This is a genomic window from Paenibacillus oralis (genome assembly GCF_003863965.1).
Classification (GTDB): Bacteria; Bacillota; Bacilli; order Paenibacillales; family Paenibacillaceae; genus Fontibacillus; species Fontibacillus oralis.
This window is the reverse complement of record NZ_RRCN01000001.1, coordinates 7323946-7381616: the sequence shown is the minus strand read 5'-3', so window position 1 is coordinate 7381616 and position 57671 is coordinate 7323946. Positions and strand designations below refer to the sequence as shown.

Below are 57671 nucleotides of genomic sequence, written 5' to 3'. Positions count from 1 at the left end.
GAAAAGCAACGTGCCGGGCCAGGAACGGGACCTTCGTATGCCGCTGGGTCAAATGCTCAAGCATGCGTTTCTCGCCGGCACGACCGGTTCCGGGAAAACGTCTACGCTGCTCTCGATCATGACCCGTATGGTTGAAGATCTGGAGCGGAAGCCGGACCAAGCGCCCGGTATTACGTTTCTCGACCCGCACGGCGGGGCAATTGAAACGTTGCTGAGTTATATCCCGAAAAAGTTGTATCCGAAGTTGCACCTGATTCCGCTCGGGGCTACCGAACGGCCGCGCGGCTTCAACTTGTTTCAAGACGCGCATGCGGATGTACGGGAGTCGTTGACCGGGGAGTTTGTGACCACCTTGCAGTAATTGTTCCCGGGTTCGCGCCCGCGGGCGGAACATCCCAAAGGGACGAGAGTTGTGCTCACGTGGTACCACCCAATTTCATCAAATGCCTCACGGCATTCACCTCTTCAGGTACGACGTCTTTAGTTCATTGTCTAAAGCATGAATCGGTTTCCTTCCCCGGTTCTTATGAACCAACCCTTGCGCTCCTCCCTCAGCAATATACTTCTTCTTTAATCTAATCATCTGCCGTTCAGTCAGCCCTAGGGCTGCTGCTCTTTCCTTGTTCGTCATATGTCCCCCAAGGACTTTTTCCACCACAACTACCTTCTTTAATTCTGCTCTTGTCAATGTTAATGTCTCCTGTCCCATAGTGATATTATCTCAGAACAGTTATAGGGTGACATTATAAACAGAAGAACAACATGCGGTAGATATTTCTATTGAAATACATTAAATTGTTTGTTATTATCGGAGTGTATGAAGAAGATTGTTACTGGTAAAGCAGGCTATACCGATCATGCGACGTGGTTATTTCGTGCGCGCAGAGGTATAGCCTTTTTTTGCGTACCTAAAGAAGGGAGGATTCGTCATGATAATTGAAAAAATCATTAATAATAATATTGTTCGTTCAAAAAATGAAAATCAACAAGAGGTTTTATTAGTCGGTTGTGGATTAGGATTTAAAAAGCAAATAGGGGATGATGTTGAGAACGAAAAAATCGAGAAAATTTATGTAAATTTGCCGGAACGCCCACTTAACCAGATTGAACAAGCATTAGCTAATATATCCTTTGAATGTATTCAGGTTGCAAATAAAATTGTTGAGCAAGCTAAGGATGTTCTTAACAGAGAATTCCCAGATAATACTTATTTGGGTTTGATCGACCATATTAATTTTGCAATTGAACGACAAAATAAAGGATTAATCATTCGCAATGCATTAATGTGGGAAATTAAGCGATTTTATAGTGCGGAATATGCAATTGGTGTTGAGGCTTTACAAATAATTAAAGAAGTAACAGGGGTTACTTTACCAGAAGATGAAGGTGCATTTATTGCTGTACACCTTGTAAGCGCTTCGTTAGATTCTGTTGAAACAGGAAAAATTAAGGAAAGCTTAGAGATTATAAGAAACATATTAAATCTAATAACTTATCATTTTTCAATTGATTTAGATGAAAATTCATTACATTATGAACGATTTATTACCCATCTTAAATTTTTTGTTCAACGTGTCTTTTCAGGCATTGAACTAAATGATGGGGACGAAGACTTCCTGCTTATTCTAAAAGATAAGTATAAAGAAGAATACCTCTGCGCATTAAAAGTATTTGAATATTTCCTAAAGAAATATCAAATTCGATTAACGAATGACGAAATGGCATATTTAACCATCCATATTCGTCGAATCACGCTAAAAAGATGAGAGGTGACGAAAAGTGAATTATGAAAGTATAGCAAGTGAAATTTTGAAAAATATTGGTGGCGAAAAAAATATTGAACATGTCACTCATTGTGCTACACGATTAAGGTTTAATCTTGCAGACGATTCAAAAGTTAATAAGCAATCCCTGGAACAAATTAAAGGTGTTATGGGAATAACGAATCAAGGAGGACAATTTCAGGTTATTATCGGAAATGACGTTAATAGAGTATATGAAAAGATTGTTGCTCTCGGAAGCTTTAATGACGGAAAACCTTCTGAAAATAACGCAAAACGCAATGTGTTTGTGAAAATCATGGATATATTGGCGGGTATCTTTACCCCTATTCTTCCTGCTATTACTGGTGCAGGTTTAATTAAGGCTTTTCTTGTGCTTTTTGTGAATTTGGGGTGGTTATCTGTCGAGGGACAAAACTATTACATTTTAAATCTGATTTCAGATGCGGCGTTCTATTTTTTACCTATCTTTTTAGCCTATACTTCTGCTATTAAATTTAACAGCAATCCATTTTTAGCAGTGACTATCGGAGCAGTATTATTACATCCTAAGCTAGCTGAGTTAGTTACTGCCGGATCACCTGTTCATTTTATGGGCTTACCAGTTACTTTGGTGTCATATTCATCTTCAGTTGTCCCTATCATACTTACCGTGTGGTTAATGTCTTATATTGAGAAATTAGCAGATAAATTTATACCCAACTTAATTAAATTCTTCTTAAAACCCGTGATTGTGCTTTTAATTGCAGCACCAATTGCTTTAATTATTATTGGTCCTATTGGAACATTTTTAGGTGATTATCTAGTTACAATGGTGAATTTTTTAGAAGGAAAAGCACCTTGGTTGACAATGGGGATTCTGGGAGCAATTTCTCCATTAATAATCATGACGGGAATGCATTATGGATTTTTCCCACTCATGATAACTTCTCTTTCCACTAAGGGATATGAAACATTAATCATGCCAGCAGGTCTTGCCGCAAATGTTGCCCAAGGTGGTGCTACATTAGCAGTTGCTCTAAAATCAAAAAATAAAGAGTTGAAACAACTTTCATTTTCAGCAGGAATTACAGCAGTGCTAGGAATAACAGAACCTGCAATGTATGGAGTAACGATTAGATTGAAAAAACCAATGATTGCAGCCATGATAGGTGGTGGAGCGGCCGGAGTATTTGCAGGTCTAGTAGGTCTTAAAGCTTATGCAATAGCTTCTGCAGGGGTTGCTTCATTAGCGATTTTTGCTGGATCAGGAAATAATTTTATCTATGCTCTCATTACAGCAGCGATTGCGTTTGTCGTAGCTTTTGTTATGGTTTGGATTATTGGGTTTGATGATATCCCTAATGAAGAAAAGAATTCTTCTAAAAAAAATGAGAAAGTTATTCCTTCAAAATCTTCTAAAACTACGGTTTCTAGTCCTTTAGATGGAGAAATTGTTCCTTTATCTGAAGTTCCTGATGAAGCATTCTCTAAAGAACTAATGGGCAAAGGAGTGGCCATTATTCCTGAAAGCGGAAATTTGGTTTCACCTATTGATGGGAAGATCCAAACTATTTACAAGACGAAACATGCCATAGGCTTGGTCTCAAATGATGGTGTTGAAGTGATGATTCATATTGGAATAAATACAGTCAAATTAAAGGGAGAACACTTTTTGGTTCATGTTAAAGCTGGAGATGTAGTTAAGAAAGGTGATTTGTTACTACAATTTGATATAGAGGCTATAAAATCGGCAGGATTCGATGTTATTACTCCAATTATTATTACAAATACGGATAATTATTTGGAAATATTAGCCTCGGAAAGAAAAAAGGTAACTACCGGAGAAACAATCCTAAACTTATTTTAAAGGAGAGTAGCTGAATATGAATAACAATTTTCCGAAAGATTTTTTGTGGGGCGGTGCAATAGCAGCCAACCAAGCAGAAGGGGCAGCATTTGAGGATGGAAAAGGCTTGTCGATCTCAGATATGATGACAGCCGGCAGCATCAATAAACCTCGGATGTTTACGTTATCCCTGAAAGAGGATACCTACTACCCTGCTCATACAGCCATTGATTTTTATCATCGATATAAAGAAGATATAGCGATGTTTGCAGAAATGGGTTTTAAAATTTTCCGTTTATCCATCGCGTGGAGTCGCATTTTTCCTAACGGAGATGACACCGAGCCTAATGAGGCTGGACTGAAATTTTATGAGAATGTATTTAAAGAGCTGCGTAAATATGACATTGAACCCCTGGTTACTTTAAGTCATTTTGATATACCTATGGCTATTATGAATAAATATAACGGATTTCATAATCGTAAGACGATTGATTTATTTGTCCGTTATGCTGAAACTGTAATGAATCGTTATAAGGATTTAGTGAAGTATTGGCTAACTTTTAATGAAATTAACGTTGGTGTGCTTCCAACAGGGAACCTTGTTTTAGGTATTAAACCTGAACAAGATGGTGAAGTTTTTGATAGTCCAAATAATCCGGATAATCCACAAGTACGTTTTCAGGCGCTACACAATATGTTTGTTGCAAGTGCTAAAACAGTTGTCCTTGGACATTCCATTAATCCTAATTTTTTAATCGGGAATATGATTGCTCATTTTACTATGTATCCATTAACATGTAAGCCAGAAGATATTTTGTTAACAAAAGAAAAAGATCTGATGTTTAATAAATTCTGCGGAGACGTACAAGCTAAAGGCTTTTATCCATTTTATGCTTTGGATTATTTCGATAAGAATGGAATTCAAATCGAGTTTGGACCAGAAGATGAGGAAATCTTAAAAGCAGGAACCGTTGATATGTATACATTTAGTTACTATATGTCATTTTGCGTTAGTGGCGATAGTGGCGTTGAAATGACTTTGGGGAATCTTTTGGGAGGCGCCAAAAATCCTTATCTTAAAGCAAGCGAATGGGGTTGGCAAGTTGATCCTGAAGGATTAGCCTATACCCTCTATGATTTATATGATCGCTATCAATTACCACTAATGATCGTTGAAAATGGCCTGGGAGCAGTGGATAATTTCAATGAGGATGGTGAAATTGTTGACGATTATCGAATAGAATATCTGATAGACCATATTCAATCTATGAATAGAGCTTTAAACCAAGGAGTTAATTTAATTGGTTACACGATGTGGGGACCTATCGATATTATTTCTGGTGGGACGGGTGAAATGAAAAAACGCTATGGTTTCATCTACGTTGATCGTGACAATGAAGGCAATGGTACTTTAAATAGGATTAAGAAGAAATCATTTGAATGGTATAAAAAGGTCATTAAATCAAATGGTGAGAATTTGTCAAATAACTAGGGCGTGTATGCAAACTATAAATCCATAAAATGGGTAAGTAGTAGGTATGAAGAGACGATACGAAATACGCGATGACCAATGGGAACAAATCAAAGACCTGCTGCCGCCAGAACGAAAACCCCAAGGAGGGAGACCCCCGAAAGACCATCGAAAGATGCTAAACGCGATGCTTTGGATCGCACGAACAGGGGCGCCGTGGCGGGATCTACCGGAATACTATGGTTCCTGGTCTACTGTTTATAGCTGGTTTCGACGCTGGCAGATCGCTGGCCTTTGGGATCAAATACTTGAGCATGTCTCCATTGAACCCGACTTTGAAAGTATCATGATTGATGCAACGATTGTCCGTGTCCATCAGCATGGAGCGGGAGCAAAAGGGGGGCCTTCAGCAAGCAATTGGGCGATCCCGTGGCGGATTGACGACCAAAATTCATGCGCTTGTGGATGCTTTGGGCAATCCCCTGCGCTTTGAGCTGACTGGTGGCCAATGCCACGACTCGGTAACCGGATACGAGATGCTGAGCCAGATGGAGCTAACGAAAAGACAAGTCTTGGCCGATCGCGCATATGATACGGATCGAATTCATCAGCTCTTGGAGGAACATGCTGCCGTATCGGTGATTCCCAGTAAGAAAAACCGTCGAAAGTAACGCAAATGGGACAAAGAAAACTACAAGGAACGCCATCTCATCGAATGTTTTTTCAATAAAGTGAAGCATTACCGCCGATTGGCGACCCGCTATGATAAACTAGCCTGCTCGTATAAGGCTTTTTTGACACTGGCTTCGATTATGGTGTGGCTCGCCTAGGTTTGCATACACGCCCTAATATGTATTAACAATAAACTAAAGTTAAACAATGTTTTCGAAATGAAAGACCCATTATATTTTTTATGGGTCTTTTTCGGCACGTCCTGTTACTGCTAGCCCATAATGTCCAGAGGTTGACGGCATGAGTTGTCCTGCTATTGACGGTCAATCTGTCCGCAGCAAGGGAGTAAAACAGGGAGAATCATGACAATTCTCCCTGAATCACACGCTTGACCATATGTCCACAATCCGGTGCTTGTTCTGTGCGCCGTAGATTAAGGCGTGCGTGCATAGCTTGTTCACCAGCCGGGCGGCTCCGCTGGAATAACGGTAGATTTCATCTATCGCCGCCTCCGTAAACAACTCGTGCGCGGCACCCGCAGCGCTCAGATGCCTTTTCATATAGGCTCCCATTTCTGCGCGGTCCAGATGGGGAAGATAACACTGCATGTCGATTCGCTGGCGAATCGCCGCGTACGCTTGCAGCCCCAGTCGGTCCCACAGCTCACTTTGTCCAACCAGAATCAAGGCCATGGGGCTCTGGGAATCCATTTTCATGTTCAGCAGAAAGCGCAGCTCCTCCAGCATCTTCCGGTCCAATAAATGGGCTTCATCTACCACCACCACGGGCTGCAGCCGGTGAATCCCCCGCATGAGCTCAATCTCCCGGTGCAGTTGCCGTTTGGCATCCCCATGGTAAAATTTCGACTCACATCCAAGCTGTTCGAGCAGCCCTTTGTAAAAGTGGCGCGGCGTCAGTTTGGAATCCGACAGGTATAAAAGCTTAAACTTTGTCTCGTCTAGCTCTTCGCCAAGCCGCCGGATCGTCGTTGTCTTTCCCGTTCCTTCCGGCGCTGGTGCCGGGTTTCTGCGGCCTCCAGCAGTCTCGAGGGGTCTGTCAAAGAGGCGCCCAAGTGTTCCGGCAACGCTGGCCGGGTTCCCGCACGTTCCCCCACGACCATTTCGCGCACCCGCCATGGGGCTCGACCTTCGTATTCAATCGTCAGCTCGGTGGTGTCCGCCGGGTCATAAATGACTTCGACCGTACAGCCCATCACGCCGAGGCCGACTTCGTATTTCCGGTTCATAAAGCTAATGCAGCCGGACTTGTCGACTTTACGTTTTTCGCTATGCAGGAAGGCGTCGGTCAAGGTGTCTGGGTCCATGAACCGCAGCGCTTTCGAGTCACTGCGAAAGGCAGTTTCCGGACTTCGTTTGTCCGCTAGCGCCGAATGAGGCTTGTGCTGGTAGCACTCCGAGAGCCACACCTCAAATCGCTCATTGAGCCGCTGAAGTGTCTTGGGCTTCTCTAGGGCGACTTCGCTCAAGAACGAATCGACAACTTGGTTAAATCGCTCCACTTTCCCCTTCGCTTCGGGTGAATACGGTTTGGTGTAGAGCAGCCGGGTCCCCAGCTTGGAGCAGGTCCGGGTCATCCCTTGGTTGCGGTACTGCTTCCCGTTGTCGAAATAAACAGCCTCGGGAACCCCATACTTCTGGATCGCCTGACGAAAGGTGGATTCCACCAGACGCTGGTCCATGACGGGTACAAATTCACCGTGCACAATAAACCGCGTGGCGTCGTCAATAAACACCACCAGGAACACTTGCTTCATCGCTCCGCCTTCGCCAAGGGGCAGATACGGGCCATACTTCAGGTCCAATTGCCACAGCTGGTTGCGGTGGCGCTGCTGGAAGCACCGGGCGGCCACGCCCGATTCGGCGTACATTCGTAAATGACGCGAACTGTAGCCACGAGCGGTCAGCCGTTCCTGAAGCGTACTTCACTTGACTTGGCCCGGGGCAATCCGACCTTCCCATTCCAGAATTTGAATGAGCTGTGCGACGCTGCGGCCAGGGATCTCCCGGCGCAAGAGGATCGCCTGTTCCAGGAAATCTGCCGGTATCGCTTCGTCCGAGGGCGGTCTTCCTTTGCTTTTGGGCTTCAGCCCGGTAAATCCTTCGCTACGGTAACTTCCATATACCGGCAGCGTACGCTCGGAGGGTCCGGTCTGTTCACAGATTTTCGTCTTCATCTCCCGGGCTTTCGCCGGATCCAGACCGTCCGCAAGCAGAGGAGCGAGAAGTTGCATCCGCTCAGCGGCTAAGGCTTCGGCTTTGGTTTGGTCTTTCATGGGATAGGCTCCTTCCTTGTTTGAACTCAAGGCGAGTCTACCGCAGAGAGGGGGCGGACAGGTAGGCAAAACGGGTATGTACCCGTAACTGGGCGTTAGCGATGGGGCGGACAAGCCTGGCCAGCCAGCCGGGTCCTTCGTGGTGAAGGGTCTCTATGGAGACAACAGGCGAAGTAAAGAAAGCTTCGCGGGGCAGAAGAACCACGCCGGTAAATCGAGCACTCAGCGCTAGCAAGGCCAGCATGAAGTAGACGGCAAGCACCCGAAACCAGGATTTCCAGCGCCTTAATGTAGATGTTTCTGCGCAGATGCTCACGGACGCCTCCGGCTCCGGTAAGGCGCATGATTGAGCCGGAACCTGTGTTTGGCGATATCAAGAGTAACCGTGGCTTTAGAAGATTCCTGCTTCGGGGCTTAGAAAAAGTAAGCCTTGAAGTCGGGTGGCTTTCCCTTGCTCACAATCTGCTTAAGAAAGCAGCCATAAACGCCAAAAACCAAAGAACTGAGCGAAAACAGACCACTTAGCTCCTTGGTTTTTTATGAATATCATCTTATTTTGTTGGTAGAGATGTTCCAAAGTTACTTTTTATACGAAAATGTAAGCCCCAAAAAAGCGCAAAAAGACACTCCTCACTTAGACGGGAATTTCAAAAAAAATGCGCTATGTTAAAGAGGCTTCGGCGGATTCCAACTTCACCATGAATCCCATAGCCTCGATTTTTTTTATCCAGTAATCCACCGTTGGTTTTGAAGAGGCTAGATAGTCCCAACCGATTTCTTGATAGGGAACCCTGTCCTTGAGCATACGATAGATGATTCTAAGGATTAGATGGGCTGTCGCTATCGTCGCTTTCTTCTGACCTCGTCGTTTCTGTATGCGGTAAAAGAAAGAAGCTAGCCTTGTACCTTTGGATTTACTCGCTGCCCAAGCTGCTTGGCAAAGGACGGCCTTTAGACTTTTGTTTCCTTTAGCTATTCTCGAGCTTTCCTTCTTACCTGCGCTTTCATTGTTACCAGGGCTTAAACCGGCCCAAGCCGCTATCTGAGGATCGCCTCCAAAACAAGACATATCATTTCCGAGTTCCGCCAAGATGACCGCCGCCGCATCTTTCTGGATTCCGGGAATGGTAATCAAGAGTTCAACTGCGGGCAAATGAGGCTGAAGTAACCGATCAATTTCAGACTCTACTTTCTCCAGTTGCTTCTCAACATAAGATAAGTGATCCAGGTGAAGGCCTAACATCATTCGATGATGTTTCCGCATTCGTCCATCTAAAGCTTCGAGAAGCTCAGGAACTTTTCGCTTGAGGGAAGTCTTTACCTTCTCTCTGACTTCATGAGCTTCCAAAGCCTCTCCGTTAATCACTGACTCCAACAAAGCTCGCCCGGATGTCCCAAAGATATCGCTAATGTAAGTGGTAAGCTTCAAATTAGCATCCTGCAGTATTTTATGGATCCGATTTTTCTCGGCGGTCGCGTCACGAAGCAGCTTGCGCCGATAGCGTGTTAAATCCCTCATATTTCGAATATCGGCTGGAGGTACAAAGCTTGGAGTGATGAGTCCGGAACGAAGTAACTGTGCAATCCATGCTGCATCTGCAACATCCGTTTTCCGCCCAGGTACGTTTTTGATTCGTTTTGCATTCGCCAGAATAAGCGTGAATTGCTCCTCCAGTATGCTCCAGACAGGCTTCCAATACACACCAGTACTTTCCATAGCTATGTGTGTACACTCCCAGTCGCTTAACCAGTCATGAAGCGCCAATAATCCTTTCGTTGTCGTTGAGAAAGTACGTATTTCTTGTTTAGGTTTACGGTCTAACTCACCATACAAAACGCAAGCAACTACTGTCTCTTGATGGACATCTAGCCCAGCACATCGTTCTAAAATCGCCTCCATCCCAGATCCACACTCCAGAAATAAATTTGGATGCAGGTCATGTACCCTCATGAACTAAGAATTTTTATACACGTGCTCGCGGCAACAATTGGCGGTGCTCGTGGGATACAGTCGGCCGGTTTGGGACAGCCTCTTTCTGTTTCGCACGCTTCGCGTACTCAACTGGCTTAAGCCATTAATGAAAAAAGCACCGGCCTCCTATAGACCGGTGCTTATACAACTTTGCCGCTTATTGCTTAACCGTCGTTTCCTCCGCGAGTTGGGCCAGGCGTTCAACCGAGCCGTCCTGCAGATCGGGCGTATAAGCATGCAGGAACTGCCCGCTTCCGTTCTGAACCGGTAAGACGAGCGTCGACAGGTTCAGCAGTCCCGCCAGCGGATGCGTAATCGCTTGCGGGTGCTTGCTCGTGCAACGAACCTCGTAGTTCTCCCACATCGTTGCAAACTCGGGGCTGCTCTCCGTCATTTCCGCGATGAATTCCGGATACCAAGTATCTTCGAGATTCTGGCTGTACATCACGCGGAAGTGGCCGAGCAGAGATGCAGCCAAGTCTTCCCAGTCGATGAACATCGTTCTGTAGGACGACAGCATGAATATGCGCCAGATCATGTTGCGTTCGCGGCTGTCGGCCGTGCCGAAAGTGCCGAACACGGAGAGAGCCAGACGATTCCAAGCCAGTACATTCATTTTCGCGTCGGTAATGTAAGCGGGGCAGAGCGGCATCTGATCCAATAAATAGTTCAGCGAAGACGATACCGCCGGTTCCTCTTCCCTCGGAATGAAGGCGTTTTGGCGAGGGTTCGCAAGGAAATGGAGATGGTGATGCTCGTCTTGGTCAAGGCGAAGAACGCGGGCCAGACTGTCCAGCACTTGGTCGGAAACGTTGATGTCCCGTCCCTGCTCCAGAGAGGTATACCACGGCAGCGAAATCCCGGCGAGCGCTGAAACTTCTTCGCGCCTCAGTCCTTTCGTTCGTCTTCTCGTAAATTCGGTGTGCGGCAGGCCCGCTTCTTCCGGCGAAAGCCGAAGCCGTCGCGTACGAAGAAAGTGCCCGAGTTCCTGACGGCGTTGATCGTCGCTCATAGCAGAACGCTCCTTTCAAGCTGATACTCTCAGTATCAGGATTGCGTAATATAGAATCGCGAATGACGTTAGGGGAAATAATGATATAAACACAGTTCTTCTTGGGTGATCCGAATCGAGTTAGGATAAAGCCATCACTTATTATGCTTCATTTTAACACATTCACAAATCCAAAGGGATTAAAGGAGAAAATCATGAATAATATCTTGATTATTAACGGTCATCAGTTCTACCCCTATTCGCAAGGAAGATTGAATAAAACGTTGTTTGACGAGATGGTTTCCAACTTGTCGGAAAAATACAACATAAAAACGACGGTTGTTCAAGACGGCTACGATATTAAAGAAGAACAAGAGAAATTCAAGTGGGCCGACACGATTATTTTTCAAACTCCAATTTACTGGTTCTCTTTACCTACGCTGTTTAAAAAGTATTTCGATGAAGTTTATGAATACGGAGTAATTTTTCAAGGAGCCGAAAAGTATGGGCATGGCGGCCTGTTGAAAGGGAAGAAGTACATGATCTCCACGACTTGGAATGCTCCGGAGAGCGAATATAACAACCCGGAAGGCTTCTTCAAAGGGCTGGATTTGGAAGGGACATTAGAGCACATTCACGCTACTCAACGTTTCGTCGGCATGGAGCCGTTGGAAAGTTTCAGCATTCACGATGTGATCACGAATCCGGATATCGAAAAACATATCGCCAAGCTTCGCGGACATTTGAATCAAGTTTTCGCACTTGAACTTAAAGTTTAAGGTCGGCATATACAAACGATTCTGATCGAATACAAACGCAAAAAGGCAACCTCTGATTGATGGACAACGGCAGGAGGCCATTTCGCATTGCCGAGAACTGCTTCGATTGAACCCGAATGACAATCAGGGAATTCGCTATCTTCTGGTTAATTATTTGCTGGCCGAGGAGATGAACAAAGAAGTTGACGAACTTCTGTTAGAACACGAAGAGGCTACGTGCTTTATGCAATATAGCGAAGCATTGCTTTCTTTTCGATGTAAAGGCGCACGCAAGGCGGCTGGATCGTTGCGTAAAGCTCTCGAGTCGAATTCGCATGTCTCCGCTTATTTGCTAGGAGTAAAACATATTCCGCATGTTGTTCCCGATGCCTATACACGAGGGAGTGAGGAGGAAGCGATTTTTTATGCCTCTGTCGCTCATCAAGCATGGAAGACAACACCGAACGCTTTGGTTTGGCTAGCTGAACGTGTTTAGAATATAGCTGGTAATAGTTTCTGCACGAACATATGCTTCATTTCATGATCTTTGAGAACTTGATTCTCAGACAAAAATTTAGAGGTCGTTTCTCCCTTTGAGGATCATATATGAAATAATAAAGGGCTGCCTAGAGGCAGCCCTAAGTACTTCGTCCATTATCCACCGATCCGGAGTCGACTCATATTCTCTACCGGACTATACTTCTGATGCTGCTCCCGGATATCTTTGCTAAAAAGCTCTACATAATAGCGGACCATGTCCAGTGTGCTGTGGCCTAAAATTTGCTGAAGGGTAAAAACATCGCCGCCGTTCAGAATATAGAACTTCGCCATCGTATGTCTGAATGTATGAGGCGATACCCGTACACCCGATATTCCGGCTAACTTCCCATACTTCTGAATGTTCTCCTGTATGGTTCGTGTACAAAGGGCGGTGCCCTCTACATTCACGAAGAGCCAGTCCGTCTCTACATCACCGCGTTCGACCAAGTATTGTTTCAACACTTTCACGCACGTTTTTTGGATGGGGACGCGCCGCGCTTTCCCGCCTTTGCCTCGAACAATTCGGATTTCCATTTCTTTTAAGAAAAGATCGCTGATCTTCAAATTCAGTAATTCTCCGATCCGCATCCCCGTTTCCAGCATGACCATCATGATCGTATAATCCCGAAATCCCGTAAAGGTGTGGCGATTGGGCTGGTTGAGCAGGGCAAGCAACTGCTCTTTGGTAAAGGTTTGGATCATTTTCTTTTCCGCCTTGACCAGCCTTAGTTCGTCTGCCAGTTTATGCTTGATATAGCCTTCTGCATGCAAAAACTTGAAAAACGCTTTGCAGGTTTTGATGCGCCCGTTTACCGTGTTGCTGGCCAGTCCTTTGCCAAGCATAGATCCGATATAATGATGTTTGATGTCTCGGTTGGTTATGGCGAGGACATCAAAGCCCAGATTTTGTTCTTCGAAAGTCTTCTGCATCATGATCATATTTTCTTCGTAAAACTCGATAGTTCGATTGGATAAATTTTTGGCCCGGCATTCAAACCGGCGGATTCACGTGTTTTGGGTTAGACAAAGAAAGCCCTCTAAGAGAGTTAGGTTTGTGGATCGGTTTTTCTATGGGATTAAAGGCAGTTAACCTTGATACAATGCAAGTTACAATGGATACAGAAGGCTGGAAGCAAGCGTACGAACAAGCTCAAGCGGCATTATCAACGAATGCCATTCACAAGGGAGGATTTAACGCGGATGAAGATTTCGATGGACAGCAACTTTTTGCTAAGGGGCGGCAAGCGATGTTGATCGATGATGAACCTAGCTGGGCCTATAGTGTACTTGACTATATAAAAAGTGGTAAATCAGGGGTTAAGCCATTTAGGGTAGGTATGGTGGTTGGTCCAGTGGATCCGTCTAACCGAGAAATAACCAGAGATCTCAATTTGGGTAATGACTATGTATATGCGATTCGGGCCGATTCCTCCAATGTAGATGCTGCATGGGAATTGTTGAAGTTTATGCAGGGTGATAAGGTTGCCAGCAATTTGGCGAGAAGACCTGATAATGGAATACCTTCACGTATGGGTCAAACAAGCGATTATTATGGGATTAACCTGGATGGATTCTATCACTTAACCTCTTTGCCGCTAAGTAATTATTACGATGATCCTGATAGTAGTATTATTACGGATGAATTCAAAGAAAAATATGAGGAGATTACGTATCGTGAATTGACCCAAGTAGAGGAGTCTCGAAAATCCCTCGATGACGCACTACAGACGATTCAACGAGATGCACAAGTTGCCCTTGATGAAGCATTCCTTGCCAGGAAAGTTAATGGAGAAAATGGGGAGGGAGAGTCGGACAATGGCATGAGAACAGACATGACAATCAATTGGGATGATTTTAAGACAGTACCTTTTAGATAACTATGTTATATGTTGAGCAGAGATAGGAGACGGTAATGAACAGACCATGGTTGGAAGTACTTACGGTGTTTGTTGTTAGTTGCCTGTTAGTAGTAGGTTGTACAAGTGAATCTAAGGGACCGATTGAACCAAAGGAGAATCAAGAGACGACTACGCTTAAGGTCATCTATCATGATTCGGAATTATTCTACAAGCAATATGGAGATTGGTTCACCACGCTTAATAATCAAATCCAATTTGAAGTACTCAGTGATGCAGACATTTACAAGGATATGGGTGATAAGACGAAGGAAGAGGTGTATGCAGCGTTTATCCGTGAAGAACAGCCGGATATCTTGATTCTGGATGCTCATCAGTTTAAAAATCAAATTAACGATGGAATACTGACTGAACTTGATTCGCTTAGTACTAGAGATAACTATAATCTGGATGGGTTCGTTCCCGGTCTCGTTGATCAACTTAGAGAAATAGGCGGTGGTGGATTGTATGGGCTTACTCCGTCATTCTCAAGTAAGGCGATATTTTATAACAAGGACCTGTTCAAGAAAAATGGCATAGAGTTACCATCTGATGGAATGAGTTGGTACGATATCATTGAGCTTGCCCGCCGTTTTCCTACTGAAGGGGATAAACAGACACGAGTTTACGGATATAGCGGTGGAGATGTGTATGAAGCCCCCATAGATCTAGTTACACTGACTGATCAGATGAGCCGGGCTGATGGATTGTCGATCGTGAATACAGATAAGATGCAGGTGACCATAGATACAGATGCGTGGAAGAAAGTGATTCAGACCGCTATCAAGGCAGACCAATCGGGAGCTATTTTTAATTCTATGGATGAATTATTCACCCGTGGAACGAAAGAGGAGTTTTATGATAGCCAACCATTTCTCATGGGGCGTTCTGCTATGCATATTGGATCTGTAACGTCGCTAGCACTTATGGATCATTTCAAGAATGATTTGAACAATTATGTACCCTTTGAACTTGGTATTGCCGCTGGACCCGTTGATCCCCTTGATCCTACATCAACTTATGTAACTCCAGGTGATATATTCGCCATTAATATAGCATCAGTCCATCAAGATGCAGCATGGGAATTTATTAAGTATGTGTGCGGTGAAGATTATGCTCGTGCCAGCTCCGAATCTAATGAATTGTTGTTAGGTCAGAAACTGTTATTAAGTCGATCAGGATACATGACGGACTATGAAGGAATCAGTTTAGAGCCGTTAAGTTGAACTTTTGAATATGGCGGGAAAAGGCAAGAGGGTGAAATGATTCTGGAGAAGCGGCAGCGTTCGCCTTTGCGAGCGGATTTCTACCTTGTTAGAATTTAGTTAGTGATAAGAAATCTGTAAAGTTTCCGCTTGACGGGATGATGGCGAATCCCTTACCCATCGCTTCGCTGGAAAAGGCTTCGTCCGCCGTCTTCCACCGTTTTCTCCCCCGCTTCGTTCACCCTCCCATCAGACGAGCGAGTCGCTTCTCATACTCCCGAAGAATAGCATTAAAAAATAGCATAATATCTTTTTGGTTCAACCTAATCATCAGTGCTTGACAGTCAAGCCGACAACAGACCGTGGCCTGGAGCGAGACTCGCTATCCGGAAGCTTTGCACGATTATCCCGTTTGATCATGTGACTTGGCTTTCTGAACCAAAGGGATAATCGTGCAAAGTGGTTTGGAGAGACAACTCCCCATCTCCGTCATCATTTATTTTGTCAAGCACTGATTTTCGTCTTGAGCCATCTTTTTTATAGTCTTTTCGGTGTCGGTGCATCAGCCATACCTGAGCGGATGAGCGGAAGCCATTGCCGATGGCGTGGAAGTGGCGGATATACAACCTGGGGCTGCATCGATCTGGTCAGCGCCTCGACGGCCCAGTTTAAGAAGCGTTACGGCTCCATCTATGTTGACCGTAATGATGATGGCTCTGCCGGAGAATGAGCCAAGCTACCGGATGTTCTGTCCGAACTATTAAAGATTGGCATAAGCAAGCTTACTAAATTCCGTTCCTTTGGAGCGGTTTTCTTTTTTATCAGGGGTCAGTGTTGCCATACACGCTCACGGTAGCGTATTGAAGCGCGGTAGTTCAATAATTGATATTGATTATCATTATCATATATGTTAATATAAATTTTGTTCACAAGTGAACAAAAAGCATAATAATCTGGTGCTGACACTGAACTTGGTCTGCAACTAATGCAAGAGAGGGGAGATTGCGAAATTGGAGTTTCAAAATGATTTTAAAGGTCATCTTTACGAGCAATATATTAGAATGCTGCATCTGAATGAGCTGTATACTGAACAAGAATTTAACTCGTTTCGGCAACAGGCCAGTAAGTACCGGATTGACATGCTCTCCAACAATATCACTAGTGTACACGTTATTGATTGCATTGGTGATTATGAACCGATAAATCATACCGGGATTGTGGAGAAGATGGGGTTGTCCAAAGCTAGCATTACTAAAATTAGTGCAAAGCTGCTGGAAATGGGCTTTATTATGAGAAGTCAACTGAACAACAATCGCAAGGAGATTTATTTTAGTTTAACGGATAAGGGAAGAATTGTTTATCATTTGCATAAAAAGCTGCACAAAGAAAAAGAAGAAAGGTTTTACCAATTCATTGAATCCTATTCAGAGGCCGAGCTACAGACTATTGGAAAATTTATGAGTGATTTGGTGGCGCATGCCGAAGAAAACTCCGGAAGGGAAGTCTGGGAAAATGACGACATTAAAAATTGAGGAATTAAGATCCAAGATTGATGGGAAAGAAATTTTAAAAGGACTCACACTGGAGATTCATGGTGGAGAGATTCATGCGATTATGGGGCCTAATGGGACGGGAAAAAGTACGCTGGCTTCGGCTTTAATGGGCCATCCCAAATATGAAGTTACTGGCGGCAAGGTGACATTGGACAATGAAGACCTTCTGGAGATGGAGGTGGATGAGCGTGCCCGGGCAGGCTTGTTCCTAGCTATGCAATACCCAAGTGAAATTGCCGGGGTGACGAACTCGGACTTTCTCAGAAGTGCCATCAATGCACGGCGTGAAGAAGGCGATGAGATCTCCTTAATCCGTTTTATCCGTGAAATGGAGAGCAAAATGAAGGGGCTGGAGATGAACCCGGAATTCGCGCATCGTTATTTGAATGAGGGATTCTCCGGCGGCGAAAAAAAGCGGAATGAGATTTTGCAAATGATGCTGCTTGAACCCAAGTTTGTGATTTTGGATGAAGTAGATTCCGGGCTTGATATTGATGCACTGCGTATTGTGGCTAATGGTGTAAATGAGATGCGCAGCCCGGATAGAGGTTTTTTAATCATCACCCATTACCAACGTCTGTTGAATTATATTACCCCGGATTTTGTGCATGTCATGATGCAAGGCCGGATTGTCAAATCTGGCGGCCCGGAGCTTGCCCACCGTTTGGAGGCTGAAGGGTACGATTGGGTGAAAGAGGAGCTTGGGATTACGGATGAGACGGTAGGCGAGGAAGTTTAAGAGCCGGAGAGGAGGAACAGCAAGTGGGTATACAAGCAAGAATTTCAATGAATGTGGACGATTTACGCGCATGGTCAAGTGCTAAGGATGAACCTCGTTGGCTGCTTGAACGCCGGATTCGGGCACTCGAGCTGGCAGGGACGCTGGAACTGCCTAAAGTGGAGAAAATCAAACTTGAAAAATGGGATATCTACGAAAGTGGAGATTACAAAGCTGAGAATGCGTGGTCAGGTTTGGAAGATGCGCCGGAGGTTGTTCGAGGTTTGGTTGCTTCTCCAGTGAAAGGCGGACTAATCGTTCAGTTCAATTCGGATGTAGTGTATACGAAATTGTCCGAGAGCTTAGCCGCCCAGGGAGTCATTTTAACGGACCTGCATACTGCGGCAAAAGAACATGAGGCGTTGGTTCAACGTTATCTCTTTCAGGCAGTGAAGCCGGAAGAGCATAGTTTATCTGCTGCACACAGCGCCTTATGGAGTGGTGGCGTTTTTCTATATGTCCCGGACGGTGTAGAGGTTGAAGCGCCCATTCAAGCAATCTTTCTTAACGATACAAGCGGTGTGCGTTTTGCTCCTCACATCTTAATTGTGGCCGGGAGCAACAGCAAGATCATTTTTGTGGATAATTGTGTATCGAGCGGGGATGATGTCAAGGTATTGCATAACGGTGTGGTGGAGGTCTTTGCGGGAGCGGGCTCAAAGGTGCAAGTAGCTTCGGTTCATCAGCTTGCTGCAGCAACAACGGATTTCACCCAGCGGCGGGCGGTCGTGCTTGCGGATGGCGGTGTGGAATGGATTATCGGTGAGATGAACAATGGTAATACCGCCAGCGATACCAAGACTTTGCTTCAAGGCAACGGGGCGGTCTCCGACACTAAGGTGATTGCTATTGGCACGGGCAATCAAAAATCGAGCTATACAACTCAAGCCCGGCATTTTGGCAGAAGCTCGGTGAGCCAGATGATTACGCGTGCAGTCATGCTTGAAGAAGCTACAGCCATTATCAACGGCATTACAAAGATTGAAAAGGGTGCAACCCATTGTGATGGTCAGCAAACAGAACGCGTGCTTATGTTAAGTCCTAAAGCGCGCGGCGATGCCAATCCGATCCTGCTGATCGATGAGGATGATGTAACCGCCGGTCATGCTGCATCCGTGGGGCAAGTCAATGCGGAACAAATCTATTATCTGATGTCGCGTGGGATATCTCGGAGAGAAGCCGAATATCTTGTTATTTTTGGATTCCTCGCTCCTGTCATTTCGGAGATCCCGCTGGAGGGGGTTCGCGGTCGCCTGCAAGATTTAGTGGAGAGCAAGCTCGGCAGATCATAGCAAATCAAAATGAGTCTTGAAAGGTTATAAGGAGTGATACTAATGGCTAAAAAAGCGCCGGATATGGGTGAATATAAATATGGGTTTCGCGACGAGCACCAGTCTATTTTTCAATCTGGAAAAGGTCTGACTGAAGAGATCGTCCGGGAAATTTCCCGAATCAAGGAAGAGCCGGAATGGATGCTCGATTTTCGGCTGAAAGCGTTGAATCAATTCAACAAAATGCCGATGCCTCAATGGGGAGCGGATTTGGCCGGGCTAAATCTAGATGACATCCAATATTACGTTCGCCCTTCTGAAAAACAGGGGAAGACCTGGGAGGAGGTTCCTTCCGAGATCAAAGCGACCTTTGACAAGCTGGGGATTCCTGAAGCGGAGCAAAAGTTCCTGGCGGGTGTATCCGCTCAATACGAGTCGGAAGTAATCTATCACAGTATGCAGAAAGAACTGGAGGATCAGGGTGTTATTTTCCTTGATACGGATACTGCATTAAAGCAATACCCCGAAGTGTTTAAGCAATATTTTGGAACGATCATCCCTCCCGCCGACAATAAATTTGCGGCGCTTAACAGTGCGGTTTGGTCAGGCGGCAGCTTTGTATACATTCCGAGGGGCGTTCAGTGTGAGGTCCCTATACAAGGGTATTTCCGTATTAATTCTGAAAATATGGGCCAATTCGAGCGGACATTAATTATTGCCGAAGAGGGCAGCTTTGTCCATTATGTTGAAGGATGTACAGCGCCTATTTATAGTACCAGTTCTCTGCATAGCGGAGTTATTGAAATTATTTGCCGGAAAGATTCCCGTGTCCGTTACACGACAATTCAGAATTGGGCGCCTAATATCTACAACTTGGTAACCCAAAGGGCTGTGGCAGAGGAAAACGCCACAATGGAATGGGTGGACGGCAACATCGGCTCCAAGGTAACAATGAAGTATCCGGCTGTAATATTGAAAGGACGGGGAGCCAAGGGGTCCATTCTGTCTATTGCCGTAGCCGGTAAAGATCAGCATCAAGATGCCGGCGCGAAGGTCATTCACCTTGCTCCCGAGACAACATCTACGATTATATCCAAATCCATCAGCAAACAGGGCGGCAAAGTAAACTACCGGGGGTTGTCCAGCTTCAGCCGCGATTCCGCAGGGTCCAAGTCCAATATTAAGTGCGATACGTTGATTTTGGACAACCTCTCAACATCAGATACAATTCCGTACAATGAAATTAAAAACGATCAGATAACTTTGGAGCACGAGGCAACAGTATCCAAAGTGTCCGAGGAGCAATTATTTTACTTAATGAGCCGCGGGCTTACAGAACAAGATGCCACACAAATGATTGTAATGGGCTTTATTGAGCCGTTTACCAAGGAATTGCCGATGGAATATGCCGTTGAAATGAATCGGCTGATTCAATTTGAGATGGAAGGAAGCATCGGTTGATTCATTAATTTAATAAATCAAGCGTTTGCCTCTTTAAAGAAGTTCGAGGTTACTTAATAAGGAGCTGGCATAATGGAGGAGAATGGAATTTTATTCGATGAAGTATCGGAAGTGCTTCTCAAACTACGTCCTTTCTTACTGCGCGACGGCGGAGATGCTGAACTGGTCGAGATTGAGAACGGTATAGCCAAATTAAGATTTTTGGGAGCTTGCAACGGTTGCCCAAGCGCTACGATTACGTTAAAGGCCGCTATTGAACGCGCAATTCTTGAGGAAATCGATGATATTAAAGAAGTTGTACAAGTATTCTAGACTGTTATACAAATCCGCATAGAAGGTATCGTCGGAAAGGAACTCTTCATGGGTTCCTTTTTCAATAATCATACCGTTCTTCATCATGAGGATGACATCCGCAGAATTTTATCGTGGAAAGCTGATGAGCAATAACAGGAATCAAATAGTTGATTGAGACATTTTGTTTACAAGTTAGACGGCTCTTATTGACATCTCTCCTCTATACTCGAAAGAGTGGAAATCAGACATACCAGGGGAGGAAATACCGCATGAGAAAAATGACAAAAATGACGGCTTTCTTGATGAGCTGCTTACTCATCATTGTAATGGCCGGATGCGGCGGCAACAGCAATGAGGGTCGGTCGGGTAGCGGAACCGGGACACGGGGCCTGCAAGGAACGCCGACGGATGCGCCGGCCGGGTCGGAACAATCCACCATAATGCCTGCGCCTGATCCCAATAAACAGAGCACCGTTGTTTTCACTATGTTCAAAAACGACGCCTACATTCAGGATGCGAAGAAAGCATACGAGAAACAGCACCCGAACATCACGATCGATTTGAAATATATGATCCAGGATGGAAGAGATGATATTTCGGGAGTTAAACTGGAGAAATTCAGGTCAACCATGATTGCCGATTTTCTGAACGGCAAGGGTCCCGACATGATCGTGATGGACAGCTTGCCTGCGAGCAAATACATCGGTAAAGGTCTGCTCGCGGATGTGAGCCGGATGATGAGCGGCGACCCTGCATTCCAGGAAGAGCAATATTTCCAGAACATATTGGACAATTTGAAAGACGGCAAAGGCGGTTTGTACACCGTGCCGTTATCGTTTTCCCTGTCTGTACTAATGGGGGATCAAGAGACATTGGAGAGGTCGGGAGTAAAATTCGACGACAAAACCTGGACCTGGAATCAATTCAATGACACCGGCAAGGAGCTCTCCAAATTGGATGGCGACCGATACGCGCTTGTTGCGGGTGATCCGAGGTATTTATTATCCGATATGATCAGGGCAAACTATTCTCTGCTCGTGAATCCGGTGAACCGCGAAGCCTATTTCGATTCCGAGTTCTTTATTCATATGCTGGAGCAGATCAAGACGATGGAAGCCGAAAAGGTGGTGTCGTTTTCCGTGGAGAAAGACAAAGCCGATTCGGTGGCTTATTTTACGGAACGCGAGCTGCATACCCCCTATCAATATTTCGCTTATATCGCGAATATGAAAGAGAATGGGGCGAATACGCCCAAATTTTATGAAAAACCAAAGGCTGAAGGCCGAGAGCCCGGGGGATATTTCTCGACGTATACCAATATTTCCATTAATGCAAAATCATCCGTGCAACCTGAGGCGTGGGACTTTCTCAAATTTCTGATGTCGGGAGAAGCGAGCGCTGCTTCGAGTTGGGGGCCGGACGATCTTACCTATGCAGGTCAAGGATACAACGGGACGTTTCCGATCTCCAAAGCGGTATATGAAGCGAAAACGGAAAAGTTGCTGCAAGCGGGCGAGGTATCTACGTTTACGGACAGCGGCACAACGCGGGTGACGGAAGAGGATGTGCGGCAACTGGAGTCGATTCTTTTGCAAGCCAACCATCCAATCGCCGATATCGATATAGGAGTGGTGGAACTGTTTAATGAATCGTCGGCCTTCTTCAGCGGACAGAAATCGGCCGAAGCCGTAGCGAAAATCATCCAGAACAAAGCGACGACTTACCTCAATGAATAAACATCGTTTCTTGTACTGGATGCGTAAAGACGAATTAGCGGCCATCCCTTTTCTGGCGCCCAGTTTGCTCGGATTTTCTCTGTTCTTTGCGGTTCCGTTCGCCATGAGCGTTTACTATTCGTTCACCGATCAGGTGTTGAACGGAACATTCGTCGGGTTGGGCAACTATAAGGAACTGCTGCTTAGCAGTTCCTTTCGCAAAGCGGCCGGCAATACGCTGCTCTTTACGGGGATCAGCGTTCCGCTGCTGATCGCGCTGTCTCTGATCCTGGCGCTCTTACTCAATCAGCGGATTTGGCTGCGGAATTTGCTGCAAACGGCGATTGTCTTGCCTCTGGTCGTACCCGTCGCCTCGATCGTGATGATCTCGCAGATTTTCATCGATTGGAACGGCGTTTTGAATGCCTGGCTGCACCGTATTCATCTGCCGCGCATCGATTGGCTGAACTCGGATGGATCGATGATCATCGTGGCCATGATCTATGTATGGAAAAACGTCGGATACAACATGATCCTCTTCCTCGCCGGGCTTCAGACGATTCCGCGCAGCTATTACGAAACGGCGCTTATCGAAGGCACGAGCGGAGTTCGCCGGTTTTTCGGCATTACCCTCGTTTATTTAACGCCAACGATGTTCTTCGTCATCCTGATTTCGATCGTCAATTCGTTTAAGGTGTTCCGGGAAACTTACTTGCTTGCGGGTCCATATCCGTACGACCGGATTTATATGATGCAGCATTATATGAACAACATGTTTTTCTCGTTGGATATCCAGAAATTAACGGCTGCCGCCGTGCTCATGGTCGGTTGTATGGTGATGCTGGTGTCCGTCCTGTTGTCCATCGAACGAAAATTTCGGGAGAATATGGAGTAACCGGGAGGAGAAGAGCCATTGCCCAAGACAAGAAAGCTTCCCGCCATGGCCTTATCCCTTCTCGTCGGGATTGTCGCGGTAGTCATGATGGCACCGATCATCCTGACGATCACGAACTCGCTGATGACCGAAAGGGAGATGGGTTTTAATTATGATCTGGTGGGCAAGATGACCGATGCTTCGGCCCAAGATGTGTTCGTAAACCTGAAGTTGATCCCGGATTGGGTCACTTTGGACCAATACGTGAAGCTGCTGATCACGACGCCGAAGTTTCTGCAGATGTTCTGGAACTCGGCCGGCCTTGTCGTCCCGATCGTGGCAGGGCAGGCGCTGGCGGCCTCGCTGGCGGCCTATGCCTTTGCCAGGCTCCGTTTCCGGGGGCGTGATACGCTGTTCATGATCTATCTGATGACGATGCTCATGCCGTTTCAGGTTACGCTTGTTCCCAATTACATTATGATCGACAAACTGGGGCTGATGAATACGGCAGGAGCGATCATCCTGCCGGGTATTTTCGGCGCGTTCGGCGTCTTTATGGTGCGCCAGTTTATGGCTCATCTTCCGCATGCTTATACGGAAGCAGCCCAAATGGACGGTGCGGGGCACGCCATTATTTTCGTCCGGATCATCCTTCCTTTAATCAAGCCGGGATTGGCTGCATTGATCGTGCTGTTGTTCGTCGATTACTGGAATATGGTCGAGCAGCCCCTCATTTTCCTGGAGGAGGAGTTCAAGTATCCGCTGTCGCTTTATTTGTCGCAAATTCAACAAGGGGAGCGAGGCGTAATCTTCGCTGCTTCCGTTCTGTATATGACCCCGATGGTATTGCTGTTTTTGTACGCCGAAACGTATTTGACCGAAGGCATCGAGCATTCCGGAATCAAGGGGTAGTTTTCAAGGTAGGAGTGAATGTGATGGATGCTCTGGCAAACCAAGAAAAACGGGAAACACGCAAGCGTCATATCGCTCAGATCGCCGGCTTGTTTTTTGCTTTGCTCATCGCTTTGACGTTGTTCAGCAACACGTTGGTCGCGCTGACGCTGCCGAAAGTAACAACGGAACAACCGATCTCCGGCACGCTCGATCTTGCGTTTCAAGGCACAGCCATCCTTAGGCCTGCAGTAGAAGCGGATTTGTCGAACCCCGCGGGCGGGAAAACGACGCAAGTGCTGGTGAAAGAAGGCGACGTGGTCCGCAAAGGAGAAGTTTTGGTCCGGTATGACAGCGGCGAGGCTGAGCAGCAAATCGAGACGGAACGAGCCGCGCTGGCGAAGCTGAAGCTCTCCGTGGATCCGTTGAAAGACGACTACATCCAAGCCGCCCGCGACGGAGATCCCGCCGCGATCGCCGCAGCCCGCAACGCGTTGGAAAGCGCCAAGCTTGATATTAGCGCGCAGGAGAAACGGATTCAAACGCTGCAAACCCAGTTGGCGGACAAAAGAGAGCTTAAGGCTCCTTTTGACGGCATCGTGACTACCGTAAATGCCATTGAGGGGCTTCCTTCTTCAGCGGCGGATATTCGTCTCTTTAACACGGAAAAAGGACTTCAATTCGATATTCAGGTACCGGCCGAGCTGGCCGCCGAGCTGGCCGAAGGCGATCCTATCAAGGTTCGGACCTTTGGTAAAAACAGCCGTTCTGTGGAGGGCCGAATTATGAAAATCGAAGCAGGGAACGCATCGTATGAGGGCGGTATGTCGACGAACGGTTCCGAAACAAGTTCACCGTCTTCAGATGAATGGCCTGCAGCGAGCGAGACGAGCCGCCTGCTTGTGAGCCTTCATGATGAACTTTTGCGCGAAGGCGACCGCGTGCAGGTGGAATTATCGAAGAACGTCGGCGGCGAGGCGCTTATTATTTCGAGCAAAGCGGTGCGGCAAGACAGGAGCGGAGCTTATGTGTTTACGCTTGAGAGCAGCTCCGGACCGCTCGGAAACGTGTATTACGCAGCCAAAAGATCCGTTACCGTCTCCGGGGCGGACGATCGGCGAACGGCGATCGACAGTGATTTTATGGGACAGGAAGTAAACATTATTGTCGAGAGCAGCGAGCCTCTTGAAGATGGCCGGCGAGTCCGGTACTAGATTATAATGAATGAATAAAATCTATCTTTAAGAAGGAATCCCTATGACAAAAACCAAAATATTGATTATCGAAGATGAAGCCGCCATTGCGGATATCTTGGAATACGGTTTAAACGAGGAAGGATACCATACGAAGATCGCTTATACAGGGATAGACGGATTGAAGGTGCTTGCGGATTTCGAGCCTGATTTGCTTATACTGGATTGGATGCTGCCCGATCTGAGCGGGCTGGACATTTGCAAGAAAGTAACGTCCTCCTATAATATTCCCATTCTGATGATTACCGCGAAATCGGACATTACCGACAAAGTTTTAGGACTGGAGTTCGGAGCGGACGATTATATAACGAAGCCGTTCGATATGAGAGAGGTGGGCGCCCGCATCCGCACGATTCTCCGGCGAGTCGATCAAGCAGGCCGGATTAGAGAAGAGGCGGAGGAAGCCGGAGGGCCGATTTTGCGTTTTAAGGATATCGAAATCGTCACCTGCGAGAGAGTAGTCAGGAAAGGCGACAAGAAAATCGAATTGACGCCCAAAGAATATGACCTTCTCCTCAAGCTATATTCGCACAGAGGGAAAATTTTTACCCGCTCGGAACTTCTGGATGAAGTGTGGGGATATTTCTACTCCGGGGATACGCGAACGGTCGATACGCATGTTCAACGATTGCGTAAAAAACTGGATATCGGCGATTTGATCACGACGGTTTTCAGCATCGGCTATAAATTCAACAAACAAACGGATTCGTCATATGATGCGCACGATTAGAGCTAAGTTTATGATCGGTTTTTTTGTTATTTTTGGCGTGTTTTTCCTAATCCTGCTTCAATGGGTGACCGTAAATATCGAATCCGGCAATCGAAACACTGTAAACAACCAACTGCAGGATTTGAAAAACAACAGCAACAGTTATATACAGCAATCTTTTCTGACGCATCATTTTGCCAGCGATGAGCTTTATTTCGGGCAAATCGCCAAAGAGATGGGAACAGAGCTGCAGCATGCCGCTTCCAGCGAGGTTGCCATGTATTCGCTCACGGGCGAACCGCTCTACGCTTCCGATCAAGCGGTCTTTACGCCCGGTGGAGAAGATTTAAGGCTGGCGCGGCAAGGCAAAACCGCGTATACCCTTACACGGTCCAATGGGGAGGCTTCCGTCTTGTTCGCCTATCCTGTCGTGATCCGCGGCACAAAGGTGGGGATCGTTCGCTTTGCCAAGGACTTTACTCCCCTTTACATGCAAAGCAACGATATACAGCGTACGATTTTTTCGATTGCGCTGGCCGTATTTGCCTGCGCGTTCCTGTTCTCATACCTCCTCTCGCGGCATATCACCGTGCCTTTAAGCAAGCTGGCGCAAGCTTCCACGGAGGTCATGAACGGGAATCTTCACGTTCGCATCGCGATGAAGCGAAAGGATGAAGTCGGTCAACTCGCGGCCAACTTTAGAAGCATGATCGAGAAGCTTCGGGAACAGTTTGCGATCATGGAGAAAGACAAGGATCGGCTCGAAGAATTGCATCTTCACCGGAAACAATTTTTCGATCAAGTAACCCACGAGCTTAAAACGCCGCTGACCACGATTATGGGATATGCGGAAATCATTCGTAAGAACGGCGGCAAAGATCAGGCCCTTTTCCAAAAAGGGGTGAACCATATCGTAGATGAAAGCAAGCGGCTGCATACCATGGTTTTGGAACTGCTTGAAAAGTCGAAGACGACGGAGGAGTATCAGGCGGATACGACCGTGGACGCGGCGCGAATTTTGCTGGACGTTTGCGACACGATGGCGATCAAAGCGAGGCGGTATAAAAAAACCATCCGCTGCGAAGCGGAAAAAGGACTTTACGTCCGGGGCAGGCCGGACAGGCTGCGGCAGCTGTTTATCAATCTGCTCGATAATGCGATCAAGTATTCGTACGCGCATACCGAAATTACCGCGTTTGCCGGCTTGGAGGATGACCGCATCCGCATAATCGTATCCAATCAAGGGGAGACGATCAGCGCAGACCATTTGGAAAAAATCTTTGAGCCTTATTACAGGGCGGAACCTGCTTTTACGGAATCGGCCAGCGTTGGGCTTGGTCTCAGTATATGCAAAGAAATTGTCGACGAACACCGGGGCCGCATCCGGATATCAAGCGATAACGGGCAAACGAGTGCGGATATGGACTTTCCGCCCGCGACAGCTTAGGGAGGGGATGACGATGAAAAGACGAACCAGCTTGTTTGCTTTATTCATGGCTCTCTGCCTTGCGTTAACCGGCTGCCTGGGTGCGCCGCGGACGGAAACCATTATTTTGGATGATGCGGAGCAGCAGCCGTCCGGCGAAGAAGTTTCGTCTTTTGCAGTGCAAACGATTTATTCCGCACTGGATGGACAAACGGACAACGTATATCCGCTTGGCTGGATCGACAATGACGCGCTGCTCACGTTTACGCCCGAGTATCCGTCCCGGTCCCATTTTGATCGAGTGAACGGGCCGTATACCGCCTGGCACAAGTTGTCCGAGTTGGATTCATTCAGCGACGGCCTTCCTCTGGAAAGCGTTGTCTTATCGCCGGACGGGGGTTATGCCTCCTATATGGGCTTGACCGATGGCGTATTTCAACTGTACTTGCATTCGCTTGACGATGGCGGAAATACACGGATTGAAACGACGAGGACCAAGCAAATTTTAGTTACGCGGATGTCGTGGTCGAACAACAGCCGCTTTTTCTGTTATGCCATTGAAAATGAAGTCGATGGGGCCGTTCAACTCGGCGTCTACGATACGATGGAAGGAAACGGGAAGAAGTACTTCCTTCCGTTTAAGCAACCGAACGAGCTCGTTTCTGCGGTTTATATTTCGGACAATGGCGAAGATGCGGCCGTTGTCAAGCAATGGGGCCAAGATTCGGTATTGGAGTTCGGGGAATTGAGAGGAAATGAATTCATCAGCCAATATCGGCATCCCATAAGCAATGAAGGCCGGGGCTGGGTAGAGTGGATCCATCAGGATCAGATCGCTTTTGCGGGGGCCGACGGCACGCTGTATGCGTACGATCGGCGTAATGGCAATCTTTCGATTTTATTGAAGGATATCGAACAATTTCGCCTTTCGAGCGACCGCAAACTCGTCGCCTATACACAGGGCGGGGATTCGGTTTACGCGGCCACTTTATATGGAAACAATGTGCTCGATATGAAACAAATCTATAAGGGATTCGCGGTCTCGGAAATGGCTTGGAGCCCGAATAACCGTAAATTGCTGATTTTCGGTTTAAAGTCGAAGGAGCAGTCGGAGTATGCGGAATTGAAGAACCGGATTCTGGTCATTGAATTCAAATGACGATCTTTTGCCAAGGTGTTGAATTCTGTATGACGTCGTGTCTTGACACGGCAGTCTGATCTCGATCGTCAGGAGGAGCGTTCAAATCTTCTCTGCGGTCTGGATTACGGGGGGCGATTGGAATCACCTCCAAACGTTTAAGTTTTTAAACGTTTGATCTAATTATATGCAATCCTCCTTTAAAAGTGGAAGAGGATTTTAAAATAGCTGATGGCTGCAGGCGCATGCTATACATCGATCACTGTGGATCATAATCTCTGATTCGTAGTTTTTAACGTCGCCCTTGCCATCTTCATGAATTCTCTGGCGGCGAATCCAAGGTACCGATCGGCTCTGTAGATCATCCCGATCTCCCGGATAGGGGGCGCGTCCGTTATTGGAATGCACCTTAGCGCCGGGTCCTTCACCGATAATACTAACGGCAGCGGCATGACCGTTGCGCCGACGTTTTCCCGCACAAAGGTGAAAGTGGAAAGCCCCGATCCGGCCTCGACGATGGTATTTAATTCAAATCCCGCTTTCCGGCACCAATCCTCTACCAATTCTCTTCCCGTAAAGCCCTTCGGATACATCACCATCGGGATTTGCTTTAATTCGGCCAAAGGAATCGCCTCCCGATCGGCCAACTCATGATTTTCGGAGACGACGAGAACGTATTCTTCCTGCGACAGCGGAATCGTGACCAATCGCTCGTCCGGCGTCCGCAAAGCCGTGATGCCTAGGTCGATCTCATGATCGAGAACCTGCTTGTATATCTCTACGGAGGAATAGATTTTCAAATGGACTTTCGGGTACTGCTTGTGGAATTGAATGAACAGGGGAGTGATGCGGTAATCCAGTTCGGCGGGTAATACGGAAACGGATAGATGGCCGCCTTGCATTTCGCGCAGCTCGTGAATCTCGGTGAACGTATTTTGCAGATTTTGCAGCAACTGCTTCCCTTGTCTATACAGGATCGAACCCGCTTCCGTCAATGCGATGCGCTTGCCGATGCGATCGAACAGCAGGGTGTTGAGCTCGGTTTCCAGGGACCGGATTTGCAGGCTAAGGGTAGGCTGGGCAATGCCGAGCTTCTCGGCCGCCCGGGTAAAGTGCATCTCCTCGCAGACAGCCATGAAATATTCCAATTGCTTGATTTCCAAGAGCGGCCTCTCCTTTAATCATTGTGAAATTCAATCATTATTATAGCGTTCATTGAATTGATCAATCAACCGCTCTGCCTTATAGTTACATCAGGAACGGAGGATGCCGTGTGCTGACGGAAGCGGCTACGGCCGGGAGCATGCGGTCGAGACGCTTCGAGAGTTTGGCCGCACAAAGACGGTCCGCTTTCCGACCGGACTCGGCGAAATTCCGCGTTGGTTTGCGGTGAACGATTGTCTCGATAGGTCGAAATAACGGCTAAACTTGCAGAGGGGTTGATTTTCGTTGAATGAACGTGTTCGGGTCGACGAGCGTCCGCAAGGCTTGGCGCTTGGCCTTTCGACGGTCCAGTGGTTTGTCTTCTTAGTGGCTAATACGCTAACCGTGCCGGTCGTGATGGGACATGCCTTGGGTTTGTCCCCATCCGACATTACTTTATATACGGAACGCACTTTTTTCGTCTGCGGGATCATCGGATTGCTGCAGGCCTTCCTCGGACATCGGTTTCCCGTGATGGAAGCGCCGGCCGGCATGTGGTGGGGAGTCTTTATCGTTTTGGTCCAAATGGCGAAGGATCAAGGCAACTCCATGAACGATCTGTTGCGCCAGACGGAAATGGGGCTGATGATCGGCGCCCTGATCTTCATTGTTATGGGCGCTTTTGGCTTGCTCGGTTTCATCCGCCGTTTGTTTACGCCGATCATCTCCGGAACCTTCCTCATCCTGGTCGCCCTGCAGTTGTCCAAGACGCTCGTCGAAGGTGTGCTTGGCATCGGGTATCGCAATCAGCCGAACTTGTCCGTGGGCGTCGCGGTCCTGTCCGTTATTGTCATGGCGTTGACGATTCTTTTGAGTTTCAAAGGCAGCGGCATCGTCAAATCGATGTCCATTCTGATCGGCTTAATCGCCGGTTGGGTTTTGTTTGCCGCATTCGGCTTCGTGGACTGGCCCAGCGCGGCTCCGGAGATGTTTAAACTCCCGGCGATCTTCCCGTTCGGAGCGCCGTCGATGAATTGGGGCATCACGCTTACTTGCGTGCTTACCTCGATGATTCTGCTCTCGAATCTGGTGGCGAGTTTGCAAGCCTTCGGGCTCGCGGTCGACGAGGAGATTACGGACCGCAAACTCAACCGGGGTGCACTCGTGACTGGCGTCGGAACGGCTTTTGCGGGAATCTTCGGGCTGGTCGGCGCGATGCCGATGGCGATATCCGCAGGTTTCGTTACCGTGACGGGCATCGCTTCGCGGCTGCCCTTCATCTTGGCGTCTGCGGCTGTTGCGCTGCTGGGCTTTTTCCCCTTTCTGGGCGCCTGGCTCGCGACCATTCCTGCGCCGCTTGGCTACGCCATCATGCTCGTCGCCATTGCGCAATTGATCGGCTTCGGCCTCCGGGATTATAAGGAAGTGATGCTGGATCAGCGGAATATTTATGTGCTCGGTTTGTCGCTTTTGTTTGGGGTTGGTATCTTTGGTATCCCTACTTCGGCATTCGGCGGGCTTCCTCCCGTATTTGTCTACATTCTGGACAACGGCTTGATTGTTGGGATTATTCTGGCTTTGCTGTTGGAACACCTTCTGTTCAGGCGCAAGAAACCCGAAGTTCAAATATTGAAATGAAAGAAGACAGGCATCGCGCTGCCGTAATACCTCGGAATTTCCCGCAATACAACACCCCAGCCTCGTGAAGGAGGCTGGGGTGTTTGTGCTGAGCAAGGACATCGAAGAAAATGTAGGCGGATATAGGGAAACTGAAAAGATGGTTCAGAAAGAGTGTCCAGATAACAAGGTCCTTTTATTTTGCAGACTATTTAAATTTGCAAATATACAAAATGCAGTGATGGGTGTAAAATGACATTACTTGAGGCAACTGGACGGGCAATGGTCTATTTGCAACATAACTTGTGAATAAAAGCGCAAGTTAGCGAAAGAGGTCTCAAGTAAAACTGGCACATTGCCATGTCAATTCTACATAGAAACACATAGGGGAGATGGGACAACCATGAAGTTTGGGGCAACAAGAAGAATGATGATGCTGTTGGCGCTGGTGCTTGTCGTCAGCATAGTGGGCGTGGCGTGCGGAAGCAAGACGAATAATGCCAACACCGGCGGCGCGGACAACACACCGGCGGCGACGGAGAAGACGGGAGATACATCGGCTGAGCTGCCGGAGCTGTCGCTCGGCCTACTGCCTTCGATTGATGCGATTCCGTTTATTATTGCCCATGAGCAGGGCTTTGATCGGAAGCGTGGGGTGAACCTGAACATTCAGACGTTCAAAAGCGCCAAAGACCGCGATGTAGCTTTTCAAGCAGGAAAAGTTGACGGGTTAAGCGCCGATCTGGTCGCCATTTCGATCTACAATGAAGCAGGGCTGAACGTAAAAATCACCAGCACGACCTTCGGGGAATTCGATCTGCTGACCGGCAATAACGAGATTCAGGATGTGAAGGATCTGAAGGGGAAAACCGTGATTCTATCCAAAAACACCTCCACGCAGTACACCGTTGCTATGATGCTAAAGCAGGCCGGTCTGACGGAGAAAGATATCCATGTAACGGAAGTGCCGCAAATTCCCACCCGGCTGGAGCTGCTGAAAAATAACAAAGCGGACGCCGCGATTTTGCCGGAGCCGTTTGTCACGATGGGGAAAGCGTCAGGCTTACGCGTGCTTAGCTCCACGAACCAGGCTCAGGTGAACCCGTTCGTGCTGGCTTTCCCGCAAAGCGCGATTGATGCCAAGCCGGAAGCGATCCGCGCCATGTACGCGGCCTATGACGATGCGGTAGCGTACATGCAATCCCATGACCAGAAGGATTACATCGATCTCGTGATCAAGGAGGTCGGCTACCCAGAAACCTTGAAGGACCAAATTGAGGTGCCGGCTTACATTCCGGCCAACCAGGTCGATGTCAAAGAGGTCGAGGCGGCGTTTGCCTGGGCCCGCGAGCAGGGTCTGCTGACCAAAAACATCACCCCCGAAGAAGTGATCTCCGATGTCCAGTTCCAGAAATGAGGGATTGCGCGTAAAGGAGCTTGAGGTTGAGTACAAGGGCGGGGAGCTGGCGCTTGGAAAAGTGGATTTTACCCTGCCGGAGCATGGGATTTATACCATTCTGGGGCCATCCGGGAGCGGAAAATCCACGCTGCTGCGCGCCGTGTCCGGCCTCCTGCCGGAATACCGGGGCGAGTTGCTGTTCAATGGACAATCCCTGCGCGGACAGGACGTTCTGATCGGTCTGGTGCCGCAAAATTACGGCCTCCTGCCCTGGAAGACGGTGAAAGCCAACATCAGGGTAGCGATGAAGATCGCTAATCCTAAGGGGCAGGACAGGCAGGCCCAGGAGGCGCAGATTGACCGCTGGCTGTCCGCTATGGGCATTCAGGAGCTGGCGGAGCGTTATCCGCTATCGCTGAGCGGGGGGCAGCAGCAGCGGGTGGCCATTGCGCGGGCGTTTGCGATTGTGCCGTCTATTTTATTGCTGGACGAGCCGTTCTCTGCGCTGGATGCCATGACGCGGGAAACGCTGCAGCAATTGTTCCTGGAGCATTGGCAGGCGAACCCGGCCACAGCGCTGTTCGTGACGCATGATGTGGATGAGGCCATTCTGCTGGGGCAGAAGATCATCGTGCTCCCGTCAAGCAAGAGCGAGGCGCCGGAGATGATTGACAATGAGGCGGTATTTGGGCTGGAGCATGGGGAGAAGCGGGCTAGTGATGGCTTTTTTGCCCAGATCAAGAGAATCAGAAAGGTAATGCAGGAGAAATGGTGAATAAACGGCGGCTCAACTATATTTTTAGAATATTGCTAGTGTTCTTAGGAATGAATGGGGTCTGGTACGCGGCGTATTTGCTGGTGCATCACCCGATGCTGCCCAGCCCGCTGGGGGTCTATCAGGCGATGGGACAACTCGGCGGAAGGGATATTGTGCTGAATGTCGGCTATAGTCTGATGCGTATTTTTGCCGGAGTCCTGCTGGCGCTGGTCGTTGGCCTGATGATCGGGCTTCTGATGGGGCGTTCGGCGCTCTGGAACAAGCTGCTGGACCCGGTGGTGTATTTGACCTATCCGGTGCCCAAGATCGCCTTGCTCCCGGTGGCAATGCTGTTCTTCGGGCTTGGCGAGACCTCCAAGATTCTCATGATTATGCTGATCCTGCTTTTCCAGATTATCATTTCCGTTCGGGACGGGGTAAAGGCCATTCCGGCGAGCACCTATGATGTCCTGACAAGCATTGGCGCAGGGGCAGGTCAGAAATTTTGGCATATCACCCTGCCCGGCGCGTTGTCCGTGATCCTCAGCACGATCCGCATCTCGCTTGGCACGGCCATTTCGGTCCTGTTCTTTACCGAAATTTACGGCACCGAACATGGTATGGGCTTCTTTATTATGGATGCCTGGCTCAGGCTGGATTATCCGCAAATGTACGCCGGGATCCTGCTGTTCAGTTTGGTCGGCTTCGTCCTGTTCCTGCTGGTGGACCTGTTGGACTACCGATTCATGAAGTGGCGGACATAGGATGAGGTGCTGATAACCCGTTGTGTTTTGATAAAAAGTCGTGAATAGCACCTCAACCTAAAACAGGCGGGGGTGCTATTTTTTTGTTGGTATCCTGTTACGGCGGGATCATCTGCAAGGGAGCTATGTTTTACCGGGGTGGGACATCGCCTTTGTGGTAGACAAGAAATAATGATTGACACTAATAATAGTAATAATTACAATTAAGTCATTAAATCGTAATTATTACTATTATGGAAGAAGGAACAGAACTTCTGCGCCTTTGACCGTGCCGGCTCTACAAAAATTTATCCCATGGAGGAAGATATGAGAATATTGGAAAGAAAGTTCCTTGGAAGAAGGGCGATGCCTGTCTTCGCGTACTTATTGATTATGTTATTGCTTGTTACTGCTTGCTCTTCCGAACCAACCGGGCATGAAAATGCGTCCGCGGACCCCAATGATTCTACGGTCAAGGAGGAATTAGTGTTAGCTGTAGGAAAAGTGGATATCGGGATGTTCGACCCGAAGAAGGGCTGGGGAACGCACGCCCAGATTCGCCTGACTCACAGTTCATTGCTGACCATTGATTCCGAGTTGAACTTCATTGGAGATCTGGCCAAATCCTATTCCGTCAGCGCGGATGGACTAACGTGGACTTTTCCGCTCCGTGAAGACGTGAAATTCTCCAATGGCGAATCCGTAACGGCCGAGGATGTCAAGTTTACATACGAAATGCTCAAGGAAGACGGCATCAAATTCGATTTGTCTTTTGTCAAGTCGATCGAAATTGCAGACGGGAATACCATCGTCATTCATCTGAATGAGCCGCGATCCACCTTTGTCAGCCAACTTACCGAGATCGGGATTGTTCCCAAGGCTCACTATAACGACCAATATTCCGATAATCCGATCGGTTCGGGGCCCTATAAGGTCGTTCAATATAATGACGGCCAACAAATCATTATGGAGTATAACCCGTATTGGTACGGGACGAAGCCCCAGTTCAAAAAACTGACCTTTCTGTTACTTGAGGAAGACGGGGCACTGGCCGCGGCGAAAGCCGGGCAAGCGGACATTGTTTATGTCCCGCCAACCTTTGCGGAACAACAAGTTCCAGGGATGACGCTTCGCACATTCGAAAGCATCGATTCCCGGGGAATCATGCTGCCCACCGTGCCAAGCGGCGGCAAAGGAAAAACGAATGACAAAGAAGTGGAAGCCGGGAATGATGTAACTTCCGATCTGGCTATCCGCCAGGCGCTGAATATCGGGCTTGACCGCCAGAAACTGCTGGATGTGGCGCTGGACGGGTACGGCCAAAAAGCATACTGCCTGTGCGATAATATGCCCTGGTTTAATGAAGAGACGGTTGTAGAAGACGGCGATATTGAAGCGGCGAAGCAAATTTTGGCCCGCGGCGGCTGGTCGGATGCCGATCAGGATGGCATTGTGGAAAAAGACGGCCTGAAGGCGGAGTTTGACATGTTCTACAGTTCCAGCGACCAGCTTCGCACCGACCTTTCGCTGGCCGTTGCCGACCAAGTCAGGGAACTGGGCATCAAGATCAATTTGATCGGCGCTACCTGGGACGAAATTTACGTTAAAGGCAAAACCGCCGCGGTAGCATGGGGAGGCGGAAGGCATCATCCTCACCAGCTGTATACTATGAATTCCTCCAAGGTTATCGACACGGGCTACAATAATATGTCCAACTACCGCAATGCCAAAGTGGATGAGTACCTGGATCATGCGCTTACGGCAACCACGCAGGAGGAGGCCAATAAATACTGGAAGCTGGCGCAATGGGACGGACAGACAGGTTTCAGCGGAATCGGGGACGCCCCGATCGTTTGGCTGCTCCGCGTAGACCACTTGTATCTGGCCGATGAAAAGCTGGATCTCGGCAAACAGCCGATTCACTCGCATGGTCATGAATGGGCGTTGTTCGGCAATATAACCGAATGGACATGGGGGGATTAGTCCGTTGCCGATGATCATCTGTAAAGAAGGGGGATTCGCTTGATCAGAAGTATATCTATTCGTTGCATTCGTGTAGTTACCCTGCTGATTGGATTATCTATTTTGACCTTCTCGCTTGTGCAACTTTCGCCGATCGATCCCGTGAATGCTTATATCGGCGGAGACAGCTCGGCATCGCCGGAGCAAATTGAGAAGTTCAAAGCTTATTGGGGCGTCGACCAAAGTCCGGTGGAGAAGTACTTCTCCTGGGCGGGGGCGTTATTGCAAGGCAATTTCGGCACTTCTTTGCTGTATCGCAGCCCGGTTTTCGATATCATTCAAAGCCGCTTTTTAACATCGCTGGCGTTGATGGGAACGGCTTGGGTACTGTCCGGAGTTATCGGATATGCACTCGGCAGCTTGGCCGCCATGAATCGCGGGAAAATGATTGACAGAGCGATCAAATGGTACAGCTACACGCTGGTGTCTACGCCGATTTTCTGGATGGGTCTGATCCTGATGATCGTTTTTGCGGTTTGGCTTCATTGGTTTCCCGTTGGTCTGGCTGTGCCGGCGGGAGTTATGGAAAGCGAGGTGCGGTTCATCGATCGGCTGCATCACTTTGTTTTGCCGGCGGTAACCTTAAGCATTTTGGGCGTAGCCAATGTCGCCATGCACACGCGTGAGAAAATGATCGACATCCTGAATTCGGAATACGTCGTGTTTGCCAGGGCCAGGGGAGAGAGCGGGTGGCAAATCTTCAAAAACCACGGCTTCCGCAACTCCATTCTTCCGGCGGTTTCGCTCCAGTTTGCGTATTTTGGCGAGCTGTTCGGAGGTTCTATGCTTGCCGAGCAGGTATTCGCCTATCCCGGGCTCGGCAGCACTTTAACGACGGCGGGTTTGAAGGGCGATCTTCCGCTGATGGTGGGGATCATTCTTATCAGCTCCTTGTTTGTTTTTGCCGGAAACCTGATCGCCGATGTACTGAACAATGTAATCGATCCCCGAACGAAGGAGGCGCGATAATGAAGTCCGTACAAGCAGGATTTAATACTCGCAAAAAAATGATCCGGATGTTCGCCGCCTCGATCGGTTTTCTGTTTGTGCTGCTCTTGCTCAGCTTCCTGCTGAGTAACGACAATCTTCGTTTGGGCGCAGGCGGTAAAAACCTGGCTCCAAGCTTCAATCATCTGTTTGGAACCGATTGGCTGGGAAGAGACATGTTCACGCGGACGATCAAAGGCTTGCGTCTGTCGCTGACGCTTGGTGCGTTTACTTCCCTGCTCAGTGTGCTGATTGCCGTAGTCATGGGGATTTGTGCGGCAACGTTTGGCAAAGCCGTGGATTCCGTCATCTCCTGGGTCATCGATTTGTTTATCGGCATGCCCCATCTTGTCTTTATGGTGCTAATTTGCTTTATTGCCGGCGGGGGCATGTATGGCATCGTATTGGGGATTTCGCTGACGCATTGGACAGCGCTGGCCAGAGTCGTCCGAGCGGAGGTGCTCCAAATCAAAAACGCCGAATATATTCAAATCTCCAAAAGCTACGGGAAATCCCCTTGGTATATAGCCAGAAAGCATATGCTGCCGGCGATTTTTCCGCAAATGATGATCGGCTTTCTGCTCATGTTTCCTCACGTGATCCTGCATGAAGCGGCACTGACCTTTTTGGGCTTTGGCCTGTCGCCTCAAACGCCGGCTGTAGGCATTATTCTGTCGGAAGCGATGAACCATATTTCGACCGGAAAATGGTGGTTGGTCGTGTTTCCCGGCTTGCTGCTGGTCACGGTGATCAAAAGCTTTGACAGTATCGGCGAACAGTTCCGCATTTTAACGGAACCGGTCAGTTCCCACGAATGAGCCGATGCTTCCGAAGCGAGTTTTGTACGAAGTTGATCAAGGAAGCAACGCTCACAAAACTAGGTTAATGCTTCGAAGCGAGTTTTGTACGAAGATGATCAAGGAAGTAACGCTCACAAAACTTTGAGGAGGTTATCATGGGAGACGCTCAGAAAAATGTTTTGTTGAAAGTGGAGGATTTGTCGATTGGATTTTCGCAATATGTGAAGGGGACACAAAAGCGGATCATACGTCCCATAGCAAATATGCATGTGGAAATTGGCGAGGGGGAAATCGTGGCCGTTGTCGGAGCCAGCGGCTCCGGCAAAAGCTTGCTGGCTCACGCCGTGTTGGGGATATTGCCCGGGAATGCGATCTGCAGCGGAACAATCTTGTACAGAGGGGAAGCGTTGACGGAAGAAAGAAAGAAGCGCCTGAGGGGGAGTGAAATTTCGTTCATCCCGCAATCCGTCAATTATCTCGATCCTTTGATGCGCGTTGGGCGGCAGGTTCAGATCGGACTCGACCGGAAAACCGCAAAGAAAAAGCAGAAGGAATTGTTTGCGCAATACGGCCTGCAAGAAAGGGACGGGCGCCTTTTTCCGTTTGAATTGTCGGGTGGCATGCTGCGCAGGGTGCTGTTTGCCACAAGCGTTCGGGAGGGAGTCAAGCTGGTGATCGCCGATGAGCCCACACCGGGAATCCATCCGCAGGCCCTTTCCGAAATCTTGCGGCAATTAAAGCAATTCGCGATCGACGGGGCGGGTGTGATGCTGATTACCCATGATATCGTGTCGGCGCTGGAAATCGCGGATCGGGTGGCGGTCTTGAGGGACGGAACGACGGTGGAAATTTCGGATGCGGCGGCATTTAACGGTAGCGGGGAACTTCTCCAATCCGAATATACGCGCCGGCTTTGGAGGGCTTTGCCGCAGAATGATTTTGATCTGGAGTGGAAGGAAAGGGGAGTTGGGGAAGCTTGGCTTTAGTTGGAGAGAATCTGGGCTATTATTATCGGAAAGATAGCTGGATACTGCAGGATATAAATATCACGATTGCCCCGGGTGAAGTACTGGGATTGTCGGGCTATAGCGGATGCGGCAAAACCACGCTGGCCCGAATGCTCGCCGGTTATGTTCCGCCGCGCGCCGGCCGCATAATACTGGACGGAAGGCCGCTTTTGCGGGGCTCTTTTCGTCCGGTGCAATTGATTTATCAGCATCCGGAAAAGGCGATCAATCCAAAGTGGAGGATGAAAGATGTTTTGAACGAATCCTATACCCCTTCCCCAGAAATTCTCGAGGCTTTTGAAATCCGTAAGGAGTGGCTGGACCGCTGGCCGCTTGAGCTGTCGGGAGGGGAGAAGCAGCGTTTTTGCATCGTTCGCGCGCTACATCCAGACACGAAGTATATTATTGCCGACGAGATGACCACCATGCTGGATGCCATTACACAAGCGCAAATTTGGCACGCGTTTTTGAACATTTGCCAAAGCCGGGCCATTGGCGTCGTTGTGGTCAGCCATGAGCAGAGCCTGCTCAATCGGCTGTGCGACCGCGTGTACAAAGTAGGGCTTGATTAAAATCAGGCAAATAATCTCGTTCATATTCCCCCCAGTTTCTATTGAAGGATTCCCTCCATTTGATATAATTAAGAACAATGATGAGAATGGTTCTCATTTAGGCTGATTGTAGCAGAGTGTATAAGACAACTCGGTTGCCATGGCAACAGGAGGCGAAAAAATGCAAAATGATTTGAGCATCAGTCAGGAGAGGGGAAGGGCGGGCTTGTTTTGAACATTCAAGTGATCACTCATAATTTGGACTCTTTGTATGAGAACCCGAACGTTCGGCGGTTGGAGGAGGATCGGGTCAAAAATCAGCGATCGTATGAGCTGAAAGCTCCCTTCTGTTCCGTCAAAGCGACTCGCACAAACTTGCGCAGCGGGTTGGAGATTAGCAGCTACGAAGGCTTCTTGAGCAAACCGCTTTCACTTCAATTCCAAACGATGTACCCCCATTTGGAAATTTCCTATACGATGTCAGGTTGCGGAAACTGGTCAGGGGACGGTGCAGCCGGATTTGAAATGGCTCCCGGCGTCTCAACGCTCGCGTACATGTCGGATCGTCGGCTGAATGCGGAGTTGAGCCCGGTCGAGCCATTGTCCCATATGGAGATTCGTATCGATTTGCGCCGTTTCGAAGCGTTGAATTCGGAACTTTCTCGTAGATCGCCCGGCGGATTTTTCAGCCGCCAACTGGCCGGCCACCCGCAAATTGTGAAATTGTTCGAGCAAATAAGGGATTGTTCGTACGCCGGACCGTTGCGCCATCTTTATCTTGAAGGTAAATGTTATGAACTGATTGCCACTTATCTCGATCAAGCGGAAATGGATGCTTCGTCAGGACGTCCGAGTTCCAAATTGAGTGCGGAAGATATCCGCTGCTTGCACTTTGCCCGCGAGGTGCTGGCGCATAGCTGGAGAACGCCCCCCAACTTGCTGGAGCTGGCGCGGTCGGCAGGCCTCAACGATTACAAGCTGAAGGCGGGATTCAAAGAGTTGTTCGGCACGACGGTGTTTGGTTATATCCGAAACTTAAGGATGAACGAGGCGCGCCGTTTATTGGAAGGGGGGGAAGCTACGGTCAGCCAAGCGGCTTTCCGCGTCGGGTACCTGAATCTGAGCCACTTTGCGGCTGCCTACCGTAGGATGTTCGGCCACAATCCAAGCGAATGTCTGAGGGGCAACGGAAAGACGGGGGAATAAATAAATCCGCCGACCGTTAAAGATAATCCGCCCGGGAGCGGCGGAGTCGAAGCCCGTTTCCGTACAATGAAGGTATACCGGCGACAGGAGACAGCATGGCGTTTTCCGCTACATGAATGAGTATATTCGCATTCATGTAGCGGAAAACGGGGCCTTTATCGGCTCCGAAGCGTCGCCTGCCAGCCGGAATACCGGAGGTGTGAACAGATGGGGAATATTCGATTTGGCATGTTTTTCAGCGTATTCGTCGCTATGGTCGGGCTGATGATCATCGCGCCGGTGATGCCCTCGCTCGTGCGGGAATTGGGGTTGAACGAAGTTCATTCCGGGATTATCATCTCGCTGGGCTCCGTCGCCATGGCCGTCATGTCCCCGTTATGGGGCAGATGGAGCGATAAATTCGGCAGAAGACCGGTCATTCTCGCGGGCTTCGCCGGGATGTTCGTTAGTTATGTGTGCTTTACGGCTATCATGTACGCGGGACTCCGCGAACTGTTGAACGGCGGTCTTCTCCTTGTTTTGTTGATTGCGGCGAGAACGCTGATCGGTGCATTTATTCCGGCCGTACCTTCTTCCGCCCAGGCGTATATGGCGGATGTGACGGACGAACAAGGCAGATCGGCGGGGATGGCGCTGATCGGAGCGGCTAATGGGCTTGGGTTGGTGCTCGGACCTGCCATCGCAGGCGCCTTTGCGCTGCTTGGCTTGATCTGGCCGCTTTATGTCGGCGCGCTTCTGCCTGTCGTTGCATTTGCAACCGTAGTGTTCGTCGTGCCGAAGCACAAGGCGGTTGTTCGTGCCCGTCCCCCCCGTATCAATCCGTTGCAACGAGGCCTCCGGATTTATCTGCTGTCCGGGATGGCCGTCATGGCGTGCATCGTATCTTTGCAGGTCGTCGGCGGATTCTATTTTCAGGATCAGTTGTCGCTTACAACGAAAGAAGCCGCCCGTTTCGTTTCCTTCGGGCTGATGATCTGCGGCTTTTCGATGATCGCAACGCAGGGGTTGCTGATGAAGCGTTCGAAGCTCGAACCCCGGCGGCAGATTTTGTGGGGGACGCTGCTGCTTATACTCAGCTTTATCGGTATGTTGTTATTTGCGAAGTTGTCCGTGTTTTATGCGGCCTATCTTTTGTTTGGGATCGGTGCAGGACTTATCATGCCGGGTTTTATGACGGGGGCTTCGCTTGCCGTATCGCAGGAGCAACAAGGCGGCATCGCCGGCCTCGTCGGCATGGTTCAAGGAATTGCCGCTGTTGCGGCCCCTTTGTTGAGTACCGGATTATACCGTATCGACAAGCATCTTCCGTACGGTTTTGCCGCTGCTTTAATGGTTCTCTTGTCCGGGGCGCTCCTAATCATGGCTATCCGTAACCGGGGGCCTTCGCAGGAAGCTTCAAAGTACTCCTAGCCTCGGCGGGGCGAAGAAGTAGCTAGGCGGACGTGCTTTATTAGCGCATGCGGTCAGCCGAACCCGACGGCCCGCCATTCCGCCAATAATGCGGGTTCATCAAGTTCGTATCCAATAATGACCATATAGTAAGGACCTTGATATTCCGCGCGTTCATGATAGGAACGCTTGCCCGCAAACTGAATCAGCGAGGCGCTCTGCGAACCCTCAAGGCAAACATAACCTTTGGCACGCAAAATATGCTTTCCCTTGGCTTTTAACCATTTTTCCAGCTTTTTCAGGGAAATGGGCGTTTGTCCGTTTATAGGAATGAAGACGCTTTGAATGCGGGAAAAAGAAGCGTTCCCCTGTCCGGCTGACGAAGCGGAATCGCCGCCATGTTGATGGGGATGCCGGACTGTCGCGATTTTAAGGCGGCCGGAGGTCTTGGCTTGACGATTTAATGGTTCAAGTCCTTCAATCACGGCCTCGGGACTAAATTTCCCGAACGTGGTGTTGAAGACGGCGGCTTGCTCGTTATGTTTTTGAATCAAACGGGTCACTTTGGATAAATGCGAGTCGGAGACGAGGTCCTGCTTATTGACAAGAATCACGTCCGCCACTTCCAGTTGGCGGCGGAGCGTATGGACGAGCTGCTTATCGGAGGCGAAGATGCTGTTATACTCCAGCGCGTTTTCGGCGTCGATCACGGTGATGATCTTATGCAGGATCACCTCGTTCAGCAGCTCGGGCTCGGCCATGGCGTCGACGACCTCCTCGGGATTGGCGACGCCGGTAAGCTCGACGAGGATCACGTCGGGGGCCAAAGCGAGCAAGCTTTTAAGGGAACCGGCGATTTCGCTTTTTTTGCTGCAGCAGATGCAACCGTCAAACAGCTTTTCCAGCGGAAGTCCTGCCACGGCTTCGGTCAGAATTCGGCCGTCCACGTCGGCTTTGCCCAATTCGTTCATCAAAATCGCCGGCCCCAGGTTCCGGCTGTACAGCGTTTTGATCAGTTCAAGCAGCAGGGTGGTTTTGCCGCTGCCCAAAAAACCGCTGATAATGATAACAGGTGTTTTCATGGGGATGCCTCCTGACTCAAGTTTCCTCATTTATTCAACGCTAACATTCAGAAAATCAAAGTTGGGATAGATGTACGGGTTGTCTGGCCTTTCGATCAGGTTTGATTCCGTCGCATCGATTTTGACAATGGCGTTTCCGTTATACTCGGTTTGGCCGATAGTGCCTTTCAGCTTGACCCAGGTGTCGTCCTTGAGCTCCGAGGCGCCGTCGAATTCGGCCAGAACCCCGTAAGGCGTCGCGTCCGCCGTACAGCATTGGACGGCAATTCTCCCGATTACCAGTTGATTGTCCGCCAGACCCGGTTCGCGGTAGACAAAACCGGCGATTTCGATTTCCTTGCCGATGAACTGCTCCTTGAACACTACGACCGAAGACAGGATCTCCATATAGATTTCCGGTTTGACGTTGATCACTGGCAGCACGTAGATCCGTTTTGCCAGCTCGGCCAATTCCCGGTCAAACTCGTCCTCCGCTTGAAACAGCCCGTCCACAGATTCGGACGATTCAGTTGGTTCGGCGGCGTTTGCAGCCCCCTCCTCCTCGGTGGATGCAGAAGCAGCGGAGCCTTCCAATGAAGTGTCGGAGGAACCAATCGAAGCGTCGGCAGAATCGGCGGCCGTTGCTGTTGGCGGCGAGTAGCCCGATGCAGCATAAGGGGAGGCGGCTGCCCCCAAGATCATCCCTTTTTTGTTCGCAAAGGAGCCTCCAAGCACGGTATCGGGCAGCAAAAAGCCAAGCAACAACGGCAGGGCGAGCACACCGTAAAGGACACTTGCCTTGGTCCGGGACCCGGCCGGCGGATTGCCGCAGCAATCGCATTCGATAACGGAGCCCTTATAGCTTCTGTAGGCAATAAAGCCCTGAATGACGGCTAGCGCGTAAACGACCAGGGCCGATGCTTTGACCAATGGCATGATGCGTATGCCGATATACAGCTGCAGGCTGTCCGTTTCGACCAAAAAAGCGATATACACGGAAAGGCCCAGCAATAAAACGGTCCTGACGATATGATGAAATAACGTGATCGACTTCCGATCCTTCATGATACTCCCCTTTCGTGCGTTATCTGAGCAACCATTGATCCAGCCCGATGCTGAAAACGAGCACCGTTGCCGGGATGGCCACGGCCAATGTCACCACAAATTTCGTTTTAAATGCCGATATCAGCATCAGCGTTCCTTTCAAGTCAAGCATCGGCCCCAGCACCAGAAAGGTGATCAGAGACCCTGCGGAAAAGGTGCCCACGAAAGAAGAAGCGACAAAGGCGTCCGAAGTCGAGCATATCGATAGAAGATAAGCAAAACCGGACATCAGCAGGTGAGACGAGACGGGACCTTGTCCGTACGCCGCCAGCTGTCCCGTATTGACAAACGTATGAATCATTGCCGTTATCAAAGCCCCGATGGCAAGATATTTGCTCATTTCAAAAAACTCATTCAACGTATGCATAAAAAAAGCGGTGAATTTGCCCGTCCAGGTATCGTGTTTGATGCTTTCGGGGCCTTCATCGTACAAGGCTTCGAGATTCAAGCGGAGCGGATTGTAGCGGACAAACCGGTATACGATCAGCCCGACGACGAAAGAAACAATGATGGCGAGCCCGATTCTGGAATAAAGCACTTCCGGGCGATTGCGAAAAGCGGTATAGGTCGCGAAAAGAACGACCGGATTCAGAATCGGTCCGCTCAAGATAAAAACCGTTGCGATATAGACCGGCATTCCCTTGGCGACAAGCCGGCGCACGACCGGAACCATGCCGCATTCGCAAATGGGAAAGAGCATGCCGCCAAGACTTGCGAACAGCATGCCCAGCAAGGGATTCCGGGGGATGATACGCGCCAAGCGTCGCTCCGAAACGAACCATTGCAGCAATGACGAGGAAATGACCCCCAGCAAAATAAACGGAAGAGCTTCCAGAAAGATGCTGATAAACATCGTCTTAAAGGTAAGCAGGTCTGCTGGAAAACTTGACTGAAGCCATGCCAATGATAAAAGCCCCTTTAATAACTAAATAATATGCATTGCTTCTATCATTTTAATCGTAATGTCTACAAATAACAAGGAGATGAGTTCACCTGCTCCCCTTTTATTCCCCTTGTTGAACGAACGTTTCGATCCGCGATTTGATGGCATCCCGTACGTTGCGGAACTGCGTCATAATCTCTTCTTCGGTGCCGGTGGCTTTCGCCGGATCATCAAAACCCCAATGCCATTTGATAACGTTAGGATTCATGATCACCGGGCAATGCTCATCGGCATGTCCGCAAAGCGTGATGACGTATGTTGCCCGATTCAAGATTTCCGGATCGATGACGTCCGAAGTGTTGCCGCTAATATCAACGCCGGCTTCCTTCATCACTTGAACGGCGCGAGGGTTGAGCCCGTGCGCTTCCAGACCCGCGCTTTTCACCTCGAATTTATCCCCTCCTAATTCGTTCAGAAAGCCATCAGCCATTTGGCTGCGGCAAGAATTGCCCGTGCACAGGAAATAGACAAGCGGTTTATTGTTCATTTTTGATTGCTCCTTTATAAAAGTTTTGGTGAATCTTAACCCATTACTTTAAGCCACAAATATAACCCGGTCAGGGTGATGAACAATACGGGAACGGTAAGGACAATACCCGTTTTAAAATAGGCTCCCCACGAGATTTTTACACCCTTGCCGGAAAGAACGTGCAACCATAGCAGGGTAGCCAAAGATCCGATTGGCGTAATTTTAGGTCCCAAGTCAGAGCCGATCACATTGGCATAAATGAACGCCTCCCGCAGAATGCCTGGCGGATTTGTACCGTCGATGGCCAAAGCGTTGATCATGACCGTCGGCATGTTGTTCATCATAGAGGAGAGGATTGCCGCAACAAACCCGGAACCGACGGTCGCAAAGAACAGTCCTTGATCCCCTATCCACTGAAATACATGCCCGAGTTCATCTGTCAGGCCCACATTTCGGAGTCCATACACAACGACGTACATGCCGATGGAAAAGACGACGACAGCCCATGGCGCCCCTTTGACGAGCTTCCAGGTATGAATTTCCCGGCTCTGTCTCGCCAGAATCAGAAAGACGATCGCGGCTGCACCGGCGATGATGGATACCGGAATGCCGATCCATTCGCTCGTCAGGTAGGCGATCAGGAGAACCGCCAAGATCATCCATGAGATCTTGAATAGGCGCCGATCCTTGATGGCATCGACCGGCTTCTTCAACTGCTCCAAGTTGTATCGCTTCGGGATACTGCGGCGGTAAAACAGATACAGGACAAGCAAGCTGGCCGCAACCGAGAAGAGCGTCGGTACGATCATTCGGCTTGCATATTCGACGAACCCGATCCCAAAGAAATCGGACGAGACGATGTTGACCAGATTGCTGACAACAAGCGGAAGCGAGGCCGTATCGGAAATAAAACCGCTCGCCATGATGAAGGGGAGTATCATCCGCTCATCAAACCGGAGAGCCCGGACCATGGCGAGGACGATTGGCGTTAAGATAAGTGCGGCCCCGTCGTTGGCGAAGAAAAAGGCAACCGCAGCTCCTAACAGGACGACGTAGACAAACATCAGGTTGCCGTTGCCTCGGGCGAAACGGGCCATATGCAGCGCGGCCCATTCAAAGAACCCGATCTCATCCAGGATCAGAGAGATCAAAATTACCGCTACAAACGCAAGCGTGGCATTCCAAACAATTTGCGTGACGTTCCATACATCGTGGAAATCGACGACGCCGAAAATCAGCGCCAGGATTGCGCCGCCGCAAGCGGACCAGCCGATATTCAGTCCTTTCGGCTGCCAAATGACGAAGATCAGGGTGACAAGGAAGATAACAGAAGCAAGTACCAGCATAGAACCTCCAAATTAACAGCAGCTATTGGGTTTCAGCGCCTCAATCCTTTCTTTCATCGAGGGAAGACGGTTCAGGATGTCGTTTAAATACGGCTTATCGCTTAAGTTTAATGAATAGTAAATCCATTGGCTGCGCCGGGTTTCGTTTACGATTCCGCCGTTCTTCAGTTTTTTCAGATGTTGGCTGATATTCGGTTGCGTCGTCTCCAGAATGTCAACAATATCGCAGACGCACATCTCACGTTCCTTCAGCAAGGCAATAATCGTTAAACGAGTCTTATCGGAGAGCAGCTTCAGGGTTTCCGCCATTTCGGCGATAGATGTTTCAGTGGCGACCATCCTTTCACCTCCTTTTTAATTAAAAGCGACCTTAATTCAGACTTATTATATAATTATTTGATTATATAATCAACAGCTTATTATTTAGTCATCTGATTTCAAATAAATGGGCTTGTCATATAAAATTCATTAAGATATTATATAAATCGTAACGATTACGAAAAAGGAGTACTTACAATGAAATTTGATAATAGCAATCGGCATTACCCTGGTAAATTTGAAAAATACCATAGGTTCTTAAGAAATCACTTTCCGAAGTTTGTCATCTTATTGATCTGTATCAGTTTGATCAGCGCCTGCACCCAGTCCGATCAGAGCAACGAAGAAAAGAAGCACATTCATTTTCTATATAATTTCTCAACGAATTCTTTAGATCCCCATGTGGATTCAAGTTATGTCCCGCTAAGGGCAGGGATAACGGAAACGCTGGTACGCTTGGATGAAGACAATCTGTCCATTGCGCCTTGGCTGGCGGAAAGCTGGGAAGGTACGGATGGTCAGCATTGGACGATTAAAGTTCGGGAAAACGTCACGTTTCATAACGGTAAGAAAATGGATGCGGAAGCGGTGAAAGCTTCTCTTGAACGCGCATTGAAAGAGAGTGTGGCAATTCAAAATGCGCTCAAAGTCGAAAAGATCGAAACGGTGGACGATTATACGCTGAAAATAAAAACCAAGGTGCCCTTTCCCGAGTTCGTATCCGAGCTTGTGAATCCGAATGTCTCCATTATCGATGCAGCGGCAGATGACATTGTCAACCATCCTGTAGGAACCGGCCCTTTCGTATTAAAGTCGTTCTCGCCGGGGAGCAAGCTTGAACTCGAGCGCTATGATGATTATTGGGACGGGGCTTCCCATCTGGATTCCGTAACGTTTGCTTTTAATGAGGATGCAAATGCTCGCACGCTTGCACTGAAATCCGGGCAAGTCGATATCGTTTATCGCCCGGAGGTGGAAAGTTTGGAATCTTTGCAAGAACAGGATGGAATTAAAGTAGAATCCACCGCGACTTTCCGTGTGCACCAAATCACCATGAATATGCAGCGTAAAAGCTTGCAGGACGTCAATGTGCGCCGGGCGGTTGATGCGCTCATTAATCGGCAGAAGATTGTCGATACCATTTTGTTGGGCTACGCTGAACCCGCGGTCGGGCCATTTTTACCGTCGCTGCCGTTCGCGCCAACGTATGAACAGAATGATACCGGAGCCGACATAGCTGTTAATTACTTGGAAAAAGCAGGATACTCCCTCGTAGACGGAAAAATGCAAAAAGACGGTGAACCGCTCAAATTTATCCTGCTAACGTATAGTGCAAGAGCCGATCTGCCGTTAATCGCACAAGTTTTTCAATCGGACGCCAAACAGATCGGAATCGAAGTTGACATTCGTCAGATTGATGTCCCTGAGGAATACATGGCGTCCAACCGGGATTGGGATCTTGCGACGTATAGCAATCTAACCGCCCCGCGCGGGGATGCAGGCTATTATTTGAATGCAACGTATCACCCTACGGGCGCCCTCAACTTTAGCGGCGCTCAGGAACCCGAACTGACGGCCATGATTGATAAACTCAATCAAACGGTCAGTCAGGAGGAACGCGCGTTGCTGGCCGAGCAAATCGCCGATTATGTCCACGAAAACCGGATTAATTCGTTTGTTCTGCATCCTTCGACCATTGTGGCTTATAACGAAAACAAAGTGAAAAATTGGGTGACAACCCGAAGCGAATATTATATGATCACAAACCGGTTGGATGTGAATTAAGTGATTCAAATTTTGGTACGCAAGTTTCTGGAAGTTCTGTTGTTTTTGTTATTCATTACGTTTGTCAGCTTTTTGTTTATTCGGCTTGCGCCTGGCGACCCGGTTTTAACCATTTTGAATGTGGATGAATTATCCGTTAGTCAAGCGCAAGTAGAGGCCCTGAGAGAGGAAATGGGATTCAACGAGCCATTGCTTGTCCAATATGGACGTTGGCTGCTTAAATTCATTCAGCTTGATTTCGGTAACTCTTATAGGACCGGCCAGCCCGTCATGGATGTCATTTTCATGGGGCTGCCCGCTACCCTGGAATTGGCGGTTGGCGCGCTCATCGTCATGTTGATGGTGTCGATTCCGCTTGGTTCGCTATCCGCTCTTTACCGGAACAGTTGGATAGATCATATTGGCAGAATCCTCTCCATTCTTGGAGCGGCCGTCCCCAGTTTTTGGCTTGGCCTGCTGTTCATTGATTTATTCGGTGTGCGGTTAAACTGGCTCCCCACCATGGGGAGAGACGGCCCGCTCACATGGGTCCTACCGTCTCTGACGCTGGGTCTTGCGATCTCCAGTGTATATGTTCGTTTGCTTCGTTCCAGCTTGCTTGATTCGCTCAGCCAGGAATTTATCCGTGCGGCGAGGGCGCGCGGGTTAACCGAGCGGAGAATATTTCTCGTTCATGCGTTCCGGCACAGCCTTCCCCCCGTCATTACCTTTTTCGGAGTCAGCATGGGAAGCTTGATTGGCGGCGTGCTGGTCATTGAAGTATTGTTTGCGTATCCGGGGATCGGCAAACTTGTCGTGGATGCCATACGCGGGCGCGATTATCCGCTCATTCAGGGATACATTCTGATGATGGCGGTGATTGTTTTTATTGTGAATACGTGCGTGGATTTGTCTTACCGGTATTTAAACCCTGAGATGAGACTAAAGGAAAGGGCGATGGGCGGATGAAAGGATCGTCTTTACCATGGCCAAAAGTAAAAAAACGCGGATGGCTGGGGGTGATCGCATGGATGTGCGTACTCCTGGCAGGTATAGTCGCCATTTATGCCTTTTTTGTTTTGCGTCATGATCCAACATTAACGAATCTGGACAATCGCCTTCAGGGAATAAGCCTGCAGCATCCGCTTGGGACCGATCAGCTAGGTCGGGATGTGCTGACCAGGCTCTTGTTAGGGGGGCAGCAAACCATTGGTTACAGCTTGCTGGCCTTGATCGTTTCCCTCGTTATCGGGATCCCATTCGGTCTGATCTCAGGATTTAGACGCGGGCTGGTGGATCGGATTTTTATGCGCATAGCCGATGGATTTTTGGCCTTTCCGGATACGATTGTGGCCATTGTCTTGAGCGGTTTGCTTGGAGCGGGGATCGGCAACCTGGTGTTGGCGATTGTCATCGTAAAGTGGGTCAGTTATGCCCGGCTTGTTCGCAGCACCGTTTTAGCGGAGTCCCAAAAAGACTATGTGCTCATTGCCCGAACAAACGGGCTGTCTTCCGGCAAGATCATGCGCAAGCATTTATTTCCTCATATTGCAGGGCATGTTCTCGTACTCGCCAGTCTCGATCTTGGAAAAGTGATTTTGCTCATTTCGGCCTTTTCTTACATTGGCCTTGGAGTGCAGCCGCCGACACCTGAATGGGGGGCCATGCTGAACGATGCCCGGCCTTATTTTCAGTCCAAACCCGAATTCATGATCTATCCCGGTTTAGCGATCGTGATTGCCGTGCTGCTGACGAATATGCTGGGGGATTATTTGCGCGATCGTTTTGATGTCAAGAAGGAGGTGCAATCGTGATGTTGTCGATCAGACAGGTATCGATTCGCAGCGGAGACAAGAAACTTGTCGACAACGTGTCGCTCTCTATTCGCGAGGGAGATTGGCATGCCCTGGTCGGACAAAGCGGGAGCGGAAAAACGTTGCTCTCTCAAGCCATCGGCCGCATGCTTCCCCCTAATTTGCAGGCAGAGGGGAGCATTTTTTATAAGGAACGGGATTTATTTGCTTTATCGCCTGGACAGTTGAGAACGATTCGCGGCTCAAAACTGTCGTATGTGTTTCAGGATTATCAGGGTTCTTTTACCCCCTTTAGAACGATTGGCCAACATTTTGAAGAATACCAGAAAGCTCACGGCAACTCCGATTCCCGAGCCCGGCAACGAAGCGCATTGGACGCGCTTGATTCCGTCGGGTTGGATGAGTCCGTGTACAAGCGATATCCGTTTCAGTTAAGCGGGGGGCAGCTTCAGCGTGTCTCGATTGCAATGGCGCTGCTGCTGTCGCCGGATTTATTGATCGCCGATGAAATCACCACGGCATTGGATAGTGTCTCCGGGCACAAGATTTTGGAGTTGCTTGCAAAGAGACAGAAGGAAACCGGCTTTGCCATTCTGTTTATCACGCATGATTGGCGCCCCGTGAAACGTTATGCGAACCGCATCGCTGTTATGAAAGAAGGCCAAGTGGTTGAAGCAGGAGAGAAAGATCATGTGCTTGGCAACCCGCAGCATGCGTATACCAAACAATTAATCAACGCGGCCCCGACGATTGATCGCTTCCTTTCAACAAGTGTGCGGAAGGCGGAAATCGTATGAAGTTGCTTACGGTGAAAAACCTGACCAAATCCTATCAAGGGCAAAAAACGGCGATTCATCCGCTCTCTTTTGAACTGCATCAAGGCGAATGTCTTGGTCTTGTCGGTGAAAGCGGCTGCGGCAAAAGCACGCTTGCCCGCTGTTTGCTGCGTATCGAAACGATAGACGGAGGTTCGATTTATTTTAAGAATGAAGCGATTGAACGTCTGAATGAGCGCCAATTGCACGCTTATCGGCAAAAGATGCAGATTGTGCTGCAAAATCCATCGTCCGCCTTAAACCCGAAGCTAAAAATAAAAGATTCCCTAATCGATCCATACGAACAGTATCGAAAACAGCTGAGTCTGCGGCATTTTTCCTATACCTCAAAGAAGGCCTTTGTGAAGCAGCTTCTTGAAGCCGTCCAGCTGCCGGAGAGCCTGGCGGACCGCTATCCGCATGAATTAAGCGGCGGACAGCGTCAGCGGGTGACGATTGCCCGTGCGATTAGCATCGAACCGGAACTTCTTGTATTGGATGAACCTACCGCAAGCCTGGATGTGATCTCGCAAGGGGCGATTCTTGCTTTATTGGCGGAGCTTCGCGTATCTTTGCATCTTTCTTATTTATTCATTTCGCACGATTTGGCCGCTGTCGCGCAAATGAGCGGGCGTATTCTGGTGATGAAAGAAGGGCGGCTTGTCGATCAATTCCATCGCGATCATTTGTTGTCCGATGAACGGCACCCGTATACCAAAGAGCTCATTTCAATTTTTTAGCAACCAGAGGGAGAAAAGGATGAATACGAGAATGGCTGTTTCTGTGAACGAAGTGACGAAGGAGCAAGTTCAGGCTGCGATCGATTTTATGGTGGGCATACGCAGTGAAGTGTTTCCCATGCTCCAGAATGATCCATTACCAAAAGACATGTCGGATTTTGAACAGGTTTATTTGGGACCCGAGGATGCTTCATTTTTTGCAGCCGCCGCAGAAGATGGCCGAGTTGTCGGAACCATCGGCGTGTTGCGTTACGACGATCGCATTGAAGCGATCCGCGGTCGCTATAATCAAGAAAGCGTAGCGGAGATTGTCCGGTGTTTTGTCGGTCCGGCAGCCAGAAGGGCAGGGGTCGGCTCCCTTCTCTTTCGGAAGGCAGCGAACTTTGCCATGGATGCCGGGTACTCGATGTTGTATTTGCACACTCATCATTTCTTAAGCGGCGCGGTCGCGTTTTGGCAGCGTCAGGGATTTTCGATCTTCCTGGACCAACGGGACGATTGGGAAACGATTCATATGGAAAGAAGCAAGTCGTGTTCAATTGAGTGAACTGAGTCATATGACATCTTAAGCATTTTACGTATTATACAAATAGAGGAAATCCAAGTACCCTTAGGCAAGAAGTTTAGGGTACTTTTTTATATCAATGAAGAAATGATTTCCCAACCAAGGGAGTTATTATATTCCATGAAAAAGATATGGTTCCGCATTGTCAATTTTTATAAAAACGCAAAGCTAAACGTAAAGCTTTTGTTAACGATTACATTGATTATGGTGGCAACGCTGGTGCTTGTCTTGGGAGGCCTGCAATATGCCTTTTCCCTCTATGATGAGCAAATCTATGCCAAATCCTCGCAAGTGTTGATGATGTCGTCCAACAGCATCGAAGAGGAACTTGAAAGGGTGGAAGAAGTCAGTTACAACATCGCGGTCGATCCGTATATTCAAAAAATTTTACTGGATCTTCAAGAAAATGTGGAAGGTTATGATTTCTATCGTCTTGAACAGAAAATGGGAGATGCATTGGAGAAATATATCGATCCGGAAAATTACATTGATTCCATATATCTATACGATTCGGCGGGAAGGGAATTTCTAGCCGGGGATAGCAGTAACCCCATACAGCAGAAGGATAAAGAACTTGCTTTTAGCCAGGCGGACCGGTATGAGGGAAAGAACTATTGGATGGAGCTTGCCGGGAACAATGGGGATCTCATTTCTGTTCGCCTGATCCGGTCTTACGGGAATCTAAACTTTGAAAACATCGGCAAACTGCTAGTTCGTGTTAATTTAAATAGGATTGTAAGCGATTTACCAAAGCCTCACGGAGAAATCGCAGGGAATATTGTGATTACAAAAGGGGATGAGGTTTTCTATTCGGAAAATGGAATGGATGATTTTAAAGAATATCATTTCATGGCCCAAAATGCTCAGGGCTATAGTATTGAAGATATTCATGGGGAAAGAACCTTTGTCAATCATATTACAACCGATTTTAAGGACTGGACATACTGGAGCCTCATTCCGTTTAACATGATGTTTTCCAAGATAACTGCCGCGAAATATACCCTGGTGCTGGTGTTTATGTTAATGTTCGTTTTTCTGATTTCCCTTGGTTTTAATTTTTTAAGAAAGATTACGGACCCGATTCAAGAATTGGCGTTTACCATGCAGGAAGTCCAAAGGGGGGACTTTCAAGCCGTCAATTTATTAAATCCCGCGATGGTTGATGAAGGAGAGGTGGGCATTCTTTATCGGAATTTTATAACGATGATCCACAGAATCGATGAGTTGATCCAGGAGAATTATTCCAAGCAGCTGCTGATCAAGGAAACCGAATTTAAAGCGCTGCAGGCTCAGATTAACCCGCATTTTTTATACAATACACTGGAGTCCGTGAACTGGCTGGCGAAAATAAATCAACAGGAGCAAATTTCAAGCATGGTGGAAGCCCTGGGCCATCTCATGAGATACTCCACAAATTTTAACCAGGATTTCATTATATTCGAGGACGAAATTGAGATTGTCAACAGTTACTTAACCATCCAAAAATACCGGTTTGACGACCGGATCGATTTTCAAATGGACATTCCTGCTTATGTTAAAAAATATAAGATTCCCAAATTAATATTGCAGCCGCTGCTGGAAAATTCGTTCAAGCATGCCGTTGAGCCTTCCGTCGATTTGTCGGTTATAAAATTACAGGCTTATCAGGAAGAAGACAGGTTATTGATCCGGATCGAAGATAATGGGCCTGGCATAGATCCCCTAATCCTTAAGAAAGTAAAAGAAGGCCAAGTAAATCCCAAAGGTACGGGAATAGGATTAAATAATATCGATGACAGGATCAAGCTTTATGCTGGCGAACAGTATGGCTTAACAATTGAAAATCTTTCGGGAAAAGGGACCGCCATTACGGTGGTACTACCTGTTCAAACGGGGTGATAGGATGTCTTATAAAGTGTTATTGGCAGATGATGAAAAAATTATTGTGGAAGGCATTGCCAGTGTGGTCGATTGGGAAGCATTGGATACGGAACTTGTAGCGACAGCGAGAAACGGGATTGATGCGTATGAGAAAATGGTTGAACTGGAACCCGATATTGTGATCAGTGATATCAAAATGCCCGGTATGGACGGACTCAGTCTTGTCTCAAAGGCTCATAAGGAGTATCCAGCTATCAAATTCATCCTTTTGTCCGGATACAGTGAATTTGAATACGCCAGGACCGCCATGCAATATGATGTTAAAAATTATTTGTTAAAGCCTTGCAATCAGGCTAAAATTACGGCCGCACTTAACGATATCGTTCATGAATTAAACGAAAAGAAGGCTCAGGAAACCTTTATCAGCGAGCTCCGGGAGAAATATGAAAACGCTCAACCTTATACCAAAGCGCATCTGTTGACCGAATTTTTAACCAGCAAGAGCTACCTGGACAACGATTTATCATTTTATCAGCAGCTTTTTCAGTTTGAAATCAATCGTCAGCAGATAAGACTGATCCTCTTTAAGCTGGAAGGTTATTTTTCTTATGAGCATTTGTTTGCGATCAAAAATATTGGAGCCGAGATCCTTGATTCGGTCCTGGTAACTACCCATATTGGTGAATATGCATTGTTCCTGATCAAGGATGATTATGACGCAGAGAAATTGCAGCAAAAAATTATCCGGATCAGAGAGATTATTGCTCAATATTTCAAAAGGGATACCACGGTGGCCATAAGTGAGGGGGATTATTTCCGCAACGCCAGAAAGCTGTATCGTGAGGCCATGGAGTGTTTGGAACACCGTTTTTATTTGGGAGAAGGCAGCATTATCACGAGAAAAGATATTTTACCGGTAAATCCAGCCGTCCCCAATGATTTTATGGTCGATGAACAGCAAATGGTGCTAAAAATCAAGTCTGGGCTGATCCAGGATGTATGTGCAGAAATCACCAACATATTTGCAAAAATGGCCGATTTAAGGCTGGGGATCGATTTGACCAAAACCTATTGTATCCAGCTTTATATGGCTATTGTTCATACTGTAGATACAGAGCACATGCAAGATTACCTCATGGGAACATCGGCGTTATTGGGCATGGAAACGGTCCAGCAAATGCAGGAATATATCGAAACAACCGCCCAAAAAATCACGAATGAATACTATCATCGTTTCAAGTCAAAGCGGTCTTCCGTGATTAGCCGAGTTATAGAAGTTCTAATAGAGAATCTGGGCAATCCTGATTTATCCCTTAAAATGGTGGCCAATGAGATTCTATATATGAACCCGGATTATCTGGGAAAATTGTTTAAGCAGGAAACCGGCCAGCGCTTCTCAACCTATCTGACTAAACTAAGAATTGAAAAGGCAGTCGAGCAGATTGCAAAAATGGACGATGTGACCGTCGGAACATTGGCGGAAATCGTCGGTTTTGGGGACAATCCCCAATACTTTAGCCAGGTTTTCAAAAAATATACGGGCTGTACACCGTCTGAATATCGGAAAAGGGAGGTTTAAAGCTTGAGAAGATTTGGCTTGATCTTATTGTCTTTTATCATGCTCCTCTTAGCCGCTGCCTGCGATTTAAGCAATCATGAAAGCAACGGTGAAAAAGAACATGAAAAAGTGACCCTGCGCGTGGCCTGGTGGGGCGTGCAATCCAGGCATGATTACACCAAGAAAGTGATTCAAATGTATGAGCAAGCAAATCCAAATGTAGAAATTGTAGAGGAATACGCCAGCTGGGATGATTATTGGAAGAAGCTTGCCCCGCGGGCGGCCGCCAGCGGGTTGCCGGATGTGATTCAAATGGACAGAGCCTATCTGTTTCAATATGGCGAAACCGGCCAACTGGACGATTTAACTCCGTATATAGAGGATGGCACGATTGATGTTAGCTCCATTGATGATAACGCTATCTCCGGAGGAAGGATGGCAGGCAAATTGTATGGCTTCGCCCTTGGATCAAACGTTCTTTCGGTGATTACAAATGATCATCTGATCCAAGAAGCGGGCATTAACATTGACGATGAACACTGGATTTGGGATGACTTTGAACAAACAGCAATCGATGTCCATAATGCTGCAGGCGTGTATGGAACAAATGGAATGTACCCTGCCGATGTATTTTTTCCGTACTATTTAAGAACACAAGGGGCGCGTCTTTATAATGAAGACGGTACAGACCTTGGCTACACGGACGATGGGTTATTCGCCGCTTACTTTGAAAGGCAGCTCAGGTTGGTTGATGCCAAGGCCTTCCCGACTCCGGACGTTCAAGCGCATATTACGGGAATTAACGATGATCTTATCGTCAAAGGAAATGCGGCCATGAGTTGGAACTGGTCCAACCAATATTCCGGATTTGCCGAATCGGCTGAAGCGCCGTTATCCATCCATCTGCCTCCCGAGCATGCGGAC

53 protein-coding genes and 6 pseudogenes (2 of these 59 only partly in view) are annotated in these 57671 nt (G+C 48.3%); 45 read left to right on the top strand and 14 right to left on the bottom strand.

The window, feature by feature from the left end:
* Nucleotides 1-361: the 3' portion of a P-loop NTPase family protein gene (locus EHV15_RS32745; RefSeq protein WP_246061862.1), read on the top strand. Its footprint begins 1079 nt before the window's first position; only the last 361 of its 1440 coding nucleotides appear in the window; its start codon lies beyond the left edge, outside the window; the stop codon is at nt 359-361.
* A gap of 117 nt (nt 362-478) precedes the next feature.
* On the opposite strand, the pseudogene EHV15_RS32740 reads toward EHV15_RS32745, so the two are convergent.
* Nucleotides 479-688, bottom strand: a pseudogene (locus EHV15_RS32740) (helix-turn-helix domain-containing protein); the annotation flags it as partial.
* A gap of 241 nt (nt 689-929) precedes the next feature.
* Here EHV15_RS32740 and licT point away from each other — a divergent pair.
* The 4 genes and pseudogenes from licT to EHV15_RS32720 all read left to right on the top strand — a co-directional run bounded on the left by licT (nt 930) and on the right by EHV15_RS32720 (nt 5910).
* Nucleotides 930-1766, top strand: a complete 837-nt coding sequence (gene licT, locus EHV15_RS32735; RefSeq protein ID WP_128634945.1) for a BglG family transcription antiterminator LicT — start codon at nt 930-932, stop codon at nt 1764-1766.
* Between the two features lie 13 nt (nt 1767-1779).
* A complete protein-coding gene (locus EHV15_RS32730; RefSeq protein WP_128634944.1) occupies nt 1780-3630 on the top strand; it encodes a beta-glucoside-specific PTS transporter subunit IIABC in 1851 nt (616 codons plus the stop codon).
* A 16-nt stretch (nt 3631-3646) separates the two neighbouring features.
* Complete coding sequence (locus tag EHV15_RS32725; protein ID WP_128634943.1) at nt 3647-5101, top strand: glycoside hydrolase family 1 protein; 1455 nt, start codon at nt 3647-3649, stop codon at nt 5099-5101.
* A 46-nt stretch (nt 5102-5147) separates the two neighbouring features.
* Nucleotides 5148-5910: pseudogene (locus tag EHV15_RS32720) on the top strand (IS5 family transposase).
* Nucleotides 5911-6132: 222 nt separating this feature from the next.
* On the opposite strand, the gene EHV15_RS36765 reads toward EHV15_RS32720, so the two are convergent.
* Both EHV15_RS36765 and EHV15_RS32710 read right to left on the bottom strand, forming a co-directional pair.
* Nucleotides 6133-6735, bottom strand: a complete 603-nt coding sequence (locus EHV15_RS36765; RefSeq protein ID WP_246062024.1) for an ExeA family protein — start codon at nt 6733-6735, stop codon at nt 6133-6135.
* Nucleotides 6711-8045: pseudogene (locus EHV15_RS32710) on the bottom strand (DDE-type integrase/transposase/recombinase). Before EHV15_RS32710 ends, EHV15_RS36765 begins: the two are co-directional and overlap by 25 nt.
* 354 nt (nt 8046-8399) lie before the next feature.
* Between EHV15_RS32710 and EHV15_RS32700 the strand changes: the two are divergent.
* Nucleotides 8400-8570: pseudogene (locus EHV15_RS32700) on the top strand (transposase); the annotation flags it as partial.
* A gap of 136 nt (nt 8571-8706) precedes the next feature.
* On the opposite strand, the gene EHV15_RS32695 reads toward EHV15_RS32700, so the two are convergent.
* Together EHV15_RS32695 and EHV15_RS32690 are read right to left on the bottom strand one after the other, a co-directional pair.
* A complete protein-coding gene (locus EHV15_RS32695; protein ID WP_128634939.1) occupies nt 8707-9945 on the bottom strand; it encodes an IS110 family RNA-guided transposase in 1239 nt (412 codons plus the stop codon).
* A gap of 229 nt (nt 9946-10174) precedes the next feature.
* Nucleotides 10175-11029, bottom strand: coding sequence for a helix-turn-helix transcriptional regulator (locus EHV15_RS32690; protein ID WP_128634938.1), 855 nt, complete (start codon nt 11027-11029; stop codon nt 10175-10177).
* Between the two features lie 194 nt (nt 11030-11223).
* Here EHV15_RS32690 and EHV15_RS32685 point away from each other — a divergent pair, with 194 nt between their 5' ends.
* Both EHV15_RS32685 and EHV15_RS32680 read left to right on the top strand, forming a co-directional pair.
* A complete protein-coding gene (locus tag EHV15_RS32685) occupies nt 11224-11787 on the top strand; it encodes an NAD(P)H-dependent oxidoreductase (RefSeq protein ID WP_128634937.1) in 564 nt (187 codons plus the stop codon).
* Between the two features lie 106 nt (nt 11788-11893).
* The gene (locus EHV15_RS32680; protein WP_128634936.1) at nt 11894-12262 is read left to right on the top strand and encodes a hypothetical protein; all 369 of its coding nucleotides are present in this window, start codon (nt 11894-11896) and stop codon (nt 12260-12262) included.
* Between the two features lie 158 nt (nt 12263-12420).
* On the opposite strand, the gene EHV15_RS32675 is transcribed toward EHV15_RS32680, so the two are convergent.
* Nucleotides 12421-13311 carry a tyrosine-type recombinase/integrase gene (locus EHV15_RS32675; RefSeq protein ID WP_281281736.1) on the bottom strand — a complete coding sequence of 297 codons (891 nt, stop codon included), beginning with the start codon at nt 13309-13311 and terminating at the stop codon, nt 12421-12423.
* Between the two features lie 47 nt (nt 13312-13358).
* Between EHV15_RS32675 and EHV15_RS32670 the strand changes: the two genes are divergently transcribed.
* The 8 genes and pseudogenes from EHV15_RS32670 to EHV15_RS32630 all read left to right on the top strand — a co-directional run bounded on the left by EHV15_RS32670 (nt 13359) and on the right by EHV15_RS32630 (nt 20781).
* Nucleotides 13359-14183, top strand: a complete 825-nt coding sequence (locus tag EHV15_RS32670; RefSeq protein ID WP_128634934.1) for an extracellular solute-binding protein — start codon at nt 13359-13361, stop codon at nt 14181-14183.
* A 35-nt stretch (nt 14184-14218) separates the two neighbouring features.
* Nucleotides 14219-15427, top strand: a complete 1209-nt coding sequence (locus EHV15_RS32665) for an ABC transporter substrate-binding protein (protein WP_128634933.1) — start codon at nt 14219-14221, stop codon at nt 15425-15427.
* A 566-nt stretch (nt 15428-15993) separates the two neighbouring features.
* A pseudogene (locus EHV15_RS37725) lies at nt 15994-16124 on the top strand (family 1 glycosylhydrolase); the annotation flags it as partial.
* A 292-nt stretch (nt 16125-16416) separates the two neighbouring features.
* Nucleotides 16417-16938 (top strand): MarR family transcriptional regulator, encoded by a 522-nt coding sequence (locus EHV15_RS32650; protein ID WP_128634932.1) that lies wholly within the window; start codon nt 16417-16419, stop codon nt 16936-16938.
* On the top strand, nt 16919-17698 hold the full coding sequence (sufC, locus tag EHV15_RS32645; RefSeq protein WP_128634931.1) for a Fe-S cluster assembly ATPase SufC: 780 nt from the start codon (nt 16919-16921) through the stop codon (nt 17696-17698). The genes EHV15_RS32650 and sufC overlap by 20 nt, the downstream gene beginning before the upstream one ends.
* A 23-nt stretch (nt 17699-17721) precedes the next feature.
* Nucleotides 17722-19029: a Fe-S cluster assembly protein SufD gene (gene sufD / locus EHV15_RS32640; protein WP_425464456.1), complete on the top strand. Its 1308-nt coding sequence runs from the start codon at nt 17722-17724 to the stop codon at nt 19027-19029.
* A 42-nt stretch (nt 19030-19071) separates the two neighbouring features.
* Nucleotides 19072-20469 carry a Fe-S cluster assembly protein SufB gene (gene sufB / locus EHV15_RS32635; protein ID WP_128634930.1) on the top strand — a complete coding sequence of 466 codons (1398 nt, stop codon included), beginning with the start codon at nt 19072-19074 and terminating at the stop codon, nt 20467-20469.
* 72 nt (nt 20470-20541) lie between these two features.
* Complete coding sequence (locus EHV15_RS32630) at nt 20542-20781, top strand: NifU family protein (RefSeq protein WP_128634929.1); 240 nt, start codon at nt 20542-20544, stop codon at nt 20779-20781.
* On the opposite strand, the pseudogene EHV15_RS37720 reads toward EHV15_RS32630, so the two are convergent.
* Nucleotides 20710-20917 (bottom strand): annotated as a pseudogene (locus EHV15_RS37720) (hypothetical protein); the annotation flags it as partial. The gene EHV15_RS32630 and the pseudogene EHV15_RS37720 overlap by 72 nt on opposite strands.
* A gap of 115 nt (nt 20918-21032) precedes the next feature.
* Between EHV15_RS37720 and EHV15_RS32625 the strand changes: the two are divergent.
* From EHV15_RS32625 to EHV15_RS32595, 7 genes are read left to right on the top strand one after another with little or no spacing between them, the layout of a single operon-like run.
* A complete protein-coding gene (locus tag EHV15_RS32625) occupies nt 21033-22499 on the top strand; it encodes an ABC transporter substrate-binding protein (RefSeq protein ID WP_128634928.1) in 1467 nt (488 codons plus the stop codon).
* Nucleotides 22492-23373: a carbohydrate ABC transporter permease gene (locus EHV15_RS32620; RefSeq protein ID WP_128634927.1), complete on the top strand. Its 882-nt coding sequence runs from the start codon at nt 22492-22494 to the stop codon at nt 23371-23373. The genes EHV15_RS32625 and EHV15_RS32620 overlap by 8 nt, the downstream gene beginning before the upstream one ends.
* A 45-nt stretch (nt 23374-23418) precedes the next feature.
* On the top strand, nt 23419-24264 hold the full coding sequence (locus EHV15_RS32615) for a carbohydrate ABC transporter permease (RefSeq protein WP_128635663.1): 846 nt from the start codon (nt 23419-23421) through the stop codon (nt 24262-24264).
* Nucleotides 24265-24287: 23 nt separating this feature from the next.
* Nucleotides 24288-25457 carry an efflux RND transporter periplasmic adaptor subunit gene (locus tag EHV15_RS32610; RefSeq protein WP_128634926.1) on the top strand — a complete coding sequence of 390 codons (1170 nt, stop codon included), beginning with the start codon at nt 24288-24290 and terminating at the stop codon, nt 25455-25457.
* A gap of 43 nt (nt 25458-25500) precedes the next feature.
* Nucleotides 25501-26226, top strand: a complete 726-nt coding sequence (locus EHV15_RS32605; RefSeq protein ID WP_128634925.1) for a response regulator transcription factor — start codon at nt 25501-25503, stop codon at nt 26224-26226.
* Nucleotides 26210-27652, top strand: a complete 1443-nt coding sequence (locus EHV15_RS32600) for a sensor histidine kinase (protein WP_128634924.1) — start codon at nt 26210-26212, stop codon at nt 27650-27652. Before EHV15_RS32605 ends, EHV15_RS32600 begins: the two co-directional genes overlap by 17 nt.
* A 13-nt stretch (nt 27653-27665) precedes the next feature.
* Complete coding sequence (locus tag EHV15_RS32595; protein WP_128634923.1) at nt 27666-28790, top strand: hypothetical protein; 1125 nt, start codon at nt 27666-27668, stop codon at nt 28788-28790.
* A gap of 248 nt (nt 28791-29038) precedes the next feature.
* On the opposite strand, the gene EHV15_RS32590 is transcribed toward EHV15_RS32595, so the two are convergent.
* The gene (locus EHV15_RS32590; RefSeq protein WP_128634922.1) at nt 29039-29932 is read right to left on the bottom strand and encodes a LysR family transcriptional regulator; all 894 of its coding nucleotides are present in this window, start codon (nt 29930-29932) and stop codon (nt 29039-29041) included.
* Nucleotides 29933-30035: 103 nt separating this feature from the next.
* Here EHV15_RS32590 and EHV15_RS36760 point away from each other — a divergent pair, with 103 nt between their 5' ends.
* The 13 genes from EHV15_RS36760 (at nt 30036) to EHV15_RS32535 (ending at nt 42411) form a co-directional block, all read left to right on the top strand.
* Complete coding sequence (locus tag EHV15_RS36760) at nt 30036-30188, top strand: hypothetical protein (protein WP_178076017.1); 153 nt, start codon at nt 30036-30038, stop codon at nt 30186-30188.
* Nucleotides 30189-30218: 30 nt separating this feature from the next.
* Nucleotides 30219-31550, top strand: coding sequence for a purine/pyrimidine permease (locus EHV15_RS32585; protein WP_128634921.1), 1332 nt, complete (start codon nt 30219-30221; stop codon nt 31548-31550).
* Nucleotides 31551-31635: 85 nt separating this feature from the next.
* Nucleotides 31636-31785, top strand: coding sequence for a hypothetical protein (locus EHV15_RS36755; protein ID WP_178076016.1), 150 nt, complete (start codon nt 31636-31638; stop codon nt 31783-31785).
* Between the two features lie 147 nt (nt 31786-31932).
* Entirely contained in the window at nt 31933-32946 is a 1014-nt protein-coding gene (locus EHV15_RS32580) for an ABC transporter substrate-binding protein (protein ID WP_128634920.1), read from the top strand.
* Nucleotides 32927-33703: an ABC transporter ATP-binding protein gene (locus EHV15_RS32575; RefSeq protein ID WP_128634919.1), complete on the top strand. Its 777-nt coding sequence runs from the start codon at nt 32927-32929 to the stop codon at nt 33701-33703. The genes EHV15_RS32580 and EHV15_RS32575 overlap by 20 nt, the downstream gene beginning before the upstream one ends.
* Before the next feature lie 50 nt (nt 33704-33753).
* The gene (locus tag EHV15_RS32570; protein ID WP_246061859.1) at nt 33754-34449 is read left to right on the top strand and encodes an ABC transporter permease; all 696 of its coding nucleotides are present in this window, start codon (nt 33754-33756) and stop codon (nt 34447-34449) included.
* A gap of 465 nt (nt 34450-34914) precedes the next feature.
* Complete coding sequence (locus EHV15_RS32565) at nt 34915-36411, top strand: ABC transporter substrate-binding protein (protein WP_246061858.1); 1497 nt, start codon at nt 34915-34917, stop codon at nt 36409-36411.
* A 39-nt stretch (nt 36412-36450) separates the two neighbouring features.
* Nucleotides 36451-37419, top strand: a complete 969-nt coding sequence (locus EHV15_RS32560; protein WP_128634917.1) for an ABC transporter permease — start codon at nt 36451-36453, stop codon at nt 37417-37419.
* Nucleotides 37419-38255 carry an ABC transporter permease gene (locus tag EHV15_RS32555; protein WP_128634916.1) on the top strand — a complete coding sequence of 279 codons (837 nt, stop codon included), beginning with the start codon at nt 37419-37421 and terminating at the stop codon, nt 38253-38255. The genes EHV15_RS32560 and EHV15_RS32555 overlap by 1 nt, the downstream gene beginning before the upstream one ends.
* A 137-nt stretch (nt 38256-38392) precedes the next feature.
* Nucleotides 38393-39223, top strand: coding sequence for an ATP-binding cassette domain-containing protein (locus tag EHV15_RS32550; RefSeq protein WP_128634915.1), 831 nt, complete (start codon nt 38393-38395; stop codon nt 39221-39223).
* Nucleotides 39214-39816: an ABC transporter ATP-binding protein gene (locus EHV15_RS32545; protein ID WP_128634914.1), complete on the top strand. Its 603-nt coding sequence runs from the start codon at nt 39214-39216 to the stop codon at nt 39814-39816. The genes EHV15_RS32550 and EHV15_RS32545 overlap by 10 nt, the downstream gene beginning before the upstream one ends.
* A 210-nt stretch (nt 39817-40026) precedes the next feature.
* Nucleotides 40027-41001: a helix-turn-helix transcriptional regulator gene (locus tag EHV15_RS32540; protein ID WP_128634913.1), complete on the top strand. Its 975-nt coding sequence runs from the start codon at nt 40027-40029 to the stop codon at nt 40999-41001.
* 207 nt (nt 41002-41208) lie between these two features.
* A complete protein-coding gene (locus EHV15_RS32535; protein WP_128634912.1) occupies nt 41209-42411 on the top strand; it encodes an MFS transporter in 1203 nt (400 codons plus the stop codon).
* Between the two features lie 53 nt (nt 42412-42464).
* Here EHV15_RS32535 and EHV15_RS32530 read toward each other — a convergent pair whose 3' ends face one another.
* The 6 genes from EHV15_RS32530 to EHV15_RS32505 all read right to left on the bottom strand — a co-directional run bounded on the left by EHV15_RS32530 (nt 42465) and on the right by EHV15_RS32505 (nt 47652).
* Complete coding sequence (locus EHV15_RS32530) at nt 42465-43472, bottom strand: CobW family GTP-binding protein (protein ID WP_128634911.1); 1008 nt, start codon at nt 43470-43472, stop codon at nt 42465-42467.
* 30 nt (nt 43473-43502) lie between these two features.
* Nucleotides 43503-44516 carry a TIGR03943 family putative permease subunit gene (locus EHV15_RS32525; protein ID WP_128634910.1) on the bottom strand — a complete coding sequence of 338 codons (1014 nt, stop codon included), beginning with the start codon at nt 44514-44516 and terminating at the stop codon, nt 43503-43505.
* Between the two features lie 19 nt (nt 44517-44535).
* Nucleotides 44536-45459: a permease gene (locus EHV15_RS32520; protein ID WP_246061857.1), complete on the bottom strand. Its 924-nt coding sequence runs from the start codon at nt 45457-45459 to the stop codon at nt 44536-44538.
* 100 nt (nt 45460-45559) lie between these two features.
* Nucleotides 45560-45985, bottom strand: a complete 426-nt coding sequence (gene arsC, locus EHV15_RS32515) for an arsenate reductase (thioredoxin) (protein WP_128634909.1) — start codon at nt 45983-45985, stop codon at nt 45560-45562.
* A 35-nt stretch (nt 45986-46020) separates the two neighbouring features.
* Nucleotides 46021-47313: an arsenic transporter gene (locus tag EHV15_RS32510; protein WP_128634908.1), complete on the bottom strand. Its 1293-nt coding sequence runs from the start codon at nt 47311-47313 to the stop codon at nt 46021-46023.
* A gap of 12 nt (nt 47314-47325) precedes the next feature.
* Entirely contained in the window at nt 47326-47652 is a 327-nt protein-coding gene (locus EHV15_RS32505) for an ArsR/SmtB family transcription factor (RefSeq protein WP_128634907.1), read from the bottom strand.
* Between the two features lie 177 nt (nt 47653-47829).
* On the opposite strand from EHV15_RS32505, the gene nikA reads away from it, so the two are divergent.
* The 9 genes from nikA to EHV15_RS32460 form a co-directional block, all read left to right on the top strand.
* Nucleotides 47830-49416: a nickel ABC transporter substrate-binding protein gene (gene nikA, locus EHV15_RS32500; RefSeq protein WP_128634906.1), complete on the top strand. Its 1587-nt coding sequence runs from the start codon at nt 47830-47832 to the stop codon at nt 49414-49416.
* Nucleotides 49417-50364, top strand: coding sequence for a nickel ABC transporter permease (gene nikB, locus EHV15_RS32495; protein ID WP_128634905.1), 948 nt, complete (start codon nt 49417-49419; stop codon nt 50362-50364).
* Nucleotides 50361-51209: a nickel transporter permease gene (nikC, locus tag EHV15_RS32490; protein WP_128634904.1), complete on the top strand. Its 849-nt coding sequence runs from the start codon at nt 50361-50363 to the stop codon at nt 51207-51209. The genes nikB and nikC overlap by 4 nt, the downstream gene beginning before the upstream one ends.
* A complete protein-coding gene (locus EHV15_RS32485; protein ID WP_128634903.1) occupies nt 51209-52006 on the top strand; it encodes an ABC transporter ATP-binding protein in 798 nt (265 codons plus the stop codon). The genes nikC and EHV15_RS32485 overlap by 1 nt, the downstream gene beginning before the upstream one ends.
* On the top strand, nt 52003-52764 hold the full coding sequence (locus EHV15_RS32480; protein ID WP_128634902.1) for an ABC transporter ATP-binding protein: 762 nt from the start codon (nt 52003-52005) through the stop codon (nt 52762-52764). The genes EHV15_RS32485 and EHV15_RS32480 overlap by 4 nt, the downstream gene beginning before the upstream one ends.
* Nucleotides 52765-52783: 19 nt before the next feature.
* Nucleotides 52784-53311 carry a GNAT family N-acetyltransferase gene (locus tag EHV15_RS32475; RefSeq protein ID WP_128634901.1) on the top strand — a complete coding sequence of 176 codons (528 nt, stop codon included), beginning with the start codon at nt 52784-52786 and terminating at the stop codon, nt 53309-53311.
* 138 nt (nt 53312-53449) lie between these two features.
* Nucleotides 53450-55207, top strand: a complete 1758-nt coding sequence (locus EHV15_RS32470) for a sensor histidine kinase (protein ID WP_128634900.1) — start codon at nt 53450-53452, stop codon at nt 55205-55207.
* 16 nt (nt 55208-55223) lie between these two features.
* The gene (locus EHV15_RS32465) at nt 55224-56768 is read left to right on the top strand and encodes a response regulator transcription factor (RefSeq protein ID WP_246061856.1); all 1545 of its coding nucleotides are present in this window, start codon (nt 55224-55226) and stop codon (nt 56766-56768) included.
* 3 nt (nt 56769-56771) lie between these two features.
* Nucleotides 56772-57671: the 5' portion of an ABC transporter substrate-binding protein gene (locus EHV15_RS32460; protein ID WP_128634898.1), read on the top strand. The gene runs 399 nt beyond the window's last position; only the first 900 of its 1299 coding nucleotides appear in the window; its start codon is at nt 56772-56774; its stop codon lies off the right edge, out of view.

Excerpts from the sequence above, each read along its gene's own strand:
- licT (WP_128634945.1), top strand. The coding sequence starts at position 930 with ATGATAATTGAAAAAATCATTAATAATAATATTGTTCGTTCAAAAAAT.
- EHV15_RS32725 (WP_128634943.1), top strand. The coding sequence starts at position 3,647 with ATGAATAACAATTTTCCGAAAGATTTTTTGTGGGGCGGTGCAATAGCA.
- EHV15_RS32695 (WP_128634939.1), bottom strand. The coding sequence starts at position 9,945 with ATGGAGGCGATTTTAGAACGATGTGCTGGGCTAGATGTCCATCAAGAG.
- EHV15_RS32690 (WP_128634938.1), bottom strand. The coding sequence starts at position 11,029 with ATGAGCGACGATCAACGCCGTCAGGAACTCGGGCACTTTCTTCGTACG.
- EHV15_RS32685 (WP_128634937.1), top strand. The coding sequence starts at position 11,224 with ATGAATAATATCTTGATTATTAACGGTCATCAGTTCTACCCCTATTCG.
- EHV15_RS32665 (WP_128634933.1), top strand. The coding sequence starts at position 14,219 with ATGAACAGACCATGGTTGGAAGTACTTACGGTGTTTGTTGTTAGTTGC.
- sufC (WP_128634931.1), top strand. The coding sequence starts at position 16,919 with ATGACGACATTAAAAATTGAGGAATTAAGATCCAAGATTGATGGGAAA.
- sufB (WP_128634930.1), top strand. The coding sequence starts at position 19,072 with ATGGCTAAAAAAGCGCCGGATATGGGTGAATATAAATATGGGTTTCGC.
- EHV15_RS32630 (WP_128634929.1), top strand. The coding sequence starts at position 20,542 with ATGGAGGAGAATGGAATTTTATTCGATGAAGTATCGGAAGTGCTTCTC.
- EHV15_RS32625 (WP_128634928.1), top strand. The coding sequence starts at position 21,033 with ATGAGAAAAATGACAAAAATGACGGCTTTCTTGATGAGCTGCTTACTC.
- EHV15_RS32620 (WP_128634927.1), top strand. The coding sequence starts at position 22,492 with ATGAATAAACATCGTTTCTTGTACTGGATGCGTAAAGACGAATTAGCG.
- EHV15_RS32615 (WP_128635663.1), top strand. The coding sequence starts at position 23,419 with ATGGCCTTATCCCTTCTCGTCGGGATTGTCGCGGTAGTCATGATGGCA.
- EHV15_RS32610 (WP_128634926.1), top strand. The coding sequence starts at position 24,288 with ATGGATGCTCTGGCAAACCAAGAAAAACGGGAAACACGCAAGCGTCAT.
- EHV15_RS32605 (WP_128634925.1), top strand. The coding sequence starts at position 25,501 with ATGACAAAAACCAAAATATTGATTATCGAAGATGAAGCCGCCATTGCG.
- EHV15_RS32600 (WP_128634924.1), top strand. The coding sequence starts at position 26,210 with ATGATGCGCACGATTAGAGCTAAGTTTATGATCGGTTTTTTTGTTATT.
- EHV15_RS32595 (WP_128634923.1), top strand. The coding sequence starts at position 27,666 with ATGAAAAGACGAACCAGCTTGTTTGCTTTATTCATGGCTCTCTGCCTT.
- EHV15_RS36760 (WP_178076017.1), top strand. The coding sequence starts at position 30,036 with ATGCCGTGTGCTGACGGAAGCGGCTACGGCCGGGAGCATGCGGTCGAG.
- EHV15_RS32580 (WP_128634920.1), top strand. The coding sequence starts at position 31,933 with ATGAAGTTTGGGGCAACAAGAAGAATGATGATGCTGTTGGCGCTGGTG.
- EHV15_RS32575 (WP_128634919.1), top strand. The coding sequence starts at position 32,927 with ATGTCCAGTTCCAGAAATGAGGGATTGCGCGTAAAGGAGCTTGAGGTT.
- EHV15_RS32570 (WP_246061859.1), top strand. The coding sequence starts at position 33,754 with ATGAATGGGGTCTGGTACGCGGCGTATTTGCTGGTGCATCACCCGATG.
- EHV15_RS32555 (WP_128634916.1), top strand. The coding sequence starts at position 37,419 with ATGAAGTCCGTACAAGCAGGATTTAATACTCGCAAAAAAATGATCCGG.
- EHV15_RS32550 (WP_128634915.1), top strand. The coding sequence starts at position 38,393 with ATGGGAGACGCTCAGAAAAATGTTTTGTTGAAAGTGGAGGATTTGTCG.
- EHV15_RS32535 (WP_128634912.1), top strand. The coding sequence starts at position 41,209 with ATGGGGAATATTCGATTTGGCATGTTTTTCAGCGTATTCGTCGCTATG.
- EHV15_RS32530 (WP_128634911.1), bottom strand. The coding sequence starts at position 43,472 with ATGAAAACACCTGTTATCATTATCAGCGGTTTTTTGGGCAGCGGCAAA.
- EHV15_RS32525 (WP_128634910.1), bottom strand. The coding sequence starts at position 44,516 with ATGAAGGATCGGAAGTCGATCACGTTATTTCATCATATCGTCAGGACC.
- arsC (WP_128634909.1), bottom strand. The coding sequence starts at position 45,985 with ATGAACAATAAACCGCTTGTCTATTTCCTGTGCACGGGCAATTCTTGC.
- EHV15_RS32510 (WP_128634908.1), bottom strand. The coding sequence starts at position 47,313 with ATGCTGGTACTTGCTTCTGTTATCTTCCTTGTCACCCTGATCTTCGTC.
- EHV15_RS32505 (WP_128634907.1), bottom strand. The coding sequence starts at position 47,652 with ATGGTCGCCACTGAAACATCTATCGCCGAAATGGCGGAAACCCTGAAG.
- nikA (WP_128634906.1), top strand. The coding sequence starts at position 47,830 with ATGAAATTTGATAATAGCAATCGGCATTACCCTGGTAAATTTGAAAAA.
- nikC (WP_128634904.1), top strand. The coding sequence starts at position 50,361 with ATGAAAGGATCGTCTTTACCATGGCCAAAAGTAAAAAAACGCGGATGG.
- EHV15_RS32485 (WP_128634903.1), top strand. The coding sequence starts at position 51,209 with ATGTTGTCGATCAGACAGGTATCGATTCGCAGCGGAGACAAGAAACTT.
- EHV15_RS32480 (WP_128634902.1), top strand. The coding sequence starts at position 52,003 with ATGAAGTTGCTTACGGTGAAAAACCTGACCAAATCCTATCAAGGGCAA.
- EHV15_RS32475 (WP_128634901.1), top strand. The coding sequence starts at position 52,784 with ATGAATACGAGAATGGCTGTTTCTGTGAACGAAGTGACGAAGGAGCAA.
- EHV15_RS32470 (WP_128634900.1), top strand. The coding sequence starts at position 53,450 with ATGAAAAAGATATGGTTCCGCATTGTCAATTTTTATAAAAACGCAAAG.